Annotated in this window: 67 protein-coding genes, 6 pseudogenes and 1 riboswitch (1 of these 74 cut by a window edge); of the genes and pseudogenes, 53 read left to right on the top strand and 20 right to left on the bottom strand. The window is 39.5% G+C overall.

Going from position 1 to position 54,043, the window contains the following annotated elements; genetic code table 11:
• Window positions 1-289: 289 nt before the first annotated feature.
• From H7N67_RS05110 to exbB, 3 genes are read right to left on the bottom strand one after another with little or no spacing between them, the layout of a single operon-like run.
• Window positions 290-1,141 (bottom strand): energy transducer TonB family protein, encoded by an 852-nt coding sequence (locus H7N67_RS05110; protein ID WP_187939272.1) that lies wholly within the window; start codon window positions 1,139-1,141, stop codon window positions 290-292.
• Window positions 1,107-1,496 (bottom strand): TonB system transport protein ExbD, encoded by a 390-nt coding sequence (exbD, locus tag H7N67_RS05115; RefSeq protein ID WP_000836356.1) that lies wholly within the window; start codon window positions 1,494-1,496, stop codon window positions 1,107-1,109. The genes H7N67_RS05110 and exbD overlap by 35 nt, the downstream gene beginning before the upstream one ends.
• Complete coding sequence (gene exbB, locus H7N67_RS05120) at window positions 1,493-1,930, bottom strand: TonB-system energizer ExbB (protein ID WP_000508569.1); 438 nt, start codon at window positions 1,928-1,930, stop codon at window positions 1,493-1,495. Before exbB ends, exbD begins: the two co-directional genes overlap by 4 nt.
• A gap of 326 nt (window positions 1,931-2,256) precedes the next feature.
• Here exbB and nikR point away from each other — a divergent pair, with 326 nt between their 5' ends.
• Both nikR and nadD read left to right on the top strand, forming a co-directional pair.
• Window positions 2,257-2,703, top strand: a complete 447-nt coding sequence (gene nikR, locus H7N67_RS05125) for a nickel-responsive transcriptional regulator NikR (protein ID WP_000380770.1) — start codon at window positions 2,257-2,259, stop codon at window positions 2,701-2,703.
• A complete protein-coding gene (gene nadD / locus H7N67_RS05130) occupies window positions 2,696-3,211 on the top strand; it encodes a nicotinate (nicotinamide) nucleotide adenylyltransferase (protein WP_187939315.1) in 516 nt (171 codons plus the stop codon). The genes nikR and nadD overlap by 8 nt, the downstream gene beginning before the upstream one ends.
• On the opposite strand, the gene H7N67_RS05135 is transcribed toward nadD, so the two are convergent.
• On the bottom strand, window positions 3,208-3,969 hold the full coding sequence (locus tag H7N67_RS05135; protein WP_187939273.1) for a J domain-containing protein: 762 nt from the start codon (window positions 3,967-3,969) through the stop codon (window positions 3,208-3,210). The genes nadD and H7N67_RS05135 overlap by 4 nt on opposite strands.
• A gap of 140 nt (window positions 3,970-4,109) precedes the next feature.
• Between H7N67_RS05135 and mnmA the strand changes: the two genes are divergently transcribed.
• Window positions 4,110-5,138 carry a tRNA 2-thiouridine(34) synthase MnmA gene (gene mnmA, locus H7N67_RS05140; protein ID WP_187939274.1) on the top strand — a complete coding sequence of 343 codons (1,029 nt, stop codon included), beginning with the start codon at window positions 4,110-4,112 and terminating at the stop codon, window positions 5,136-5,138.
• A 40-nt stretch (window positions 5,139-5,178) separates the two neighbouring features.
• Here mnmA and H7N67_RS05145 read toward each other — a convergent pair whose 3' ends face one another.
• A complete protein-coding gene (locus tag H7N67_RS05145) occupies window positions 5,179-6,255 on the bottom strand; it encodes a hypothetical protein (protein ID WP_232263020.1) in 1,077 nt (358 codons plus the stop codon).
• Between the two features lie 178 nt (window positions 6,256-6,433).
• On the opposite strand from H7N67_RS05145, the gene dnaJ reads away from it, so the two are divergent.
• Genes dnaJ through H7N67_RS05160 form a run of 3 tightly spaced genes read left to right on the top strand, consistent with a single transcriptional unit; the run spans window position 6,434 to window position 8,590 of the window.
• Window positions 6,434-7,543, top strand: a complete 1,110-nt coding sequence (dnaJ, locus tag H7N67_RS05150; RefSeq protein ID WP_187939276.1) for a molecular chaperone DnaJ — start codon at window positions 6,434-6,436, stop codon at window positions 7,541-7,543.
• Window positions 7,544-7,553: 10 nt separating this feature from the next.
• The gene (azlC, locus tag H7N67_RS05155) at window positions 7,554-8,240 is read left to right on the top strand and encodes an azaleucine resistance protein AzlC (RefSeq protein ID WP_187939277.1); all 687 of its coding nucleotides are present in this window, start codon (window positions 7,554-7,556) and stop codon (window positions 8,238-8,240) included.
• On the top strand, window positions 8,234-8,590 hold the full coding sequence (locus H7N67_RS05160; RefSeq protein ID WP_187939278.1) for a branched-chain amino acid transporter permease: 357 nt from the start codon (window positions 8,234-8,236) through the stop codon (window positions 8,588-8,590). Before azlC ends, H7N67_RS05160 begins: the two co-directional genes overlap by 7 nt.
• On the opposite strand, the gene H7N67_RS05165 is transcribed toward H7N67_RS05160, so the two are convergent.
• The 4 genes from H7N67_RS05165 to crdA are packed head-to-tail and all read right to left on the bottom strand — an operon-like array spanning window position 8,571 to window position 14,336.
• Complete coding sequence (locus tag H7N67_RS05165; protein WP_187939279.1) at window positions 8,571-11,678, bottom strand: efflux RND transporter permease subunit; 3,108 nt, start codon at window positions 11,676-11,678, stop codon at window positions 8,571-8,573. The genes H7N67_RS05160 and H7N67_RS05165 overlap by 20 nt on opposite strands.
• A complete protein-coding gene (locus H7N67_RS05170; RefSeq protein WP_187939280.1) occupies window positions 11,679-12,719 on the bottom strand; it encodes an efflux RND transporter periplasmic adaptor subunit in 1,041 nt (346 codons plus the stop codon).
• Complete coding sequence (gene crdB, locus H7N67_RS05175) at window positions 12,716-13,954, bottom strand: copper resistance outer membrane protein CrdB (protein ID WP_187939281.1); 1,239 nt, start codon at window positions 13,952-13,954, stop codon at window positions 12,716-12,718. The genes H7N67_RS05170 and crdB overlap by 4 nt, the downstream gene beginning before the upstream one ends.
• Before the next feature lie 4 nt (window positions 13,955-13,958).
• Window positions 13,959-14,336, bottom strand: coding sequence for a copper resistance determinant CrdA (gene crdA / locus H7N67_RS05180; protein ID WP_000731606.1), 378 nt, complete (start codon window positions 14,334-14,336; stop codon window positions 13,959-13,961).
• Between the two features lie 173 nt (window positions 14,337-14,509).
• On the opposite strand from crdA, the gene fumC reads away from it, so the two are divergent.
• The 3 genes and pseudogenes from fumC to H7N67_RS05195 all read left to right on the top strand — a co-directional run bounded on the left by fumC (window position 14,510) and on the right by H7N67_RS05195 (window position 16,820).
• Window positions 14,510-15,901 (top strand): class II fumarate hydratase, encoded by a 1,392-nt coding sequence (gene fumC / locus H7N67_RS05185; RefSeq protein WP_079342816.1) that lies wholly within the window; start codon window positions 14,510-14,512, stop codon window positions 15,899-15,901.
• A gap of 22 nt (window positions 15,902-15,923) precedes the next feature.
• A pseudogene (locus tag H7N67_RS05190) lies at window positions 15,924-16,176 on the top strand (hypothetical protein).
• A gap of 29 nt (window positions 16,177-16,205) precedes the next feature.
• A complete protein-coding gene (locus H7N67_RS05195; protein ID WP_187939316.1) occupies window positions 16,206-16,820 on the top strand; it encodes a ribonuclease HII in 615 nt (204 codons plus the stop codon).
• On the opposite strand, the gene H7N67_RS05200 is transcribed toward H7N67_RS05195, so the two are convergent.
• Complete coding sequence (locus H7N67_RS05200) at window positions 16,794-17,381, bottom strand: hypothetical protein (protein WP_187939283.1); 588 nt, start codon at window positions 17,379-17,381, stop codon at window positions 16,794-16,796. The genes H7N67_RS05195 and H7N67_RS05200 overlap by 27 nt on opposite strands.
• Before the next feature lie 332 nt (window positions 17,382-17,713).
• Window positions 17,714-18,802 (bottom strand): ATP-binding protein, encoded by a 1,089-nt coding sequence (locus tag H7N67_RS05205; RefSeq protein WP_187939317.1) that lies wholly within the window; start codon window positions 18,800-18,802, stop codon window positions 17,714-17,716.
• A gap of 208 nt (window positions 18,803-19,010) precedes the next feature.
• Between H7N67_RS05205 and rpsJ the strand changes: the two genes are divergently transcribed.
• The 29 genes from rpsJ to rplQ all read left to right on the top strand — a co-directional run bounded on the left by rpsJ (window position 19,011) and on the right by rplQ (window position 32,852).
• Entirely contained in the window at window positions 19,011-19,325 is a 315-nt protein-coding gene (gene rpsJ, locus H7N67_RS05210) for a 30S ribosomal protein S10 (RefSeq protein WP_000411561.1), read from the top strand.
• A 36-nt stretch (window positions 19,326-19,361) separates the two neighbouring features.
• On the top strand, window positions 19,362-19,937 hold the full coding sequence (gene rplC, locus H7N67_RS05215; protein ID WP_097719020.1) for a 50S ribosomal protein L3: 576 nt from the start codon (window positions 19,362-19,364) through the stop codon (window positions 19,935-19,937).
• Window positions 19,938-19,971: 34 nt separating this feature from the next.
• Window positions 19,972-20,619: a 50S ribosomal protein L4 gene (gene rplD / locus H7N67_RS05220; RefSeq protein WP_120909599.1), complete on the top strand. Its 648-nt coding sequence runs from the start codon at window positions 19,972-19,974 to the stop codon at window positions 20,617-20,619.
• A 3-nt stretch (window positions 20,620-20,622) separates the two neighbouring features.
• Window positions 20,623-20,904, top strand: coding sequence for a 50S ribosomal protein L23 (locus tag H7N67_RS05225; protein ID WP_000763613.1), 282 nt, complete (start codon window positions 20,623-20,625; stop codon window positions 20,902-20,904).
• A 16-nt stretch (window positions 20,905-20,920) separates the two neighbouring features.
• Window positions 20,921-21,751 (top strand): 50S ribosomal protein L2, encoded by an 831-nt coding sequence (gene rplB / locus H7N67_RS05230; RefSeq protein ID WP_000985811.1) that lies wholly within the window; start codon window positions 20,921-20,923, stop codon window positions 21,749-21,751.
• A gap of 11 nt (window positions 21,752-21,762) precedes the next feature.
• Window positions 21,763-22,044, top strand: coding sequence for a 30S ribosomal protein S19 (gene rpsS, locus H7N67_RS05235; protein WP_000091385.1), 282 nt, complete (start codon window positions 21,763-21,765; stop codon window positions 22,042-22,044).
• Window positions 22,045-22,053: 9 nt separating this feature from the next.
• Window positions 22,054-22,422 carry a 50S ribosomal protein L22 gene (gene rplV, locus H7N67_RS05240; RefSeq protein ID WP_042631352.1) on the top strand — a complete coding sequence of 123 codons (369 nt, stop codon included), beginning with the start codon at window positions 22,054-22,056 and terminating at the stop codon, window positions 22,420-22,422.
• A 3-nt stretch (window positions 22,423-22,425) separates the two neighbouring features.
• Entirely contained in the window at window positions 22,426-23,130 is a 705-nt protein-coding gene (gene rpsC / locus H7N67_RS05245; protein WP_000529972.1) for a 30S ribosomal protein S3, read from the top strand.
• A 2-nt stretch (window positions 23,131-23,132) separates the two neighbouring features.
• Entirely contained in the window at window positions 23,133-23,558 is a 426-nt protein-coding gene (rplP, locus tag H7N67_RS05250; RefSeq protein WP_000928961.1) for a 50S ribosomal protein L16, read from the top strand.
• Window positions 23,545-23,745, top strand: coding sequence for a 50S ribosomal protein L29 (rpmC, locus tag H7N67_RS05255; RefSeq protein ID WP_000877884.1), 201 nt, complete (start codon window positions 23,545-23,547; stop codon window positions 23,743-23,745). Before rplP ends, rpmC begins: the two co-directional genes overlap by 14 nt.
• A gap of 13 nt (window positions 23,746-23,758) precedes the next feature.
• On the top strand, window positions 23,759-24,019 hold the full coding sequence (gene rpsQ / locus H7N67_RS05260; protein ID WP_001092746.1) for a 30S ribosomal protein S17: 261 nt from the start codon (window positions 23,759-23,761) through the stop codon (window positions 24,017-24,019).
• Between the two features lie 2 nt (window positions 24,020-24,021).
• Complete coding sequence (gene rplN / locus H7N67_RS05265; protein WP_000616110.1) at window positions 24,022-24,390, top strand: 50S ribosomal protein L14; 369 nt, start codon at window positions 24,022-24,024, stop codon at window positions 24,388-24,390.
• Window positions 24,390-24,611: a 50S ribosomal protein L24 gene (rplX, locus tag H7N67_RS05270; RefSeq protein WP_000834238.1), complete on the top strand. Its 222-nt coding sequence runs from the start codon at window positions 24,390-24,392 to the stop codon at window positions 24,609-24,611. Before rplN ends, rplX begins: the two co-directional genes overlap by 1 nt.
• A gap of 12 nt (window positions 24,612-24,623) precedes the next feature.
• Complete coding sequence (gene rplE / locus H7N67_RS05275; RefSeq protein ID WP_000467365.1) at window positions 24,624-25,169, top strand: 50S ribosomal protein L5; 546 nt, start codon at window positions 24,624-24,626, stop codon at window positions 25,167-25,169.
• A 9-nt stretch (window positions 25,170-25,178) separates the two neighbouring features.
• A complete protein-coding gene (locus tag H7N67_RS05280) occupies window positions 25,179-25,364 on the top strand; it encodes a type Z 30S ribosomal protein S14 (RefSeq protein ID WP_001085694.1) in 186 nt (61 codons plus the stop codon).
• A 9-nt stretch (window positions 25,365-25,373) separates the two neighbouring features.
• A complete protein-coding gene (gene rpsH, locus H7N67_RS05285) occupies window positions 25,374-25,769 on the top strand; it encodes a 30S ribosomal protein S8 (RefSeq protein WP_000245805.1) in 396 nt (131 codons plus the stop codon).
• A 10-nt stretch (window positions 25,770-25,779) separates the two neighbouring features.
• Window positions 25,780-26,316 carry a 50S ribosomal protein L6 gene (rplF, locus tag H7N67_RS05290; protein WP_000086585.1) on the top strand — a complete coding sequence of 179 codons (537 nt, stop codon included), beginning with the start codon at window positions 25,780-25,782 and terminating at the stop codon, window positions 26,314-26,316.
• A 13-nt stretch (window positions 26,317-26,329) separates the two neighbouring features.
• Window positions 26,330-26,686 (top strand): 50S ribosomal protein L18, encoded by a 357-nt coding sequence (gene rplR / locus H7N67_RS05295; RefSeq protein WP_021304090.1) that lies wholly within the window; start codon window positions 26,330-26,332, stop codon window positions 26,684-26,686.
• Between the two features lie 14 nt (window positions 26,687-26,700).
• Window positions 26,701-27,144 (top strand): 30S ribosomal protein S5, encoded by a 444-nt coding sequence (gene rpsE / locus H7N67_RS05300; RefSeq protein ID WP_001860543.1) that lies wholly within the window; start codon window positions 26,701-26,703, stop codon window positions 27,142-27,144.
• Window positions 27,145-27,161: 17 nt separating this feature from the next.
• Window positions 27,162-27,563: a 50S ribosomal protein L15 gene (gene rplO / locus H7N67_RS05305; RefSeq protein WP_000522167.1), complete on the top strand. Its 402-nt coding sequence runs from the start codon at window positions 27,162-27,164 to the stop codon at window positions 27,561-27,563.
• A gap of 39 nt (window positions 27,564-27,602) precedes the next feature.
• The gene (secY, locus tag H7N67_RS05310; protein ID WP_001030183.1) at window positions 27,603-28,865 is read left to right on the top strand and encodes a preprotein translocase subunit SecY; all 1,263 of its coding nucleotides are present in this window, start codon (window positions 27,603-27,605) and stop codon (window positions 28,863-28,865) included.
• Window positions 28,865-29,626: a type I methionyl aminopeptidase gene (gene map / locus H7N67_RS05315; protein WP_187939284.1), complete on the top strand. Its 762-nt coding sequence runs from the start codon at window positions 28,865-28,867 to the stop codon at window positions 29,624-29,626. The genes secY and map overlap by 1 nt, the downstream gene beginning before the upstream one ends.
• Window positions 29,626-29,844, top strand: coding sequence for a translation initiation factor IF-1 (gene infA / locus H7N67_RS05320; protein ID WP_000090248.1), 219 nt, complete (start codon window positions 29,626-29,628; stop codon window positions 29,842-29,844). The genes map and infA overlap by 1 nt, the downstream gene beginning before the upstream one ends.
• Window positions 29,845-29,922: 78 nt before the next feature.
• Window positions 29,923-30,036: a 50S ribosomal protein L36 gene (gene rpmJ, locus H7N67_RS05325; protein ID WP_000868339.1), complete on the top strand. Its 114-nt coding sequence runs from the start codon at window positions 29,923-29,925 to the stop codon at window positions 30,034-30,036.
• 3 nt (window positions 30,037-30,039) lie between these two features.
• Window positions 30,040-30,402, top strand: a complete 363-nt coding sequence (rpsM, locus tag H7N67_RS05330; protein ID WP_000090803.1) for a 30S ribosomal protein S13 — start codon at window positions 30,040-30,042, stop codon at window positions 30,400-30,402.
• A 22-nt stretch (window positions 30,403-30,424) separates the two neighbouring features.
• Window positions 30,425-30,820 (top strand): 30S ribosomal protein S11, encoded by a 396-nt coding sequence (rpsK, locus tag H7N67_RS05335; protein WP_001129297.1) that lies wholly within the window; start codon window positions 30,425-30,427, stop codon window positions 30,818-30,820.
• 9 nt (window positions 30,821-30,829) lie between these two features.
• Window positions 30,830-31,456: a 30S ribosomal protein S4 gene (gene rpsD / locus H7N67_RS05340; RefSeq protein ID WP_000135247.1), complete on the top strand. Its 627-nt coding sequence runs from the start codon at window positions 30,830-30,832 to the stop codon at window positions 31,454-31,456.
• Window positions 31,457-31,467: 11 nt separating this feature from the next.
• Entirely contained in the window at window positions 31,468-32,502 is a 1,035-nt protein-coding gene (locus tag H7N67_RS05345; RefSeq protein WP_000864528.1) for a DNA-directed RNA polymerase subunit alpha, read from the top strand.
• Complete coding sequence (gene rplQ, locus H7N67_RS05350; protein WP_001216119.1) at window positions 32,502-32,852, top strand: 50S ribosomal protein L17; 351 nt, start codon at window positions 32,502-32,504, stop codon at window positions 32,850-32,852. Before H7N67_RS05345 ends, rplQ begins: the two co-directional genes overlap by 1 nt.
• Window positions 32,853-33,501: 649 nt before the next feature.
• Here the strand turns inward: rplQ and H7N67_RS05355 are convergent.
• The 4 genes from H7N67_RS05355 to H7N67_RS05370 all read right to left on the bottom strand — a co-directional run bounded on the left by H7N67_RS05355 (window position 33,502) and on the right by H7N67_RS05370 (window position 35,803).
• Window positions 33,502-34,116 carry a thiamine diphosphokinase gene (locus H7N67_RS05355; RefSeq protein WP_187939285.1) on the bottom strand — a complete coding sequence of 205 codons (615 nt, stop codon included), beginning with the start codon at window positions 34,114-34,116 and terminating at the stop codon, window positions 33,502-33,504.
• Window positions 34,104-34,766: a nicotinamide riboside transporter PnuC gene (gene pnuC, locus H7N67_RS05360; RefSeq protein ID WP_187939286.1), complete on the bottom strand. Its 663-nt coding sequence runs from the start codon at window positions 34,764-34,766 to the stop codon at window positions 34,104-34,106. The genes H7N67_RS05355 and pnuC overlap by 13 nt, the downstream gene beginning before the upstream one ends.
• A riboswitch (TPP riboswitch) is annotated at window positions 34,754-34,864 on the bottom strand. (Overlaps the previous gene by 13 nt.)
• Before the next feature lie 76 nt (window positions 34,865-34,940).
• A complete protein-coding gene (locus H7N67_RS05365; RefSeq protein WP_187939287.1) occupies window positions 34,941-35,444 on the bottom strand; it encodes a hypothetical protein in 504 nt (167 codons plus the stop codon).
• Window positions 35,445-35,482: 38 nt separating this feature from the next.
• Window positions 35,483-35,803, bottom strand: coding sequence for a pantothenate kinase (locus H7N67_RS05370; RefSeq protein ID WP_187939288.1), 321 nt, complete (start codon window positions 35,801-35,803; stop codon window positions 35,483-35,485).
• Window positions 35,804-36,514: 711 nt separating this feature from the next.
• Between H7N67_RS05370 and tenA the strand changes: the two genes are divergently transcribed.
• A complete protein-coding gene (gene tenA / locus H7N67_RS05375; protein ID WP_187939289.1) occupies window positions 36,515-37,168 on the top strand; it encodes a thiaminase II in 654 nt (217 codons plus the stop codon).
• A 63-nt stretch (window positions 37,169-37,231) separates the two neighbouring features.
• Here the strand turns inward: tenA and H7N67_RS05380 are convergent, their stop codons facing one another.
• Window positions 37,232-37,780, bottom strand: a complete 549-nt coding sequence (locus H7N67_RS05380; RefSeq protein WP_000709816.1) for a YceI family protein — start codon at window positions 37,778-37,780, stop codon at window positions 37,232-37,234.
• Between the two features lie 123 nt (window positions 37,781-37,903).
• Between H7N67_RS05380 and H7N67_RS05385 the strand changes: the two genes are divergently transcribed.
• From H7N67_RS05385 to H7N67_RS05395, 3 genes are all read left to right on the top strand, one after another.
• A complete protein-coding gene (locus tag H7N67_RS05385) occupies window positions 37,904-38,641 on the top strand; it encodes a 5'-nucleotidase, lipoprotein e(P4) family (protein ID WP_187939290.1) in 738 nt (245 codons plus the stop codon).
• Window positions 38,642-38,708: 67 nt separating this feature from the next.
• Entirely contained in the window at window positions 38,709-39,749 is a 1,041-nt protein-coding gene (locus H7N67_RS05390; RefSeq protein ID WP_187939291.1) for a glycosyltransferase family 9 protein, read from the top strand.
• 96 nt (window positions 39,750-39,845) lie between these two features.
• Window positions 39,846-41,303, top strand: coding sequence for a glycosyltransferase family 9 protein (locus H7N67_RS05395; protein ID WP_187939292.1), 1,458 nt, complete (start codon window positions 39,846-39,848; stop codon window positions 41,301-41,303).
• Between the two features lie 73 nt (window positions 41,304-41,376).
• On the opposite strand, the pseudogene H7N67_RS05400 reads toward H7N67_RS05395, so the two are convergent.
• Window positions 41,377-41,661: pseudogene (locus tag H7N67_RS05400) on the bottom strand (hypothetical protein); the annotation flags it as partial.
• Between the two features lie 34 nt (window positions 41,662-41,695).
• Between H7N67_RS05400 and H7N67_RS05405 the strand changes: the two are divergent.
• From H7N67_RS05405 to H7N67_RS05415, 3 genes and pseudogenes are all read left to right on the top strand, one after another.
• Window positions 41,696-41,857: pseudogene (locus tag H7N67_RS05405) on the top strand (site-specific DNA-methyltransferase); the annotation flags it as partial.
• Between the two features lie 77 nt (window positions 41,858-41,934).
• Window positions 41,935-42,795, top strand: a pseudogene (locus tag H7N67_RS05410) (EcoRV family type II restriction endonuclease).
• Window positions 42,795-43,700 carry a DNA adenine methylase gene (locus tag H7N67_RS05415; protein ID WP_042636291.1) on the top strand — a complete coding sequence of 302 codons (906 nt, stop codon included), beginning with the start codon at window positions 42,795-42,797 and terminating at the stop codon, window positions 43,698-43,700. The pseudogene H7N67_RS05410 and the gene H7N67_RS05415 overlap by 1 nt, the downstream one beginning before the upstream one ends.
• A 217-nt stretch (window positions 43,701-43,917) precedes the next feature.
• Here H7N67_RS05415 and H7N67_RS05420 read toward each other — a convergent pair whose 3' ends face one another.
• Entirely contained in the window at window positions 43,918-45,180 is a 1,263-nt protein-coding gene (locus tag H7N67_RS05420; protein WP_187939318.1) for a glycosyltransferase family 9 protein, read from the bottom strand.
• A 176-nt stretch (window positions 45,181-45,356) separates the two neighbouring features.
• On the opposite strand from H7N67_RS05420, the pseudogene H7N67_RS05425 reads away from it, so the two are divergent.
• The 8 genes and pseudogenes from H7N67_RS05425 to H7N67_RS05460 all read left to right on the top strand — a co-directional run.
• Window positions 45,357-45,608, top strand: a pseudogene (locus H7N67_RS05425) (glycosyltransferase family 9 protein); the annotation flags it as partial.
• A 231-nt stretch (window positions 45,609-45,839) separates the two neighbouring features.
• The gene (gene trpE, locus H7N67_RS05430) at window positions 45,840-47,342 is read left to right on the top strand and encodes an anthranilate synthase component I (RefSeq protein WP_187939294.1); all 1,503 of its coding nucleotides are present in this window, start codon (window positions 45,840-45,842) and stop codon (window positions 47,340-47,342) included.
• Entirely contained in the window at window positions 47,339-47,923 is a 585-nt protein-coding gene (locus H7N67_RS05435; protein WP_187939295.1) for an aminodeoxychorismate/anthranilate synthase component II, read from the top strand. Before trpE ends, H7N67_RS05435 begins: the two co-directional genes overlap by 4 nt.
• Window positions 47,920-48,927: an anthranilate phosphoribosyltransferase gene (gene trpD / locus H7N67_RS05440; RefSeq protein WP_187939296.1), complete on the top strand. Its 1,008-nt coding sequence runs from the start codon at window positions 47,920-47,922 to the stop codon at window positions 48,925-48,927. Before H7N67_RS05435 ends, trpD begins: the two co-directional genes overlap by 4 nt.
• Window positions 48,920-50,278, top strand: coding sequence for a bifunctional indole-3-glycerol-phosphate synthase TrpC/phosphoribosylanthranilate isomerase TrpF (trpCF, locus tag H7N67_RS05445; RefSeq protein WP_187939297.1), 1,359 nt, complete (start codon window positions 48,920-48,922; stop codon window positions 50,276-50,278). The genes trpD and trpCF overlap by 8 nt, the downstream gene beginning before the upstream one ends.
• Window positions 50,279-51,460 (top strand): tryptophan synthase subunit beta, encoded by a 1,182-nt coding sequence (gene trpB, locus H7N67_RS05450; protein ID WP_187939298.1) that lies wholly within the window; start codon window positions 50,279-50,281, stop codon window positions 51,458-51,460.
• Window positions 51,457-52,245 (top strand): tryptophan synthase subunit alpha, encoded by a 789-nt coding sequence (trpA, locus tag H7N67_RS05455; RefSeq protein ID WP_187939299.1) that lies wholly within the window; start codon window positions 51,457-51,459, stop codon window positions 52,243-52,245. Before trpB ends, trpA begins: the two co-directional genes overlap by 4 nt.
• A 208-nt stretch (window positions 52,246-52,453) precedes the next feature.
• Window positions 52,454-52,705, top strand: a pseudogene (locus tag H7N67_RS05460) (hypothetical protein); the annotation flags it as partial.
• Between the two features lie 354 nt (window positions 52,706-53,059).
• Here the strand turns inward: H7N67_RS05460 and H7N67_RS05465 are convergent.
• Together H7N67_RS05465 and H7N67_RS05470 are read right to left on the bottom strand one after the other, a co-directional pair.
• Window positions 53,060-53,347 carry a hypothetical protein gene (locus H7N67_RS05465; protein ID WP_042636282.1) on the bottom strand — a complete coding sequence of 96 codons (288 nt, stop codon included), beginning with the start codon at window positions 53,345-53,347 and terminating at the stop codon, window positions 53,060-53,062.
• A 211-nt stretch (window positions 53,348-53,558) separates the two neighbouring features.
• Window positions 53,559-54,043, bottom strand: the 3' portion of a protein-coding gene (locus H7N67_RS05470; RefSeq protein ID WP_187939300.1) for a phosphomannomutase/phosphoglucomutase. 892 nt of this gene lie beyond the right edge of the window; the window shows 485 of its 1,377 coding nt (coding positions 893-1,377); its start codon lies beyond the right edge, outside the window — the gene reads right to left on this strand; the stop codon is at window positions 53,559-53,561.

Below are 54,043 nucleotides of genomic sequence, written 5' to 3' on the forward strand. Positions count from 1 at the left end.
CGATCTGATAGCCCACGCTCATGTAAAATCCGTCATCTTCAGCCCTTGATAATGAGAGCATGAGAGAAAGAGAGAGCAAGAGAGATTTTTTGATTTTCATGTTTTCTCCTTTTAATAGATTTTTCTTTGATACAAAGAAACTTCGTATTATAAGCAATAAATGGAATTTTAACTAATTTTAGCGCTAAATTTTAGAGGTTTTGTTTTTTTTTTTTTTGTAAAAATTGGGAAAAATAGGGATTTTGACCCGGCTTTTAAGGCTTAAAACCGCCCCTAAAAGAAAGGCTAGTTAGTCTTCTTTCAAGCTATAAGCGATAGGGATTTTTAGATGCACGGTTTCGTCTGGTTTAGGGAACAAATGCGCCGCGCTCTTAATGGCTTCTAAAGCCGCATGGTTTAAAATATCCGTCGTGTTGCTTTTGACGACTTTAATGTCTGTAACGCTCCCATCAGCATTGATTGTAAAGCTCACCAACACTTCGCCCTCAATGCCCCTAATTTGCGCCATTTTAGGGTAGCGGTTTTTAGAAGAAATAGCGGTTTGGATCTTCATTAAAAATTCGTTGCTCACCCCTGGGTTATAAGCTTGAGCTTCAGAAGTGGCACCCTCAGAAGTTTTATTAGACTCTTCTTGCTTGTCTTTTTCTTTGACTACATCTTTAGTCGTTACTTGTTTAGGAGCGCTTTTTTCTTTAGCTTCCTCTTTAGCTTCTTCTTTTTTGGGTTCTTCTTTAGGCTCTTCTTTCTTAGGTTCTTCAACTTTAGGTTCAGGTTTTGGCTCGGGTTTTGGCTCAGGCTTAGGTTTTGGCTTGGGTTTAGGCTTAGGCTTGGGCTTGGGTTTTGGCTTAGGCTTTGTCACCTCTTTTTTGGGTTCTTCTTTTTTTGGTTCTTCTTTCTTGGGTTTTTCTTTAGGCTCTTCTTTGGGTTTAGCGGATTCGGCATTCGTCTTCACTTTAGAATTGGTGTTAATGCTGGCTAAACTCATGGTAACCTTAGTGGTCCCGGCTTGCGCTAAAGGCTCTGGGGCGTCTTCGCGCAGTAAAAAATAGCCAAACCCTATAGCGTATAGGGCAAAAGAGATTAAAAAGCTGACACTCGTTGAAACTTTACTGAGCTTGCGTGGAGATGGAGAAATTTTCATGATTATGCTCTTTTAAAATATCCATAATGCTGATAAAAGTTTCAAAACGAGAGCTTTTGTCGCTTTTTAAGTCTATAAGGGTTTTAGGGTCTGTTTGTTTGACTACAGCACTCAAAGCTTCTAAATTCGTCGGTTTGTCATCTACGAAAATATTGTCATGCTCATCTACGGAGATGACCACCACTTTTTGATCGTTTGGCTGGGATTTTTCCGCGTTTTTAGCGTTAGGGAGACTGACTTTAATCTTACCTTGTGCGATAAAAGTAGAAATGCTTAACACAATCGCTAGCAAAACGAGCATAATATCAATGAAAGGGACAACATTCAGCCCATCGCCTCTTCTGATGCTTTTCATTTTTTCATGATCCTGAATTTTTCACTCAAAACATCGGATTTTCTCAACAAGCTATTATAAGCGATCAAAGTGGGAATCGCCACAGCAAGCCCTAGAGCGGTCGCTTTTAAAGCTAAAGACAAACCTACCATGATCGTTTTAGCGTCCATCCCGCCGCTCACGCCCATGTCATAGAAAATCACCATGATCCCTAAAACCGTTCCTAATAAGCCCACGTAAGGCGCGTTAGAAAAAATCACATAGAGAATGGTTAGATTCTTGGTTAAATCCAAATTCAGGGCGTCTATATCGTCATAAGCTTTCAAATCGACTTTAGAATAAAAAATAACCCTTTCAATCACAAACCACAAGGCTAAAAAACTGGCCACGCCAAGCACCGCAAAAACAAATATGTCCACATAATCTTTCAACATTCCCACTGAAAAACCGCCCATAAAAACTCCTTGTCTATGATAAAACAATTCCCTTAAGATTAAAGCCACATGCGATACAGATATACTCTAAAGAGCATGCACTCTTTAAGAAGCATTCGTTCGCATAAACGCTCCAAAATGATAAAGGAATGTTGGTTTGTTGATTATATTGTTTTAATAATAACAAGTCAATGATGATTAAGCTAATAATTACAATCAAATTCAAACGCTCTTATGACCAACCATTTAAATCCAATCTGTATTATAATTGTTCATTTTAAATTAATTCAATCATACTAGCATGAGCGGCTTTTAACAAACTCATGCCAAAAAAGGATTTTTCTCAAATGGATACACCCAATAAAGACGATTCAATCATCCGCTTTTCGGTTTCTTTGCAACAAAATTTATTAGACGAATTAGACAACCGCATCATTAAAAACGGCTATTCTTCTCGATCAGAATTAGTGCGCGACATGATCAGAGAAAAATTAGTAGAAGACAATTGGGCCGAAGATAACCCTAATGATGAGGGTAAAATCGCCGTGCTTGTGGTGATTTATGATCACCATCAAAGGGAATTAAACCAGCGCATGATAGACATTCAGCATGCCAGCGGGACGCATGTTTTATGCACCACTCATATTCACATGGACGAGCATAATTGTTTGGAGACGATTATTTTACAAGGCAATTCGTTTGAAATCCAACGCTTGCAATTAGAAATTGGGGGGCTTAGGGGGGTTAAATTCGCTAAATTGACTAAGGCGTCTAGCTTTGAATACAATGAATAGCGTGTTAGAATGTAAAGAATTAGCGCTCTATGGAGGGAGTTTTGACCCCTTGCATAAGGCTCATTTAGCCATTATTGAGCAAACTTTAGAATTACTGCCCTTTGCCCAGCTCATTGTCTTGCCCGCTTATCAAAACCCTTTCAAAAAGCCATGTTTTTTGGACGCAAAAACCCGTTTTAAAGAGTTAGAAAGAGCTTTAAAGGGAATAGATAGGGTGCTATTGAGCGATTTTGAAATCAAGCAAGAAAGGGCTGTGCCTACGATAGAAAGCGTTCTTCATTTCCAAAAACTCTACCGCCCTAAAACGCTTTATTTAGTCATAGGGGCGGATTGCTTGAGGCACCTTTCTTCTTGGACTAACGCTAAAGAGCTTTTAAAAAGGGTGGAATTAGTGGTTTTTGAAAGGATTGGCTATGAAGAGATCCAGTTTAAGGGACACTACCACCCTTTAAAGGGCATTGACGCGCCGATTTCTTCTAGCGCGATTAGGGCTAGTTTGGGGGTTTAGGCGTGTTTTTTAATGTGGCTATAGGCTTCTTGAATGATAGCGAAGCGTTTGGCGTAAAGAGCCTTTTTTTCTTTGAGATCGCATAAATCAGGGTGGTAGGTTTTAGCCAACTCTAAATAGCGTTTTTTGACTTCGCTGAAATTTTCATGTTTGATAAACCCTAGCGTTTTATAGCATTCTTTTAATTTGCGTTCAGCCATAGTGGTGTAGCTGTCTTTGCCAAAGCCATTAGGGTAGATGAAATCTAAGCATGCGTTATGGACGATTCTATTTTCATTGAGCGTTACAATGAGTTCCCAAAAACGCTCTGAATCGCCTCTTATATGCAATTCATCTTGGGTTTCTAAAAACACATAGCCGCTAAATTTTTGGCGTAAAAAGCGTTTAGCGATAGGGTGTTTGGTGATAAAGAGCGCGTATTCTGCCCCAAAGGTTAAAACTTTCACCTCTATCTTTTCTAAAAGCGTGTTTTGATTGATGATTTTGATGCGTATGGGCAAGCGGCTTTTTTGTAAAATCTCTTCTAAAGAATGCATGCTAATATCTTTCTCATGCGTGCATTCAAGGGCATGATAAACCCAATTGAGCAAGTAGTTTTTTTTAAAGCATTCCGTGTCGTTTAAAATGAGCAATGATGAAGAGAGCATGTGGCATTGGCTGAAATGTTTTTTAGCGTAGTTTAAAACTTTTTTCAATAAAGGGTGGCTGTTAGGGAGCGCGATTTGCGTGAATCTGGCTAACAATTCAATTTTGGCCATTGCCCTTATTTTCTCCATGCGTTTTGATGCGATTTTTAAAAATCTTTAGGTATTTTAGCATGCCAATGGTTAAAAAAAGGTGGTTATGAATGGTTTTTGCGCTAGACTACGAGCCATAACTCATTTATGAAAGATTAAAAATGAAAATAGCGGTATTACTCAGTGGGGGGGTGGATAGCTCTTATAGCGCTTATAGCTTAAAAGAGCAAGGGCATGAATTAGTGGGGATTTATTTAAAACTCCATGCGAGTGAAAAAAAGCATGATTTATACATCAAAAACGCTCAAAAAGCGTGCGAGTTTTTAGGCATTCCTTTAGAGGTGTTGGATTTTCAAAAGGATTTTAAAAGCGCGGTTTATGATGAATTTATCAGTGCGTATGAAGAAGGGCAAACCCCTAACCCATGCGCGTTGTGCAACCCTTTAATGAAATTTGGGCTAGCTTTAGATCACGCTTTAAAATTAGGGTGTGAAAAGATCGCTACCGGACATTATGCGAGAGTCAAAGAAATTGACAAGGTAAGTTATATTCAAGAGGCTGTGGATAAAACTAAAGATCAGAGCTATTTTTTATACGCTTTAGAGCATGAAGTGATCGCTAAATTGGTGTTCCCTTTAGGGGATTTGTTAAAAAAAGACATTAAGCCTTTAGCCTTGAATGCGATGCCTTTTTTAGGCACTTTAGAAACCTATAAAGAATCTCAAGAAATCTGCTTTGTGGAAAAAAGCTACATTGACACCTTAAAAAAACATGTTGAAGTGGAAAAAGAGGGCGTGGTGAAGAATTTACAAGGCGAAATCATTGGCACGCATAAGGGCTATATGCAATACACGATTGGCAAACGCAAAGGCTTTAGTATTAAAGGCGCGTTAGAACCGCATTTTGTGGTGGGGATTGACGCTAAAAAGAACGAGTTAATTGTGGGCAAAAAAGAAGATTTAGCCACGCGTTTCCTCAAGGCTAAAAACAAATCTTTAATGAAAGATTTTAAAGATGGCGAATATTTTATCAAGGCCCGTTACAGGAGCGTGCCTGCTAGAGCGTTTGTGAGTTTAAAAGATGAGGTGATTGAAGTGGAGTTTGAAGAGCCTTTTTATGGCGTGGCTAAAGGGCAAGCCTTAGTCGTTTATAAAGATGACATCTTGCTTGGTGGGGGCGTGATCGTTTAGGGCTTTTGGCGTTTATAGCCTAGTTGATCGCTTTTTTAACTCACTCTTGCTTAAAATTTTTAAAGCTAGGGAATCCATGCGGATCTAAGCGGATATTTTTAATAAGAGCTTTTCCACCGCTCAAATCACCGCTCAAATTTAGGGGCTTTTTAGTCTGTTGTTGGGCTAAAAGGGCTAAAACTCGGGCGTTTAACGCCATGGTTTCATTCAAAAACGCCATTTGCTTATTTAATTCGCTTAAAAATTCTATATTCAAGGTTTTTAAAGTATGCTCGTAATTGGCTAAGATTAGAGCATGCTTTTCTTTATTATTTTTAGCGTCTTTTAATTCTTTGTCTCGCTCTATAAGGGCGTTTTGGTAGCGTTGGTGCAATTCTTTAGCGCATGATTTGAGGTTTTCTTTATCGCATAAAAAATGCGTTTTTAAAGTTTCTAGGCGTTTTTCTAAGGGTAAAAAGGTTTTTAGGGCGTCTTCTTTGGCTTGGATTTGGCTTTGAAGCTTGTTTTTAAATTTTTTCAAACGCATGGCTTTATAGGCTTGAAAATCATGGTTTTTAAGAGCGTTGTATTCTAGGGTCTTGTTATGGGATTGTTGGTTATGGGCTTGGTTTTCTAAAACTTGATCGCACAAGGCGTTTAAAGCGCTCATCAAATCCAATTGGGAGAGCAAATGGGCGAGTTTAGGCTCTTTGAGTAAGAAAAGGGCGTTGTTTTGCTCTTGGACTTCTAAAGCGTTTGAAGCCTCTTCTAAATTCTTAACGCCGCTCAAATAAGGGCAATGCTCTTGCAAGAAAAGCGTTTGGGATTCTTTGATTAAGCGTTCTTGTTCCATGCTCTCTTTTAAGCGTTTTTCTAAAGCTTGTAATTTTTCTAATTCCAAAGCGCTTTGTTTCAATAGTGCATCCGTGTCCATAAGGCGGATCTGGCTGGCGTTAAAAAAACGCCTCTGGCTATTTAGGGTGCTGTTAGCCTTTTTGATTTCTTTAAGTTGATCCTGGTTATTAGAAAGCACGCTTTGATAGATTCTTAAACTTTCATTGAGTTTATAGAGCATGTCAGAAAGCTGTTCGTTGGAGCGCGAGAGCTTGGCGTTTGTTTGAGAATCAAAAGTCATCATTATCTGCGCGTTTGAAAAGGTTAGAAAAAATAAGAAGAAGCAAAAAAATCTCATAAGGTTATCTTTATTACTATAGTTTCATCGTGTTATTTTATCTAAGTTTTGGCATGCGCTAAAACACGCAAAATTATCGCTTTTAAGATAAAATAAGCGTTTTGATGCCATTTTTGGAGCGATCGTGGAATTGAGTTATTATGAAATTTTAGAAGTGGAAAAACACAGCAACCAAGAGACCATTAAAAAGTCTTACAGAAAGCTGGCTTTAAAATACCACCCGGACCGAAACGCCGGCGATAAAGAAGCCGAAGAAAAATTCAAGCTTATCAATGAAGCCTATGGGGTGCTAGGCGATGAAAAGAAGCGGGCCTTATACGACAGGTATGGCAAAAAAGGCTTAAACCAAGCCGGTTCAAGCCAGAGCGATTTTTCTGATTTTTTTGAAGATTTAGGCTCGTTTTTTGAAGACGCTTTTGGGTTTGGCGCTAGGGGGAGTAAAAGGCAAAAAAGCTCTGTCGCACCAGATTATTTGCAAACCATTGAATTGAGTTTTAAAGAAGCGGTTTTTGGCTGTAAAAAAACCATTAAAGTCCAATACCAGAGTGTTTGTGAAAGTTGCGATGGCACGGGCGCTAAAGATAAAGCCCTAGAGACTTGCAAACAATGCAACGGGCAGGGGCAGGTGTTCATGCGTCAAGGTTTTATGAGTTTTGCGCAAACTTGTGGGGCGTGTCAAGGCAAGGGCAAGATCGTTAAAACCCCATGCCAAGCGTGTAAGGGTAAAACCTACATTCTTAAAGATGAAGAAATTGATGCGGTAATCCCTGAGGGCATTGATGATCAAAACCGCATGGTGCTTAAAAATAAAGGCAATGAATACGAGAAGGGGAAAAGAGGGGATTTGTATTTAGAAGCGCGAGTCAAAGAAGATGAGCATTTCAAGCGCGAAGGCTGTGATTTGTTCATTGAAGCGCCGGTGTTTTTCACCACTATTGCTTTGGGGCATACGATTAAAGTGCCGTCTTTAAGAGGAGGCGAATTGGAATTAAAAATCCCTAGAAACGCCAAAGACAGGCAAACTTTTGCGTTTAGAAACGAGGGCGTGAAGCACCCCGAAAGCTCTTATAGGGGGAGTTTGATCGTGGTGTTGCAAGTGATTTATCCTAAAAGCTTGAATAAAGAGCAGCAAGGGTTATTGGAAAAATTGCATGCGAGTTTTGGCTATGAGGGCGAACCGCATAAAAGCGTTTTAGAAACCTGTATTTCTAAGATTAAAGACTGGTTCAAATAAAAGGTTGTTGGTGCGCGAGTTTCTAAAAGCCTTCAAAGACGCTTTCCCTCATACCATTTCTATCTTTTTAGGGTATTTGCTTATGGGAATGACCTTTGGAATGCTTTTAGTCCAGCATGGCTATGATTATAAAGTCGCTTTGTTCATGTCGTTATTCATCTACGCTGGGGCGGTGCAGTTTGTAGCGATCACGCTTTTAAGCGCGCAAGCGAGTTTGATGAATGTCGTTATTGTGAGCTTGCTAGTGAATGCGAGACAGACTTGTTATGCGCTTTCTATGCTAGATCGATTCAAAAACACCCAATGGCGTTTGCCCTATTTAGCGCATGCGCTCACGGATGAAACCTTTGCGTTATTGAATTTATACGCTCCTAAAGAGGGGGTGAGTGAAAAAGACTTTATTTTTAGCATTTCCTTACTCAACCACTCTTATTGGATTTTTGGCTCGTTGGTGGGTTCGTTGGTGGGTTCGCATTTTTCCTTTGACACTCAAGGCATGGAATTTGTGATGACAGCGATTTTTATCGTGCTGTTCATGGAGCAATACAAACGGAACACAAACCACAAAAACGCATGGCTTGGGATTTTTATTGCGGTTGTTTGTTTAGCGCTCTTTGGGACTGAATACTTTTTGCTCATCGCTTTGATTTTAATGGTGCTCGCTCTCATTTTGTTTAGAAAGCAGTTAGAATGTTAACGCATTCTATACTCATTCTTTTAGTCATCATATTAACGACTTATTTCACGCGCATCTGGCCTTTTATGGTGTTTAACGCTAAAAACCCGCCTAACGACTTTGTGCGTTATTTGGGTAGGGCTTTATCATGCTCAGTGATAGGCATGCTCGTGATCTATTGTTTTAAAGACATTCACATTTTAAAACCCCCTTATGGAATCAATGAAATCACCGCTTTTTTGTCCGTCATCCTTTTGCACCGCATTTTTAAGGTGTTTGTTTTAAGCATCACGCTCCCTACCATTCTTTATATGGTTTTAGTCCAAAGCCATGCGTTAGAAAAGGCTTTTTTTAATATTCATGTTTCCTGATCCTAGCGTTTTTAATCACAAAATACGCCGTAGGGATAATAAAAAGCGTTAAAACAACGCTGCTTATCATGCCCCCTAGCATGGGCGCGGCGATGGATTTCATGATTTCACTTCCGGTGCCATGGCTATACATGATCGGAATGAGTGAAGCTAAAATGCTAAAAAAGGTCATCAGCTTGGGCCTTACCCTAAGCACCGCCCCATGCATGATAGCTTCTTTTAAGGCGGTAGTCGTTCGCTCTTTTAAAGGGGTTTTGATGAACTTTTGAAACGCATCCTCTAAATAAATAATCATCACAATAGCCGTTTCGCTCGCTACCCCTAAAAGGGCTAAAAAGCCCACTAACGCCGCCACGCTCATGTTAAATCCCATGAGATTCATAAAAATCAACCCCCCCAAAAACGCAAAAGGCAGAGTGAAAAAGCATAGCAAGGAATTAGTGAGATTCTTTAACGCAAAGACAATTAAAATAAAAATGATAAACACGCTCACCGGCACGATGTATTGTAGGGTTTTAAACGCTTCTTCTAAATACTGGCTTTCGCCGCTAAATTCATAATAATACCCATTAGGCAATTGGATTTTTTCTAGCGCTTTTATCGCTAGTTGTCTGTAAGTATCAGAGCTGATACCATTTTGCGGCACGATATAGATAAAATTCACGTTCAAGCCCTTTTCGCTTTTTAATACCGCCGGCGAATTGTCGTAATACACATGGGCTAATTCCCTTAAAGGCATGTAATTGTAAGCGGTTTTGATGTAGAGGTTTTTTAATTTTTCAATGGTGTTTCTTTCGGTGTCTTCTAAGCGTAAAGAAATAGGGTAGCTTTCTACGCCTTTAATCATGGTCGTGAGCGTGGCTCCGCCCAAAGCGAATTTAATCGTGTCCAACACGGCGTTTTTGTTGATGCCATAACGAGCCAGATTTTCATCGTTCAAATCCAGCGTGATGTAGTAGCCGTTATTGGATCGCTCGGCAAAGACGGACAAGCTTTCTTTTAGGGTTTTGAGCTGTTGTTCCATAAGGATCGCCAATTCTTGTAATTTATCCGTATCGTTACCATAGAGCTTGATGCCTAGGGGCGTTCTAATGCCGGTTAAGAGCATGTCCGTCCTCCCACGAATGGGGTAAGTCCATGAATTAGTCAAGCCTTTTAATTGCAGGGTTTTTTCTAATTTGTCCCTAACTTCTTTATAGCTGAGCTTTTCTTTCCACTCGTTTTGTGGCTTTAATTCAATGTAGGTTTCTATCATTCCTAAACCGGCAGCATCGGTGCTGGTGTTAGCGCGCCCCACTTTACCAAAAACCTGTTTGACAAAATCCAGTTGTTTGATAGCGGCATTACTTTTTTTCAAGTATTCTAAAGCGGTGTCAATGCCCACGCCATTAAGCGTTACAGGCATATACATGATTACCCCCTCATTGATTTGGGGGATAAATTCCCAGTTGAGTTTTTTGTATGATATATACAAGCCCCCTAAACCCACAACGCTTACTATTAAAAAAGCGTATCTGAACTTAAGCACAAAATCCAAACTCACGCCATAAATTTTCATGAAAAAAGCGTTAATAGGGTTTTTGGACTCTTCTAAAATCCGCCCTTTAATGAGCCATACCATTAAAATAGGGACTATCGTAATAGAGAGCATTGCTCCCACTAGCATGGCAAAGGTTTTGGTGTAAGCTAAAGGGGCAAAAAGCTTTTCTTCTTGGCCGGTGAGCGCAAAAATTGGCAAGAAAGAAACCACGATGATCATTAAAGCAAAAAATATCGCGCCCCCCACATGCTTAACCCCTTGCATGATGGCATTGACCCTTTGAGTGTCGTCTTTCGTATCAATGCGTTGCAAATGCTTGTGAGCGTTCTCCACCATCACAATCGCCGCATCCACCATCGCCCCTATAGCGATCGCAATGCCCCCTAAACTCATGATACTCGCTTCAATATTGAAATAACGCATGAGCAAGAAACTGATGCACACGCTTAAAGGCAGAGTGATGATCACCACTAGAGCGCTCCTGAAATGCAGTAAGAAAATCGCAATAATGATTAACACAATCGCACTTTCTTCTATGAGCGTGTGGATCAAATTGTCAATGCCTTTTTCAATCAATTCGCTCCTGTCATACACGCTGGTGATTTTCACATCAGGGTTACTCGCTTGTAAGGTGGCGATTTTTTCTTTAATGGCTTTAAGCACCTTATAAGTGTCAGCGTGATAGCGCACCATGACAATCCCGCCCACCACTTCCTTATCGCCGTTGAGGTTAGCCGCTCCTCTGCGTGGTTTTGGAACTAGTCTCACGCTGGCTATATCTTTAATCTTTAAAGGGATAGCCCCTTCTTTTTTAATCACAATTTCTTCTAAATCGTTTAAAGATTGGATATAGCCATGCGATCTTATAATTTTTTCAAACCCGTTTTCTAAAATAACCCCCCCACCGGTATCGTTATTGGAATTTTTAATCGCGTTAGCGACTTGTTCTAAACTCAAGTTATAACGGATCAAAGAGTCGTTTTGAAGCGTTACTTCATAATCTTTCACAAAGCCCCCCACGCTTGCGATCTCACTCACCCCATCAACCCCTAAAAGCGCGTAGCGGTAATAAAAATCTTGCAAGACTTTCAGATCGCTTAAATTCTTGCTATCGCTAGATAAGGCGTATTGATACGCCCAGCCAATAGAAGTGGAATCGCTCCCTATTTCCACTTTAGCGTCCTTGGGCAGATTATTCACTCGGTTTAGTTGCTCTAAAACCCTATCCCTAGCCCAATACAGATTGACGCCGTCTTTAAAAATGATGTAAATCAAGCCGCTTTCATAGCTAGAAATCCCCCTAACCGTGTCAATGTTAGCGATACTCATGAAGGTAGAAACTAATGGGTAAGTAACCTGTTCTTGCACGATTTTAGGGCTTTGATTGGGGTAAGTGATCTGCACGACCACTTGAGCGGGGCTTAAATCCGGCAAAGCGTCTAAACGAACGCTTTTTATCGCCCACAAAGAGGCTAAAAAAATGAGTAGAGTGATTAAAGTGGTAAGGAGTTTGTTTTTAACGCTTAAATCAATGATTTTTTCTATCATTCAATAATCCCCATTGTTTTGAGCGTCAGCGTCTAGCACGAATAAAGCGCTATTAGCGACTTCTTCGCCCGCTTCTAAACCCTCTAAAATTTCATAACTCCCATCGCTCAAGCGAACGGCTTTAATTTCTAACGGGCTTAAGCCAAAATCATCTTTTTTGAACACGATAGTTTTCCCCCCCTTAATCAAAACCGCTTCTTTAGGCAAAATCTTCATTTTTTTTGGTTTGTGAAAGATTTCTACTTGAGCGAACATGTTAGGGTAATAAATCTGTTGAGCGTTAGGCACATTGAAGCGCGCTTCTAGCATTTTATCTTGCGCATTTATGATGGGATTGATGTTTTCAAGCGTGATTGCTTGCTTGCCTTTAACCCCTTCTACGAACAAAATCGCTTGATGCGTGTTTTTTAAAAACTCTAAATCCTCTTGATTGACTTTAACAAGCGCCCACAATTGGCTTAAATCTATGATCTGAAAAAGCTCTTGCCCTTTTTTAAAAAAGCTCCCCTCATTGAGATCCGGGCTTTTTTTAAAAATAACGCCACTGAAACGAGAGTAAATAGTGATTGCATTTTGAACCTTATGGCTGCTAATGATTTTTTCAATGCTAGAGTTTTCTAACCCTAATAGTTTTAATTTTTCTTTAATCGCTCCCACTTGTTGGTTGAATTTCAATGACGATAGCAATTCGCTTTGAACGTCCACTAATTCAGGGGAATACACGCTCAAGAGTCTATCGCCCTTTTTAATGGGGGTATAGGTTTTATTCGCATAAAGCTTTTCCACATAGCCATCAAAACGCAGGGTTTGAGAAAAAATCAGCGCTTCATTAGGCTCTAAAATCGCGTAATAGCGCCGGCTTTGGGCGAATTCTTTTTCTATAACCTTAGTGGTGGAAATGTTGAAACGGGTTTGGCTTTTAGCTTCTTTAGCTTCTTTAGTTTTTTTAGTCTCTTTGGTTTCTTGAGCGTTGGTTTCTTGAGCGTTAGCCAATAAGAGGCTAAAAAATAAAATCAAGGCCAACAATAAAAGTCGTTTCATTCTAATCCTTTGAGGTTTTGTAAGGACAAATAAGCGCTATTTAGAGCGCTCAAGGTTTCAAGCTGGGTGATTTGAATGGTGATTTTGTCATTAAAAGCGTTGTAATAAGCGTTGTAATCGCCATTAGATTTCAAATCAAGCGCATAAATTTGCGCGATTTTTTCATTCTGCCTTACAATTTTATTGATCGCTTCTAGGTTTTTTTGCAAGGTTTCTAATTTTTTAAGGAGTTTTAGGGCCAGGTGGCGCGTTTTGTTTTTGGTATTTTCCACTTCGCTTTTAAACACCAGGCTTTCTTTTTTCTTTTGCTCCACTAATTTGGCTTGCTTGCCATAAAGGGGCAAAGGGATAGACAAAGCGACGCTAAACATGTCGTAGTTATAGTATTGTTTGGAGCGGAAATAATACACCCCGGTAACGTTTATGTCTTCTAAAAAGCTTTTTTTAGCCAAAGTGATGTCTTTTTGCGCTTTTTCTTCATCAAGCCTGGCGATCGCAATATCGTAATTAGTGGCGCTAATGTTATATAACTCTTGCTCTTTATTAAATTCAAAATTTTTAGGGGCAATGCTTAAAAGCTCGTTTTCTTTAAAAGTCAATTCACCCATGGAATAATGGCTGCTAGAGAGCGCTTCTTCTAAGTTGTTTTTTTTGATTTCTAATTGCGATTTTAAAATTTCTAGCTTGGCGATCGCTATTAAATCGGGCGAACTGGAATGGTTGGCTTGATAGAGGGTGTTTTCTAAATTTTTAATCGCTGTGTTTAAAAGCTCTATTTCTTGTTGGTTTTTATAATTTTCAATGCCGTTTATCATTAAATTAATCGCTAATTGCTGCTTGGTTTTTTTAAGCTCTAATATCTTTTTTTGTTTTTCTAAATTGATCATTTTAGATTGCGTGAGTTTTTTACCATTTAAATCCACTTTTTGAGACAATCCCAAGCTCATGTTTTGCATTAAAGTGCTATCTAGCCTGAAAAAATCGCTCACGTTAGCGTTGTTATAGCCTAAATACAAAATAGGGTTATCCCATTTGCTAACGACTTTTTCTTGAGAATTTAAAGCGTCAATTTGCTCTTGTAGGGCTTGTATTTTTTGATTTTTAGAAAGGTATTTAGCCACAAAAGATTGGATCTCTAAATCTTTAGCCAAACCCAAACTAAAAAGCAGTAACAAGGCTGTTAAAAGGCGTATTGAAACGCCCCTTTTATCAAACGCGCTTATAAAAGACAGCATGCGCTTATAAATCCAGGCTTGTTTTAGCGCGATAAACCTGGCCCTCTTTAGATTTAATATCCACCCTAACCTGCCATGTCCCGTTCATAGAAAGATTGGTTTTAGCTTCATAAAGGCCGTTTTTTTCACTCACTTGCGCCATTTCTTTCATCGCTGGCATGCCGGGCATTTCAGGCATCATAAACTGCACCCTAACGATAGCTTTTTCTAAAGCCTTACCTTTTAAAGTGGGGCTAAGCACAAAAGTGTTATCGCCTTTAATAGGGTTACCCACGGATTTGATTTTCACTTCCAAGTCATTGGCTTTTAGGGTTTGCTCCCATGCGTTTAAACTCATAACCCCCAACACGCTCATTAAAAATAAAGCGGCTAACTTTTTCATCGTTTTGACCTTTACATTAAGATAACAAGAAAATTCTTGTTGCGGACGAATGATAACCCTCTTTTGTGTAAAAATTGTGGAAATGGTATTTAAAAAAAGGGGTTTTTAAGTAGAAGGTATAAGAGTTTATGCTATTTTTTTAAGGTTTTAAAATCAAATTTCAAAGGATTAGCATGCAATTTAGAATCGAACATGACACGATGGGCGAAATCAAAGTAGATGATAGCCAATACTGGGGGGCTCAAACGCAACGCAGTCTTGAAAACTTTAAAATCGGCACTGAAAAAATGCCTAAAGAACTCATTGGCGCGTTTGCCAAACTCAAAAGGAGTCTGGCGGTAGTCAACCACAAGTTAGGGAAATTGAGCCTGGAAAAATCGCAAGCCATTATCAAGGCGTGCGATTGCATTTTAAAAGGCGAATTGTGCGGCGAGTTTCCCTTAGCGATATGGCAAACAGGGAGCGGGACTCAAACGAACATGAATCTCAATGAAGTCATCGCCAATAAGGCTACCGAAATTTTAGGGGGTAATTTTAGGGAGAAAAAACTCATCCACCCTAACGATGATGTGAACATGTCTCAAAGCTCCAACGACACTTTCCCTACCGCAATGCACATTGTGAGCGTACTAGAAATCACGCATAAACTACTGCCCAGTTTAGAGAATCTGTTAAAAACCTTTAAAGACAAAAGCCAACAATTTAAAGAGATTGTCAAAATCGGGCGCACGCATTTACAAGACGCTACGCCTTTAACTTTGGGGCAAGAATTTAGCGGGTATGCGAGCATGTTAGAGCATTCTAAACAACAAATTTTAGAGAGTTTGGAACATTTAAGAGAATTAGCCATAGGCGGGACGGCCGTAGGCACAGGGCTAAACGCTCATAAAGAATTGAGTGAAAAAGTGGCTGAAGAATTGAGCCAGTTTAGCGGCGTGAAATTCATCTCTGCGCCCAATAAATTCCATGCGCTCACTAGCCATGACGCTATCGCTTATGCGCATGGGGCTTTTAAGGCTTTAGCGGCGAATTTGATGAAAATCGCTAACGATATTAGATGGCTTGCGAGCGGGCCGCGCTGTGGTTTGGGCGAGCTTAATATCCCTGAAAACGAGCCGGGCAGCTCTATTATGCCCGGTAAAGTCAACCCTACGCAATGCGAAGCGATGACCATGGTGGCCGTGCAAGTGATGGGGAATGATACCGCTATTGGCATTGCGGCCAGTCAGGGTAATTTTGAATTGAACGTGTTCAAGCCGGTGATCATTTATAATTTCTTGCAGAGTTTGAGGCTCTTGAGCGACAGCATGGAAAGTTTCAATATCCATTGCGCGAGCGGTATTGAGCCTAATAAAGAAAAAATTGATTATTACTTGCACCATTCTTTAATGCTAGTAACCGCCCTAAACCCGCATGTAGGCTATGAAAACGCCGCTAAAATCGCTAAAAACGCCCACAAAAAAGGCATTTCTTTAAAAGAAAGCGCGCTGGAATTGAAACTCTTGAGCGCTGAAGATTTTGACAAATTCGTGGTGCCTGAAAAGATGATCGGACCTAAGGCTTGAAAACCTTGGGTGGGCGTGCGAGATGAATCCTGAAAAAGCCACTCATAGCAAAGAGATTCGTAAGATCTTAATAAGAGGTATTGCATGACAATAAAGATTTGAATCTTTATTTGGAATCTGGAAGCAAGCATGCCAAGCTAACTGATGGGGTGCATCATTTGACTATCCCTTCATCGCCAAGCGACAGAAAAAGCGTGAAAAACTTTGAAAAAGAATTAACAGAGTTTATTAAGAAGCTAAGAGGAAACAGGATAACGCATGGAGCGTGTGAGTAGGGATTTGATACCGGTTGGGTTGCGTATCAATGGTTTTAGGCATTGATGAAGCGGGGAGGGGGTGTTTGGCCGGGTCGCTTTTTGTGGCTGGGGTGGTGTGTAGTGAAAAAACAGCCTTAGAGTTTTTAGAAATGGGTCTCAAAGATAGCAAGAAGCTTAACCCAAAAAAGCGCTTTTTCTTGGAAGATAAAATCAAAACGCATGGCGAGATCAAGTTTTGGGTGGTTAAAAAAAGCGCAAATGAAATTGATAACTTAGGCTTAGGGGTGTGTTTGAAACTCGCTATTCAAGAAATTTTAGAAAATGGCCGCTCTTTAGCCAATAAAATAAAAATAGACGGCAACACGGCGTTTGGCTTGAATAAACGCTACCCTAATATACAAACCATCATCAAGGGCGATGAAAAGATCGCTCAAATCGCTATGGCGTCTGTTTTGGCGAAAGCTTTTAAGGACAGAGAAATGCGGCAATTGCACGCTTTGTTTAAGGAATACGGCTGGGATAAGAATTGCGGGTATGGGACTAAACAGCATATAGAAGCGATCATTAAGCTAGGGGCTACGCCTTTTCATCGGCATAGCTTCACGCTTAAAAACCGCATCTTAAATCCCAAACTCTTAGATGTGGAACAACGCCTTGTTTAAAATGGCGCTGAGATTGGTAGCGCTCGTTGAAGGAAGGTTGATGCGTTTTGCCTTAAAGTAAGCGATGAGATCTTCAGGCTGAATGAAAGGGAATTGCACCATAACATACACACGATGGTTGGTGGTATCCACGAACCTTTTAGCTAAAATGGATTTAGACACTAAAAAATCAACCACTTTAAACAGATTGTTGATGGATTGGTCTTTATCTTGAAACTCCTTATAAATGCGTTCTCGCACTTTCTTTTTCTTGGTCGCTAAGACAACCTCTAAAGTGCTATAAGCGTTCATCCTGGCCCTTAAAAAAGCCACTTTTTCAGCGTTCTCTTCAGGGGGCAATTTGTCATCATAGGGGATATAGTTGGAATAAAAATCGTTCCTTTTACCAAAAATTGAAGCCGATCCGACATATTGATTGAGCGGGTTCTTGTCGTTAAAAAGATTGATTTTAAGCCAATCAGGATAGTTAATCATGTCTTTCAAACTCTCAGCATGCGCTGTTTGAGCGAAGAGGCCTAGGGATAACAAGGCGCAGAAACTTAATTTTTTCAATGCGTTCATTGTAGCTTCCTTTCTATAAAAGAATATTAAAAACGCCCTACGCTTTTAGGGTAGGTGGTATTTCTCAAAAAAGCGAAATACTGGGATATCTTATAGTGAGTTAGCTTAAAAAAAAATAAAATACCTGTTAATAATATAAAAAAATGTTTAATAATTTTAATACATAAATACATAAATACATAAATACATAAATACATAAATACATAAATACATAAATACATAAATACATAAATACATAAATACATAAATACATAAATACATAAATACATAAATACATAAATACATAAATACATAAATACATAAATACATAAATACATAAATACAATTAGTTATTATACCAAAATAGATTGAATATCCAAAGAAAAATCAATGAAATTAAGGTGTTTGTAGGGGGTATTAGCTGCTGAAATAGGGGCGTTGATAGAAACGACTGCAATTTTTAAAAACCCATGTTTATGGCACCAAGAAAGCTGTTTTTCTAAAAAATGAGGCGTGGGGAAAGCGTGGGCGATGAGGGCGAGCTTGTTAGTGGCGTTTTTATGCAAGATAAAAATCCCATTGTCATGGGAGTAAAGCTCATGATTTGGGAATTGCTTGTAAAGCTCTAAAAAAACCATGTTTTCAAAAACATTTAAAAGCGAAGGGTTAGGAGTCAGGCTATAAGGAAAGGCAAAATCGCACAGATACAATTTAGTTTTATTGTTTTCAAAATTGGGGACTAAAAAAATGATGCGCTGGTTTTCTAGCGCGTGTAACAATTTATAAAGGGTGTCTTTAGAGATCTTAAGCTCTTTTTTGAGTTGCGTATAAAGATAAAAAGCGCTCACAAACTTAGACTGATGCGAGCAGATTTTAGCCATTAAGGGGGCGTAATTTTGAAAGATTAATTTAATATTTTCTTGTTTTTTTAGGATTTTTTCTTGCTCATTTTCTGTAAAAAGCGAATCTAAAGCGTTGCCGTCTTTTAAAAAGCGGTTAAACAGGGTGTTTTTAGGGGTGTTGGGTTTGAAAAAGCTAGTATATTCTTTAAAATTCAACCCTAACGCATAGCACAAGCTGCAATCTGGCGTTGTTATGGGGCTTAAATAATTAGGGATAAGAACGATTTTAGGAAGCTTAGGCAGGCTGAAATCCAAGCGATCAATATGATCTAAAATGAGCAAATCCATTTTCTTTTCTAAATGCCATTTTAAAAGCCATGATCTTAGAATGTTTTTGTTCAAGCGCATGTCATTGTAATTGATATACACAGGGTTTTTAAAATCCTTCGCTAGTTTGAGGGCAAAAGTGGTTTTACCGGATTTCATCGGACCTAAAAGACAGATTTTATCGCTTGAATGCGCCTTTAAAAGCGGGTTGTTTAAAGCCGGCTCTTTAGGGGTTTCAAAAGGCCCAAAAGGGTGCAAGCAAGAAAGGGGCATGAACTTCCTTTCAAATGAGATTGGATTAAGATAATCGTAGCGCATTTTTTCTATTTCCTTATAAAAAGGAAGTAAAAATCTCTAAAAATCCCTAAAAATAGCAAAAGTTATTGACTAAATGGCGCATTTTGAGTAGTATTTCAGTTTTTATTTTATTGTTTTATTCTGTTTTTAGTAACGGATAAAACGAGTTCTTTTAGGAGAGTTTATGGAAAAAATCAGGTTGAAGCTCAAAGCTTATGACCATAGAGTGTTGGATCGCTCTGTTGTAGCTATCGTGGAAGCCGTAAAGCGCTCAGGTTCTGAAATTAGAGGGCCTATCCCTTTGCCGACTAAGAATAAGCGTTACACCGTTTTACGCTCCCCGCATGTCAATAAGGATTCAAGAGAGCAGTTTGAGATTAGGGTTTATAGCCGATTGATTGATATTATCTCGGCCACCCCAGAAACCGTGGATAGCTTGATGAAGTTGGATTTAGCTCCTGAAGTGGATGTAGAAGTAACCTCTATGGAAACGAAGTAGTCCTAACGCATTGAGATAATAAAATAAGGGTTAGATATGGAATTTTTAGTTCAAAAGATAGGCATGAGCCGCACCATTGACACTAACAGCACGCCTGTAACCTTGCTTAAAGTTTTGCAAGCGAAAGTGTGCCAATTAGAAAACGGGAAAGCTTTAGTGGCCTATGCGATGCATAAAAAACACAATAAGGCGATTGAAGGCCAGCAAAAGAAATACCAACTCAGTAAAGAGTTTAACCATTTCGCTACCTTAAAAGCTTCCCAGCAACAAGAGTTGGGCGATTTGGATTTGAGCGCTTTAGAAACGCTTAAAAGGGTTAAAGCGAGCTTTAAAACTAAAGGGAGAGGCTTTGCGGGGGTGATGAAGCGTTGGAATTTCCAAGGCGGGCCTGCCGCTCATGGGAGTCGTTTCCATCGCCGCCCTGGTTCTATTGGTAACAGAGAATGGCCAGGAAGAGTGCAAAAGGGTAGGAAAATGGCAGGGCATTATGGCAATGAGCTAGTTACTTGCCAAAACGAGGTGCTCTCTTTTGATAAAGAAAGTATGGTGTTAGTGCTAAAGGGTTCAGTGGCCGGCTTTTCTGGGGCTTATGGACGCATCAGAGCGGTATAAAACCATACATTGAATATAATATAAAGGGTTTGATATGAGTAAGGCCATCGTTTTAGACAGCCATTTGAAAGAAAAGGGTAGCGTGGAGTTACCTAAAAGATATGAGGGTATCAACAGCCATAACCTCTATCTTTATGTGAAACATTATTTATCTTCTGCACGCGCTAATACCGCTAAAAGTAAAAACCGTGCTGAAGTGAGCGGGGGCGGTAGGAAGCCTTGGGCGCAAAAAGGGGGCGGAAGAGCCAGAGCAGGGAGCATCACTTCGCCTGTGTTTGTGGGTGGGGGCGTCTCTCATGGGGCTACGAATAACCGCAATTACAACCTTAAAATCAATAAAAAACAAAAACGCCTAGCTTTAGAATACGCTTTAGAAGAAAAAGCGCAAGCGAATAAGCTTTTTGTGGTGGAAAAAATTGCTATAAAGGGTGTGGTTGAAGACAATAAAAGAAAGCATTTGACTAAAGAAGCCAACCAAATGTTCCAGGCTTTAGAGCAACGAGACACTTTGTTTGTGTGCTTAAACATGGACGAATACACCGAGTTAGCCTTTAGTAACCTTAAAAAATGCCTTATTGTTGATGTGAGCGAGTTAAACGCTTATCTTTTGGCGGCGTTTAGCTCTGTGGTGATGGAAGAAGCAGCGTTTCAGCATGTGGTGCAAGATAAGACAGAGGAGTAAAAAATGGCAGACATCATGGATATAAAGTCAATTCTTTACACTGAAAAGTCATTAGGATTGCAAGAAAAAGGCGTTTTAGTGGTCCAAACGGCTCAAAATGTAACCAAAAACCAGCTCAAAGAAGTGTTTAAAACTTACTTTGGCTTTGAGCCTTTGAAAATCAATTCTTTGAAACAAGAAGGTAAGGTGAAACGCTTTAGAGGGAAGCTTGGACAAAGAAAGTCGTTTAAGAAATTTTATGTGAAAGTTCCAGAGGGCGCTAGCATTGCCGCCCTTGGCGCGTAAGAAAGGAGAAAGCGTTATGGCGATTAAAACTTATAAGCCCTACACCCCAAGCAGACGCTTCATGTCGGTGTTGGACTCTAAAGACATTACCGCAAAAAGCAGTGTCAAAGGCTTACTCACTAAGCTTAAAGCAACAGCAGGGAGAAACAATAACGGGCGCATCACCAGCCGCCACAAAGAGAGAGGGGCTAAAAAACTCTATCGCATTATTGATTTCAAACGCAACAAATACAATATTGAAGGGAAAGTGGCTGCGATTGAGTATGATCCTTACAGAAACGCACGCATCGCTCTTGTGGTCTATCCTGATGGGGACAAACGCTATATTTTACAGCCAAGCGGTTTGAAAGTGGGCGATAGCGTTATCGCTGCTGAAGGCGGTTTGGATATTAAAGTGGGCTTTGCGATGAAGTTAAAAAATATCCCTATAGGGACGGTGGTGCATAATATTGAAATGCATCCGGGGGCTGGCGGGCAATTAGCCAGAAGCGCTGGGATGAGCGCTCAAATCATGGGTAGGGAAAATAAATACACCATTCTCAGGATGCCAAGCTCTGAAATGCGCTACATTTTAAGCGAATGCATGGCGAGTGTTGGCGTGGTAGGGAATGAGGATTTTATCAATGTCTCTATCGGTAAGGCAGGGCGTAACCGCCACAGAGGCATCCGCCCACAAACTCGTGGTAGCGCGATGAACCCAGTGGATCACCCGCATGGTGGGGGTGAGGGTAAAACAGGGACAAGCGGTCATCCTGTATCGCCTTGGGGCACTCCAGCTAAGGGCTATAAAACGAGAAAGAAAAAAGCTAGCGACAAGCTCATCATTTCCAGAAAGAAACATAAATAAAGGGTTAAAGAATGTCTAGGTCAATTAAAAAGGGTCCTTTTATAGACGACCACTTGATGAAAAAAACGCTCAAGGCAAAAGAGGGTAAGGATAACCGCCCGATTAAAACATGGTCTAGAAGAAGCACCATTTTGCCTGAAATGATTGGTTTTACTTATAATGTGCATAATGGCAGGGTTTTTGTCCCTGTGTATATCACAGAAAACCATGTGGGTTATAAGTTAGGGGAATTCGCTCCTACAAGAACTTTTAAAGGGCACAAAGGCAGTGTCCAAAAAAAGATTGGCAAGTAAGGGGGTAGAATGAGTAAAGCGTTATTAAGATTTGTGCGGTTATCTCCTACTAAAGCCAGATTGATTGCAAGACAGATCCAAGGCATGAACGCTGAATTAGCGATCGCTAGTTTGGAATTTACGCCCAATAAAGCGGCCAGAGTGCTTTCAAAAGTGGTGGCTTCTGCGGTCGCTAACGGCTCTTTAGACGCCAAGAGCGCTCTGATTGTTTCTTGCAGAGTGGATGCTGGCCCTGTGCTTAGGCGCTCCATTCCAAGGGCTAAAGGCAGAGCCACAGCCATTAGAAAGCCAACATCTCATGTATTCGTAGAAGTAGCAGAAGGGAAAGAAATGAAATCTTCTAAAAGACATAAAAAAAATCAAGCAGAAGGTAAGTAGGGCATGGGACAAAAAGTTAATCCGGTAGGTTTAAGATTAGGTATTAATAGGAATTGGACTTCCAGATGGTTCCCTAGCGCTCGCACCGCTCCAAGCAATATTGATGAAGACAATAAAATTAGGAAATTCCTTAAAAAAGAGCTTTATTATGCTGGCGTGAGCGAGATTGTGATTGAAAGAGCGGCTAAAAAACTGCGCGTTACGGTCGTAGCGGCTCGCCCAGGGCTTATCATTGGTAAAAAAGGCGTGGATATTGAAAAAGTCAAAGAAGGCCTAAAAACGCTCATCAAAAAAGAAGTCTCCATTAATATTAAAGAAGTCAAACGCCCCCAAGCTGACGCCCAATTAGCCGCAGAAAATGTAGCCACCCAGCTAGAAAAAAGGGTCGCTTTCCGCCGTGCGATGAAAAAGGTCATGCAAGCGGCGTTAAAATCCGGCGCTAAAGGGATCAAGGTGCGCGTTTCTGGCCGTTTAGCAGGGGCTGAAATCGCTCGCACCGAATGGTATATGGAAGGGCGCGTGCCTTTACACACCTTAAGGGCTAAGATTGATTACGGCTTTGCTGAAGCGATGACGGTATATGGTATTATTGGCGTGAAAGTGTGGATTTTCAAAGGGGAAGTTTTGCAAAAAGGCATCCAATTTGAGAAAAAAGAAGAGGCTAAAGAAGAAAGAGAGCCTAGAAGAAGCAGAAGAGGGAGGCAATAATCATGTTAATGCCAAAAAGAACAAAATACAGAAAGCAAATGAAAGGGCGCAATCGTGGGAAAGCCCATCGTGGTAACTCCATTGCGTTTGGGGATATTGCGATTAAAGCCATAGAGCATGGGAGGATTGATTCACGCCAGATTGAATCCGCAAGGGTGGCTATGACAAGGCACATTAAAAGAGCGGGTAAGGTGTGGATTAGAGTATTTCCCGATAAGCCTTTGACCGCTAAGCCTTTAGAAACCAGGATGGGTAAAGGTAAAGGCTCTGTGGAAAAATGGGTGATGAATATCAAGCCGGGCAGAATCGTTTATGAAATGCTAGGCATTGAAGAAGGACTAGCGAGAGAAGCTTTAGCGTTAGCTCAGAGCAAACTTCCTTTTAAAACCAAAATTGTAACTTGTGAGAGCGAAAATGAAATATACTGAATTGAAAGATAAGAGTATCAAGGAATTAGAAGAGTTGTTGCATGCTAAGAAAGCGGAGCTTTTTGAGTTGCGCGTTAAGTTAAAGGCTATGCAATTGAGTAATCCTAACGAGATTAAGAAAGCCAGAAGAAATATCGCTCGCATTAACACGGCCATTAATGCGCATTATTCTTCTAGCGTTGAGTAAAAAAGGGTAAGCAATGAATACAAAAGAGCCGCATAAGAGGTTAGTGCAAGGCAAGGTTATCAGCAAGTTTGCTGAAAAAAGCGCTGTGATTCTTGTGGAAAGAAAAGTGGTGCATGAAAAATACCGCAAGATTGTTAAAAAGTTCAAAAAATACACCATCCATGATGAAAACAATCAGGTGAAAGTAGGGGATTTTGTGAGCGCGATTGAGTGCAGACCGCTTTCTAAAACCAAGTCTTTCACGCTTAAAGAAATTTTAGTAGTGGGAGTATAAGCATGATACAGAGTTTTACGAGATTGAATGTCGCTGACAATAGCGGCGCTAAAGAAATCATGTGCATTAAGGTGTTAGGAGGCAGCCATAAACGCTATGCGAGCGTGGGTAGCGTGATCGTGGCTTCCGTGAAAAAAGCTATCCCTAATGGTAAGGTGAAGCGCGGTCAAGTAGTCAAAGCCGTTGTGGTGAGAACGAAAAAAGAAATCCAAAGAAAAAATGGTTCTTTGGTGCGTTTTGATGACAATGCGGCAGTGATTTTGGACGCTAAAAAAGATCCGGTTGGCACAAGGATTTTTGGGCCCGTGAGCCGAGAAGTGCGTTACGCTAATTTCATGAAAATTATTTCTCTAGCGCCGGAGGTTGTATAATGAAAAGCGAAATCAAAAAAAATGACATGGTGAAAGTCATTGCAGGAGACGATAAGGGTAAGGTCGCTAAGGTTTTAGCGGTGTTGCCTAAGACTTCTCAAGTGGTTGTTGAAGGGTGTAAAGTGGTGAAAAAAGCGATTAAACCTACTGATGATAACCCTAAAGGGGGCTTTATCCATAAAGAAAAGCCCATGCACATTTCCAATGTGAAGAAAGCCTAAGGAGTTGGATACATGTTTGGTTTGAAACAATTTTATCAAAATGAAGTGAGGGCAAAACTCGCTCAAGAATTAGACATCAAAAACCCCATGCTTTTGCCCAAGCTAGAAAAAATCGTTATCAGCGTGGGCGCTGGGGCTCATGCAAAAGACATGAAAATCATGCAAAATATCGCGCAAACGATTTCTTTGATTGCAGGGCAAAAGGCGGTTATCACTAAAGCGAAAAAATCCGTTGCAGGCTTTAAGATCAGAGAAGGCATGGCGGTAGGGGCGAAAGTTACCTTAAGGAATAAACGCATGTATAATTTCTTAGAAAAGCTGATTGTGATTTCATTGCCCAGAGTGAAAGACTTTAGAGGGATTTCACGGAATGGTTTTGATGGGCGTGGGAATTACACTTTTGGGATCAATGAGCAGTTGATTTTCCCGGAAGTGGTTTATGATGATATTATGGTCAGTCATGGCATGAACATCACTATGGTAACTTCTACAGACAACGATAAAGAAGCGTTCAAGTTGTTAGAATTGCTTGGATTGCCTTTTGCAAAAGTGAGATAAGGGGTTAATATGGCTAAAAAATCAATGATAGCAAAGGCTCAAAGGAAACCAAAATTTCAAGTAAGAGCTTATACCAGATGCCGCATTTGTGGGAGACCTCATTCGGTGTATAGGGATTTTGGACTTTGTAGGGTGTGCTTAAGAAAAATGGGCAGTGAGGGACTCATCCCAGGCTTGAGAAAAGCTAGTTGGTAAGGATAAGATATGGTAAATGATATAATTGCAGATTCATTAACTCGTTTGAGAAACGCTTCTATGCGCCGCTTAGAATTCACACAGCTTTATTACGCAAAGATCGTGGTTTCTATTTTAGAGATTTTTAAAGAAAAAGGTTTCATTAAAGATTTCAATGTCAAAGATAAAGACAAGAAACAATCGGTTTATGTGCAATTGGCTTATGATGAAAAAGGGCATTCAAAAATCAGCGAAGTGAAGCGCTTAAGCAAGCCCGGTCGTCGTGTGTATAAGCAAAAAAACGAGTTGAAGCGCTTTAAAAATGGCTATGGCGTGATTGTGGTAAGCACTTCTAAAGGGGTGATCACCAACGAAGAAGCTTACAGACAAAATGTCGGTGGCGAAGTGCTTTGCAGCATTTGGTAAAGGATTGAAAATGTCAAGAATTGGGAAAAGAATCATTGAAATTCCAAGCTCTGTGCAAGCGAGCGTTGAAGGGAGCAAGCTTCTTTTTAAAAACAGCAAAGAAAAGCATGAATTAGAAACTCACAACCGAGTGAAAATCACGCTTGAAAACAACCAATTGAGCTTCCAGCCTGTGGGCGAAGACGCGCAATCTAGGGCTTATTGGGGGACTTATGGGGCGTTAGCCAACAACATTGTAATAGGCTTAAGCACCGGTTTTGCTAAGACTTTAGAAGTCAATGGCGTGGGCTATAAGGTGGCTTTGGGCAATAAAACTTTGGATTTGAGTTTGGGTTTTAGCCACCCAGTGAAATACCCCATTCCAGCAGGGATTGAAATGGTGGTGGAAAAAAACACGATCACTATCAAAGGGAGCGATAAGCAAAAAGTAGGGCAAGTCGCCGCTGAAATCAGGAGCTTCAGACCCCCAGAGCCATACAAGGGCAAGGGCGTGAAATACAGCGATGAAGTCATTATTAGAAAAGCTGGTAAAACAGCTAAAAAATAAATAAGGTGAAGTGATGAACGCAAAAGCATTGTATAAAAAGAAAGCCTTAAGAGATCGCCGAAAATTAAGGATTAAAAGCAAACTCTTAGGCGATGCGTTAAGGCCTAGGGTGAGCGTTTTTCGTTCCAACCGCTATTTTTATGCGCAAGCGATTGATGATGTTAAACAAAGCACCATAACGCATATTGACGGCAGGAAAATGGGCTTTAAAAACACGCAAGAAGACGCTAAAAAATTAGGCGCTCTCTTTGCTGAAGAATTGAAAAAAGTAGGGATTGAGCGAGCGGTTTATGACAGGAATGGTTATCTCTATCATGGTGTGGTGGCAGCGTTTGCTGAAAGCTTGAGAGAGAATGGGATTGCTCTATGACAGAAAGGAAAGGTATGGAAGAGATTAACAGAGAAGAGTTTCAAGAAGTCGTTGTGAATATTGGTCGTGTAACCAAAGTGGTTAAGGGCGGTAGGCGGTTTCGTTTTAACGCTTTAGTGGTTGTGGGCAATAAAAATGGGCTTGTAGGCTTTGGTTTGGGCAAGGCTAAGGAAGTCCCTGATGCGATTAAAAAAGCGGTAGATGATGCGTTTAAGAACCTAATTCATGTAACCATTAAAGGCACGACTATCGCTCATGATATTGAACATAAATACAACGCAAGCCGTATTTTACTCAAACCGGCAAGTGAGGGAACGGGAGTGATTGCTGGGGGTTCAACGCGCCCTATCGTGGAATTAGCAGGCATTAAGGATATTCTCACCAAATCTTTAGGCTCCAACAACCCCTATAATGTGGTGCGTGCGACTTTTGACGCTTTAGCGAAAATCAAGGCGTAGTTAAAAAGGATATGATGATGGGATTAGAAAATTTAAAACCGGCTAAAGGTAGCGTTAAGAAAATCAAACGAGTGGGCCGTGGTCAAGGAAGCGGCATGGGAAAAACGGCCACAAGAGGCGGTAAAGGTCAAACCGCAAGGACAGGTTATAAGGCTAAAAGAGGCTTTGAAGGAGGGCAACAACCCTTGCAACGCCGTTTGCCTAAAATAGGTTTTAGGACTAAAGATTCTCATATCTATTCTATCAATGTGGAAAAGAATGAAGCGATTAAAAATTTAGAAGAAATCACTTTTTCAAGCTTGCGCGCTTTACACCATTTCCCCCTTTATATTGAAGGCGTGAAATTGATCGGTAAAGACGCTAAAAACTTGGCTTCTAAAATTAAAGATGAGAGAATCAAAACAAGCGGGCAGAAATAATGCCCCTATTGTATCAGCTTGATTTAAGAGGAATAAGTTATGAATAAAGCCATTGCTAGTAAGATACTCATCACTTTGGGTTTTTTATTTCTCTATAGAGTTTTAGCTTATATCCCCATTCCTGGCGTAGATTTAGCAGCGATCAAGGCTTTTTTTGACAGCAATTCCAACAACGCTTTGGGGTTGTTTAACATGTTTAGTGGGAATGCGGTTTCTCGCTTGAGCATCATCTCTTTGGGTATCATGCCCTATATCACTTCTTCCATTATTATGGAGCTTTTGAGTGCGACTTTCCCCAACCTGGCTAAAATGAAAAAAGAGCGAGACGGCATGCAAAAATACATGCAAATCGTACGCTATTTGACCATTTTAATCACCCTAATCCAAGCGGTGAGCGTTTCAGTGGGCTTAAGGAGCATTAGCGGAGGAGCCAATGGAGCGATCATGATTGATATGCAAGTCTTTATGATCGTTTCAGCGTTTTCTATGCTTACAGGGACGATGCTGCTCATGTGGATAGGGGAGCAAATCACGCAAAGGGGCGTGGGGAATGGGATCAGCCTCATTATTTTTGCTGGGATTGTTTCAGGGATCCCATCAGCTATTTCAGGCACATTCAATTTGGTCAATACGGGCGTGATCAATATTTTAATGCTCATTGGTATTGTGCTGATTGTTTTAGCGACTATTTTTGCGATCATCTATGTGGAATTAGCTGAACGCAGGATCCCTATTTCTTATGCGCGTAAAGTGGTGATGCAAAACCAGAACAAGCGCATCATGAATTACATTCCCATTAAGTTGAATTTAAGCGGGGTGATCCCCCCTATTTTCGCTTCAGCTCTGCTCGTGTTCCCTTCTACGATCTTACAGCAAGCCACAAGCAACAAAACCTTGCAAGCGATTGCAGATTTTTTAAGCCCGCAAGGGTATGCGTATAATATTTTGATGTTCTTGCTCATCATCTTTTTCGCTTACTTTTATTCTTCTATCGTGTTCAATTCTAAGGATATTGCGGATAATTTGAGGCGTAATGGCGGGTATATTCCAGGGCTTAGGCCTGGAGAGGGGACTTCATCGTTTTTAAATTCTGTAGCGAGTAAGCTCACTTTGTGGGGTTCATTGTATTTAGCGCTCATTTCTACCGTGCCTTGGATTTTGGTTAAAGCTATGGGCGTGCCTTTTTACTTTGGAGGCACGGCGGTGCTGATTGTGGTTCAAGTCGCTATTGATACCATGAAAAAGATTGAAGCGCAAATTTATATGAGCAAGTATAAAACTTTAAGCGCGGTAGGCTTTTAATGGCGATCTCTATTAAAAGCCCAAAAGAAATCAAAGCTCTAAGAAAAGCCGGGGAATTGACCGCTCAAGCGTTAGCCCTTTTAGAGCGAGAAGTAAGGCCTGGGGTTTCACTTTTAGAGCTGGATAAAATGGCTGAAGATTTTATCAAATCCTCTCATGCTAGGCCTGCTTTTAAGGGGCTCTATGGTTTCCCTAGCTCTGTGTGCATGTCCTTAAATGAGGTGGTTATTCATGGCATTCCTACGGATTATGTTTTACAAGAAGGGGATATTATAGGCTTGGATTTGGGGGTGGAGGTGGATGGTTATTATGGCGATTCAGCCCTTACGCTCCCTATAGGCGCGATAAGCCCGCAAGATGAAAAATTGCTCGCTTGCTCTAAAGAGAGCTTGATGCATGCCATTAGCTCAATTAGAGTGGGCATGCATTTTAAAGAGTTGAGTCAGATTTTAGAGGGCGCTATTACAGAAAGAGGCTTTGTGCCTTTGAAGGGGTTTTGCGGGCATGGTATTGGTAAAAAACCCCATGAAGAGCCAGAAATCCCCAACTACCTAGAAAAAGGCGTCAAAGCTAATAGCGGCCCTAAAATCAAAGAGGGCATGGTATTTTGCTTAGAACCTATGGTGTGTCAAAAACAGGGCGAGCCTAAAATACTAGCGGATAAGTGGAGCGTGGTTTCAGTGGATGGGCTTAACACAAGCCACCATGAGCATACTATCGCCATAGTTGGCAATAAAGCAGTGATTCTTACGGAGCGTTAATGGCAAGAGATGATGTTATAGAAGTGGATGGGAAAGTGATTGAGGCGTTGCCTAACGCTACTTTTAAGGTGGAATTAGACAATAAGCATGTGGTGTTGTGCCGTATTTCTGGAAAGATGCGCATGCACTATATTAGGATTGCTTTAGGCGATAGGGTCAAGCTAGAGCTTACGCCCTATAGCTTAGACAAGGGTCGGATAACTTTTAGATATAAATGAATTTAAGGGTTATTTCAATGAAAATATGTTAGTATAAAAGTTTTTAGTAGTGCCTAATTTTTTCAAAGGAGAAAAATCATGAAAGTCAGGCCATCAGTGAAAAAGATGTGCGATAAGTGCAAAATCATTAAAAGAAGGGGCGTTATTAGAGTGATCTGCGCTACCCCTAAACACAAACAAAGACAAGGATAAAGCATGGCAAGGATTGCTGGTGTGGATTTACCAAAAAAGAAGAGAGTGGAGTATGCCCTTACCTATATTTATGGGATTGGGCTTAAGAGTTCTAGAGAGATTTTAGAAGCGGTGGGCATTTCTTTTGACAAGCGCGTGCATGAATTGAATGAAGATGAAGTGTCTAGCATCGCTAAAAAAATCCAACAAAGCTACCTAGTAGAGGGCGATTTGCGTAAAAAAGTTCAAATGGATATTAAATCTTTAATGGACTTGGGGAACTATCGTGGGATCAGGCACCGTAAGGGTCTTCCTGTGAGAGGCCAAACCACCAAAAATAACGCTAGGACTCGTAAGGGTAAGAAAAAAACCGTGGGCAGCAAGTAGCGGATAAGGAGATGATGATTTAATGGCTAAGAGAAATGTAGTGGCTAAAAAGAAAGTAGTCAAAAAGAATATTGCTAGAGGGGTTGTTTATATTTCAGCGACCTTTAACAACACCAACATCACTATCACTGATGAAATGGGTAATGTGATTTGTTGGAGCACGGCGGGCGGTTTAGGGTTTAAAGGCTCTAAAAAATCCACCCCTTATGCGGCCCAACAAGCTGTAGAAAGTGCTCTAAGCAAGGCTAAAGAGCATGGCGTTAAAGAAGTGGGCATTAAGGTTCAAGGGCCAGGTAGTGGGCGTGAGACCGCCATTAAGAGCGTGGGCGCGACAGAGGGCGTTAAAGTGCTTTGGATTAAAGACATCACCCCGCTCCCTCATAATGGTTGCAGACCCCCTAAAAGAAGAAGAGTGTAAGGAGGCTTTATGGCAAGATATAGAGGCGCAGTAGAAAGACTAGAAAGGCGTTTTGGGGTTTCTTTAGCCTTAAAAGGTGAAAGGCGATTGAGTGGGAAGAGCGCGCTAGATAAGAGGGCTTATGGGCCAGGCCAGCATGGGCAAAGACGCGCTAAGACTTCTGATTACGGGTTGCAATTGAAAGAAAAGCAAAAAGCTAAAATGATGTATGGCATTTCTGAAAAGCAATTCAGGAGTATTTTTGTGGAAGCCAATCGCTTGGACGGCAATACGGGTGAAAACCTTATCCGTTTGATTGAAAGAAGATTGGATAATGTCGTCTATCGCATGGGGTTTGCGACCACTAGAAGCTCTGCTAGGCAATTGGTAACGCATGGGCATGTGCTTGTGGATGGTAAGCGTTTGGACATTCCCTCTTATTTCGTGCGTTCAGGGCAAAAAATTGAGATCAAAGAAAAAACCAAGAGCAACCCTCAAGTGGTGCGCGCGATGGAATTGACAGCTCAAACAGGGATTGTGCCATGGATTGATGTGGAAAAAGATAAAAAATACGGCATATTCACCCGCTACCCTGAAAGAGAAGAAGTGGTTGTCCCTATTGAAGAAAGACTCATTGTAGAATTGTATTCTAAGTAAGGGGTTAGAGCATGAAAGTTATCAAAACAGCACCTTTGATCCCATCAGAAATTAAGGTGCTAGAGAAAGAGGGCAATCGGGTTAAGATTTCTCTGGCTCCATTTGAGTTTGGTTACGCTGTTACGCTCGCTCATCCTATTAGAAGGCTCTTGCTTTTAAGCTCTGTGGGGTATGCTCCTGTAGGTTTAAAGATTGAAGGCGTCCATCATGAGTTTGACTCATTAAGGGGGGTTACTGAAGATGTGTCGCTTTTTATCATGAATTTAAAGAATATCCGCTTTATAGCCAAGGCGTTAGTGGGGCAGGATAGCTCTTTAGAAAACCAATCGGTTGTGGTGGATTATTCTTTTAAAGGGCCTATGGAGCTTAGGGCTAGGGATTTGAATTCTGAGCATATAGAAATCGTCAATCCTGAAATGCCTCTAGCCACAATCAACGAAGACGCTCAATTGAATTTTTCGCTCATTATCTATAAAGGAATGGGGTATGTCCCAAGCGAAAACACAAGGGAATTGATGCCTGAGGGCTACATGCCGCTAGACGGCTCATTCACGCCGATTAAAAAGGTCGTTTATGAGATTGAAAATGTTTTGGTTGAGGGCGATCCCAACTATGAAAAAATCATTTTTGATATTGAAACAGACGGGCAGATTGACCCTTATAAAGCGTTTTTGTCAGCGGTGAAAGTGATGAGCAAGCAACTGGGTGTTTTTGGCGAAAGGCCCATTGCTAACACGGAGTATTCAGGCGATTACGCTCAAAGAGATGACGCTAAAGACTTGAGCGCTAAGATTGAAAGCATGAATTTGAGCGCTAGGTGTTTTAATTGCTTGGATAAAATCGGCATCAAGTATGTGGGCGAACTCGTGTTGATGAGCGAAGAAGAGCTTAAGGGCGTGAAAAACATGGGCAAAAAATCCTATGATGAAATCGCTGAAAAATTGAATGATTTGGGCTATCCGGTAGGCACAGAATTAAGCCCTGAACAAAGAGAGAGTTTAAAGAAAAGATTAGAAAAATTAGAAGATAAAGGAGGTAACGACTGATGAGACACAAACACGGATACCGCAAGCTTGGGAGAACCAGCTCGCACAGAAAGGCGTTATTAAAGAATTTAGCGATCGCTTTGATTGAGCATAACAAAATTGAAACAGGGATTTATAAGGCTAAGGAATTGCGCAGTTACATTGAGAAATTAACGACAGCGGCTCGTGTGGGCGATTTTAATGCGCACCGCCATGTTTTTGCATATTTGCAAAACAAAGAAGCCACCCACAAGCTTGTAACCGAAATCGCGCCCAAATACGCGCAAAGGAATGGCGGATACACCAGGATCCAACGCACCACTTTTAGAAGAGGGGACGCTTCCACTCTAGCCACCATTGAATTTGTATGAAATTTGATGAACTGCTAGCCAAGATTTAGTCTTGGTTGGTGGTTATCGCTTTGATTTTATCTTTTTAAAAGAAGCGCTTAAAAGCTTTGACTTTGTTTTATTGATCATGAAATTTAAAAAATGCTAAAAAACATTTTCTGTGATCAAAATATAAAAGAGCTTAGTTAAGCGATAATCTCAAAACGGCAAAAATAAAGTAACTAAAACCCTATTTTTTAAAAAATCAAAATAAACTCAAAACTCACACTGGCTTTTATCCCACCCTTTACTTGAGCGGTATTTCTTGCATTTTTATTGAGATTTCTAATTGGTTTGATGATTTTAAGAAATCCAACTGCTGGAGATTGAGTTAGATGGATTCAAGCGTATTTTTAGACACGCTAGATATTGGCTATTCGTTTATACTAAACTGCTTTGGATTTTAGCCGATGTAGGTGATGGGTTGATTTGTTCGCTTTGTAGTGGTTTTATAAAAAAGACACAAGATACAAACTCCTATCTTGTGAAAGCCACACAAGATACACTAAAGACTATAAACCGAACCGCCACCACGCCAAAGCGGGACTGAATCAATCTTTCTATACCTACCATTTTAAATGCTCCTTAACTTCAATATACAGATACTAAAAACTTGCCTAGCAAAACCCGCTCATAAGAATTTTTGATACACCAACACCACCGATTTAGGTGTAGAGCTAATGCTAAAACAATGATTAGTGGCTTCATTGAGCGAGCCGGAAAAGAGTGTTTTTAAACGCAAGTTTTTTAAGGGGTATTTGAGGTTTTTAGAAGTGAATCGGGCTTTAAGATCCAAGCTAAAAAGCGAGATTTGCTCCCCTTTAAAACTGGGCAAAGTAAAAGGGGTTTCTAGCACCCTAAAAAGACCATAATCGCTTACGGCTTGGATTTTTTGGCAAAATTTAAAATACTCCAACAATAAAAAAGTGTTTGCCAGGGCGTGATCTTCTCGCTTGCCATTCAACCCTAAAAAAATAAAATCATCACAGCCCCTATTCAAAGCATAAAAAAAGGCTTTGGACAAATCGTTGCTGTCTTGTTCGCTCACGCGTATAGGGTTATACAAGGCTTTCAAATGCGAATCAATGCTATCCAAATCGCCTATAACAACGCTGGGTTTGAATTGAAGTGCATGCAAGGACTGGACAGCCCCATCGCATGCGATTAAAAAGGGAGCGTTTTTTAAAATGTCTAAGCATTTTTGAGATTTAGGAAACTCCCCATTCGCTAAAATCACTGCTTGCATGACTGGTTCCAGCGGTTAAAATAATACAAGCCAATAAAAAGGTATAGAATCGTTGTGAAGAGTTGCACCAAGCTCTCTGTAGAAATTTGAAAAATACAAAACCACACGATAATGGATACGATATTCCCCAAAGTTACTAGCGCATAATTCTCCACATACCGCAAAACCTGTAAAATAAAAGCAATAATAAAGATGACGAAATTAAAACTCTCTGCCCATAAAAAATTCGTTTTAATCTCTTTAAAAAACAAAGCGCTCACACAAGTTAAAACCCCTACGCCTAAAACGAGAATAAAACGCCAATTTTTGGGAAGTTTTTGAGCCTTGATAACGCCTTCATGCTGCTCTGTCTTTTTCCATGCGAACAGCCCATAAATCGTTACCGGCATATACAAAAAAAGGCATAAAATCACATCAGCGTTTAATTTCCACTGATAAGCGACATAAGCGTAACTCAAATTATAAACAAGACCAAACATAAAGCAAATCGTTTGCCTTTCTCCGGCAAAAAACGCATACAAAACCCCACTAAGCCCCGCTAAAAGATTGATAAACGAGCCTTTGACAAGGATATTAGTGATGGTTAAAAACACGCAAGAAAGAATGAGCGTGGCGTAAAATCGTTTGGATAGTTGGGTGGTTATTAACATGTTATTCCTTACGCAAGAATTACCTTGACAAGTTCTACGGGTTTGATCTCAGCCTTTTAAAAACTTGAGCGTTTTAAAAAGCACCCCTTAAATGCTCCTTATTGTAACACAAATCCATGAGAATGCGCTTTAAAGTTTTTATGTCCCCCTCCATTTAATGCTATTTGAGTTAAATCACCACCCCCATTTAGCGCAAAGCTTAAGAAAATATTGAAACCCCAAAATGACCAAACCCTCTACAAGAAAGTTGCTAGGATGCCCACAATACGCCGAAATTTCATGCATAGCGATACCAAAAGGTATCGTTAAAAGCATCACATAAAAATCCCTTAGCCTGGATCCTAACACAGCGTCATAAAACGCGCCAAAAAACCTAGCCTTAAAAATGGCTTTAAAAAACTTGGGGAATCCTTGCCAAGCTTCAATAATGAAATAACCTGCCGACCTGCCTTTTGGGTTGAACAAGAGATTAGACAACAAAGCCGCTATTAGAGCCACTAGCCACACATAGTAACTATCTTTAGGGTTGAAAATCGGATCACCAACATCTGAACGATAAAGAGCTGTTCTAAAAACTATGGAGTAACAAATTATAGCAACTAAACCCATTGCTATACTGTATTCAGTATAATTCAAACGCTCTTTTGAGCCATTCAAATTCTCTTTTGTAGTATCCATGTTATTTCCTTCCCCCCATCACCTTGGCTCATTTAAGATCACCAAGCATGCCCAAAACTATAGCCGTAATCATAAAAATCACGGATAGGTTCTCTTGGGGTTTGTGGCTCTCTAGTTTGAGGCTCTCTGTCTATGAAATCACGGATAAAATCTTCTACTCTATCGCCTATTTCCCGACCAAGCTGACCCCCAATCGCAGCCCCTAACGGCCCTCTGGCAGCTCCCATTGCTGAACCAATATCTCCTCCTATATCTCTACCAAGCTGGCCCCTTGCCTCTATTTTAGGACTAGCTATAGCCGCATCAACCATTGCACCGCATAAAACCACTACACAACTGAATGTTCTTAATCCACTCATAACAAATCCTTTCATAAATTGAGATTCAAGGCATGTTTTGCACACCCTGATAAGAATATTTATACCACAACCCTATTAAAAGCATTGTTATAGATCGGAAAAATATCACAAGAAGCTCAATAAATGTTTTGTTTATTCACAAATTACAGGATTAAAGTAAATCATTGGTTTTTAGCATTTTTTAAGCGTTTTAGAGCGTTAAGTTTCAAGCATCAAAGCCTTTGATAGCGTTTTTACACCAACCGCTTAAAAATCGAACGCCCATTTTAAATATATTAGACGCTTTTTTATTTTTATGCTAAACTATTTTGAGTTTTAGCCGATATGACTTCATACAGAGATTAAACCAATCATAAATAGTAAGGTTGATTCCATCTCGCTCTGTAATAGGTTTGAAACCATGCATCTAAGATTGACTCCTATCTTGTAAGTGCCATACTGCAAGTTCCCATAATAAAAACTTCTAAAAATAAAAACCTACAGAGCGAGATGGAATCAACCTTTTTATGGTTACAAATGATAGCCAGTCTTAAACAACCAATACAAGCCCTATAATATCATTAATCGCTATTCAAAATCACAGATATTTTAATACAGCGTTCAACTTTTGAAAACAAGATCCTACCCACCAACCTTTTTAAAAACAAATTTTTATACCATATCACAAGCTTTCGTGTTAGAATGCGTTGAATGGATTTTAGGAGTGTAAAAATGCAAGTTTCACAATATCTGTATCAAAATGCACAATCTATTTGGGGGGATTGTATTTCCCATCCGTTTGTTCAAGGCATAGGGCATGGGACTTTAGAAAGAGATAAATTTCGTTTTTATATCATTCAGGATTATTTGTTTCTTTTAGAATACGCTAAGGTGTTTGCTTTAGGCGTAGTAAAAGCTTATGATGAAATTGTGATGAGAGAGTTTTCTAACGCTATACAAGATATTTTGAATAACGAGATGAGTATCCATAACCATTACATTAGAGAACTTCAAATCGCTCAAAAAGAATTGCAAAGCGCGTGCCCCACTCTAGCGAATAAATCCTATACAAGCTACATGCTCGCTGAAGGGATTAAGGGCTCTATTAAAGAAGTTACGGCGGCTGTTTTGGCTTGTGGCTGGAGCTATTTAGTGATCGCGCAAAATTTAAGCCAAATCCCCAACGCTTTAGAGCATGCCTTTTATGGGCATTGGGTTAAGGGCTATAGTTCCAAAGAATTTCAAGCGTGCGTAAATTGGAATATTAATTTGCTTGATTCCCTCACCCTCGCTTCTTCAAAACAAGAAATTGAAAAATTAAAGGAGATTTTTATCACTACAAGCGAATACGAATATCTGTTTTGGGATATGGCGTATCAAAGTTGAATAAAAGTTTTTGTGCTGTTAGAAAAACGCAAGAGAAGAAGATATCTATCTCTTGCAAAACGATTACTGAGCGTAAGCTTCTAGTTTGAGCTCAATCTTTACCTCATCTCCAACGACAGCATCGCTAAAGGTTTTACCGATACCAAAATCCTTGCGGTTGATTTTGCCTTCAGCTTGTAGCACCATGAATTCTTTTTTGTTCATGGGGTTTTGTAAGGGGGCTTGGATTTTGGCTTCCAATACGACAGGCTTAGTTACGCCATGAAGGGTCAAATCCCCATGGATTTTACCATCTTCGTATTTGGTCATTTTAAAGCTCCCTTTGGGGTATTTCATGGCATCAAAAAACTCTGCTGTTTTTAGGTGGTCATCTCTTTTTTTGTTCCTAGTGTTAATGCTTTTAATATCAATTTTGCCTTCAAAAACATTGAGAGCCTTGGTATTAGGATCGGCATCAATTTTGCCATCAAAACTATCAAACACGCCTCTTGTTTCATTGAATTTGAAGTGTTTGACCTCAAACCACACGCTAGAGTTTGCCTTATCAATCGTATAAGGTTTTGCAAACGCCAAACTAACGCCCAAAAGGGTGAACATTAACGCTTTTTTCATTGTTTCCTCGCTTCATTTTGAATTAAAAACGCCAACTATACAACAAATTGGTTAATGGTAAAACACTCCTAATCGTCTGTTTTAAGGTATAATACAAAAAATCCCCATCAGGTAGGTGTTGTTATGATAAAAAAGACCCTTGCATCAGTTTTATTAGGATTGAGTTTGATGAGTTTGTTAGACGCTAAAGAGTGCGTTTCGCCGATAACAAGAAGCGTTAAGTATCATCAGCAAAGCGCTGAGATTAGAGCCTTGCAATTGCAAAGTTACAAAATGGCGAAAATGGCGCTAGACAATAACCTCAAGCTCGTTAAAGACAAAAAGCCAGCCGTCATCTTGGATTTAGATGAAACCGTCTTAAACACTTTTAATTATGCGGGCTATTTAGTCAAAAATTGTATTAAATACACCCCAGAAACTTGGGATAAATTTGAAAAAGAAGGCTCTCTTACGCTCATTCCTGGAGCGCTAGACTTTTTAGAATACGCTAATTCTAAGGGCGTTAAGATTTTTTACATTTCTAACCGCACGCAAAAAAATAAGGCATTCACCTTAAAAACGCTCAAAAGTTTTAAACTCCCCCAAGTGAGCGAAGAATCCGTTTTATTAAAAGAAAAAGGCAAGCCTAAAGCCGTTAGGCGAGAATTAGTCGCTAAGGATTATGCGATTGTTTTACAAGTGGGCGACACTTTGCATGATTTTGACGCACTTTTTGCTAAAGACGCTAAAAACAGCCAAGAACAACGAGCTAAAGTCTTGCAAAACGCTCAAAAATTCGGCACAGAGTGGATCATTTTACCCAATTCTCTCTATGGCACATGGGAAGATGAGCCTATAAAAGCATGGCAGAATAAAAAATAAAATTTATCCATCGCATAAGAACGATTTTTGCTAACATGACAAAAAATTTGATCTCTTAGGCGGAGTCATGGATTTTGTAGGGTTTGAAGATTTAAAATGTAAAGATAAAGAAAACTCTCAAAAAGTTTTTGTGATCCGTAACGACAAGTTAGGCGATTTTATTTTAGCCATACCCGCTTTAATCGCTCTAAAGCAAGCTTTTTTAGAAAAAGGCAAGGAAGTGTATTTGGGTGTGGTTGTGCCTAGCTATACCACCCCAATAGCCTTAGAATTCCCTTTCATTGATGAAGTCATTATAGAAGACAACCATTTGAGCACCACTCTCAAAAGCAAATCCATTGACGCTCTTATCTTTTTATTTTCCAATTTTAAAAACGCTAAACTTGCTTTTAGTTTGAGGAAATTTATCCCTTACATCCTAGCACCAAAGACTAAAATCTATTCTTGGTTCTATAAAAAGAGCGTGCGCCAAAACCGCTCTTTATGCTTAAAAACCGAATACGAATACAATTTGGACTTAATCCATGCGTTTTGTAAAGACTATGATCTCCCTAACGCTCAAATCAAAAAAATCGCATGGAAACTTAAAGACAAATCCAAAGAGCGATCCCTCATCGCTTCAAAACTCAACGCTGATGTTGGTTTGTTGTGGATTGGCGTGCATATGCATAGCGGAGGCAGTTCGCCCGTATTGCCTGCTTCACACTTTATCAAACTGATTGATTGTTTACACAACAATTTAAGTTGTGAGATCATTCTTATTTGCGGGCCAGGCGAGAGGAAAGCCACAGAAGAACTCCTTAAAGAAGTCCCTTTCGCCCATCTTTATGATACGAGCCATAGTTTAGTGGATTTAGCCAAATTGTGCGCGAATTTGTCCGTCTATATTGGGAACGCTTCAGGCCCTTTGCATGTGAACGCTTTATTTGACAACCAATCTATCGGGTTTTACCCTAACGAACTTACTGCTTCTATTGTCCGATGGCGGCCTTTCAATGAGCGATTTTTGGGCATCACCCCGCCTAATGGCTCAAACGATATGGGTTTGATTGACATTGAAAAAGAGGGTGAAAAGATTGTGGGTTTTATCAATTACCGCAAGATGTAGCTTTGATAAGAGACTTTTTGCTATAATCATGCTTTCGCTTATTCTTAATGTTTGCGTGGATTTTACACTATTGAACGCTAAAAATAGGAGCTGTTTTTGAAATCTTTACTCTCTTTGTTTTTAAAATCAAAATTATCTTATCTTTATTATTACCCTTATATAGCTTTCGTTTTGATGGTTGCAACCATTGCAAAAATTCCTCTTATTCAAAAGATTCCTGTTATTAGAAGGTTCTTTAATAGTCGTTATTCCTTCCAAAAAGACAGCCTTATTCGCATCCAAAACCAACTAGACAGATTGCTCACTCTTACAAAGCCTACTCCTCCACCCATTCGTAAAAAAACCTTATGTTTTATCCGCTTGGACATTATTGGAGATTATATACTCTATCGCAATTTTTTACCTCTTTTTAAAAAATATTTTGAAGATTATGAAACCACCTTTATTGGAAACGCTACTATCAAGGATATGGCAACCCATTGCGATTCTCAATATATAGATAAGTTTATCTTTTTAGATAATATTTACTGGGAAAAATACTTGCGGATTGGCACTAATGGCTCACGCCTTTCAAAATTAAAAGAATTGTTATTTTTTCTCCCAAAATTCATGAGAAAACGCTACGAAGATGTTTCTAATTTGAGAAAAGAAAGCTACGAGATATGCATTAATAGTTCTATGTTTTATTTTTCAACTAAAGAAGACGCTATTATAAAGCACTTGATTGCCGAAAATAAAGTGGGGGTTTTTTGCACCCACCCAATAGAATCTTTCTTTAGGACCGATTATAGAAAGAGAGGGGAAATTAGAAAAAACTTTTACACGCATTTGTTCTATCCTAAAGAAGTGCCCCAATTTCTCTATGATTCAAATCAAGATTTTTTTCAGTCTTTTTTTAAGCATTTTAAAGGCGTGGATATAGGGTTTGTTGGACTTGAATTAAAACTCTCCATCGCTTTTGAATATGAAAAGTTTAAGAATATTCTAAAACCACCTTATGGCGTGTTGAATCTCGGAGCTAGCGATGATTTTAGAGTGTATAAGCGCTTTGATGAGATGATCTATTTTTTAAATCCTGACTACCAACTCATTCTTTGCGGAAACTCTAAAGAAGATGAAAAGCTTGCCAATTCCATTCTAAAACGCCACAAAAATGCCATTTCTCTAATCAATCAAACCGGTTTGATAGAATACCTTTATCTTTTAAAGAACGCTAGTTTTGCGATGGGCAATGAGTCTTCCATCACGCATTTGAGCGCTTGTTTGAAGATCCCTCATGCGTTCATAGTCTCTTCAGGTCTCTCAAGCCCAAGATTCCACCCCTACCCAAAGGAAATTGGCCCTAATATCCACATGATCTATCCAAGGGATTTTCAAAAAATAATTTCTAGGTCTAGCAACTGGATGTTCAAAGCCATGACTATGCCGCACCCGCCAGTGGATTCTGTGAACCCGCAAGATATTATTAGCGCCATTAAATGTTTTGCACCTCATCTCTTGAAAGAAGATGCGCCATCTAATACCAACGAAACAACCTATTTTGAACGAGTTTGATTGCGTTACAAGTTTTTAGAGGATAACTTTAGCATTTAAATGGAGTAAATGGTTGATTTATGGGTGGTTTTTGCTATTCTAAACGATACAACAAAAACGCATAACTCCCCGATCCATTCACATGCAAATCGCAAAGCATGCTCGTTACGAAAACATTAGAAATGGGGCTTACTTTAGAGCCTCTATCGCAAACTAGAGCGAGATTAGACAAGGCAGAATAAAGGGAAGACTGAACCCCCACCTCCGGAAGAGATGTTGAGATCGCTCGCTTCTTTGCTGATGAATGCGGCATCAAAGTTAAGGCTGGCTTTGGCTTGGTGCGATAAGATAAGGGCGACATTGGTATTAAATGGGGGGGGGTGATAACTTTGTAGCGAGTATTATTTGGAAACAATTTAAACACGCTAGAAAAAATGGGCGTGGATATTAAAGAGACTTTAGAAAATTTATGGGGGGTTGGAGTGGAGTTTTTCAATGAAAAAATGGTGAAATTTAAAGGGAATGATAAAGAAGTAGAGATTTTAAAAGCCTTAAAAGAAGCGCTCATTTGGTAAGGAAAAGCAAATCTTTACGACACTAAAAGCGATAATTTTCGTGTTATAATCAGTTGGATACATTTGATAGCAATTGCGTGTTTGAAAGGTGGTTATGGAGTCAGTCAAACAAAATTTTATTGAAAAACTTAAGGTTTTTTGCAACAGAATTAACTGACCATGTTACAACTCAACTGGGAGATTGGAAAATTAAAGGATTTATTGATACAGATAAAAATATTTATACAATTTCATCAGATACTAAAATTATTTCAAAAATTCTTGAAATCCAACTTTTCCCTAGGTTTAAAACATTTGCTAAGAAAAATGGGTATGAAATCATTATTGCTGAAAAACAAAATTGGTATCCTGATCTATCTTTTGTGTGCGAGGAAAATCCAAACATAAAGTTTGCTGTAGATATAAAAACAACTTATCGATTAGATGATTGTTTGGGTTTTTGTAATGGTTTTACATTGGGTTCGCATGGTGAATATTTTAGGAATCGCACTAGTGCAAAAAATATCCAATTCCCCTATTCGCATTATTTGGCTCATATTTGTTTGGGTATTTTATACACATGATCTGCCTCTAGCGGTATAGATGAAACAGAAATTTTACAATTAGAAAAGTTGGATAACATTACTTCTGTTATCAAAGATTTTACATTTTTTGCTGAAGAGAAATGGAAAATCGCTAGCGATAAGGGCGGAAGTGGTAATACGGCTAACATTGGCAGTATTCAATATATTGATGATATTTTGCAAGGGAATGGTGTGTTTAAAAATCTTGGCGAACAAATTTTTGATGAATATTGGATCAATCAAGGCGTGTTAATGATACCTGATTTAAAGAATCAAGGTAGTTTTAAAAAACTGACAAAATTAGTTGATTTCCTTGAATTTAAAGGAATTGATATTCAAAAAATCAATCCTGTCAAAAATAGGAGCAAATCTTAATGATGAAAACACTGATCCCACCCATAAAATCCCAAGGCATTAAGACGAAATTAGTAGATTGGATTAAAGGGATTTCAAAAAAGGTTGCATTTGAGCGTTGGGTTGAGCCGTTTATGGGGACAGGCGTTGTGGCTTTTAATATCCAGCCTAAAAGAGCGTTGTTGTGCGATAGCAATCCGCATTTAATCCGTTTCTATCAAGCCATTCAAGATGAAAAGATCACCCCAAAGATTGTGAGGGAATTTCTCAACGAAGAAGGTTTGAAATTATTGCAAAGCAATGGAGAATATTATTATGAAGTGAGGGAACGATTCAATAAAGATTGTGATCCTCTTGATTTTCTATTCTTAAATCGTGCGTGTTTTAATGGCATGATACGCTTCAATCAAAAAGGGAAATTCAATGTGCCGTTTTGTAAAAAACCGCAGCGTTTTGCCCAAAGCTTGGTTACTAAGATTGTCAATCAAGTAGAAAATACAGCAAAAATGATTAAAAGCAATCATTATGAATTCAAGTGTCAAGATTTCCAACAAACTATTTTAGAAACGAACAAAAGCGATTTGATTTATGCTGATCCCCCTTATATTGGAAGAAATGCAGATTATTTTGATTGCTGGAATGAAGAAAATGAAGTTGCATTGCAACAAGTGTTGTCAAAATCCAAGTGTAATTTCATTCTTTCTACATGGTTTAGCAATAAATATCGTAAAAATGATTATATTTTTTCTATTTGGAAAAGTTACCCTATCGTAACTAAAGAGCATTTTTATCATGTTGGAGCTAAAGAAAATAATCGCAATATGATTTATGAAGCATTACTATTCAATATACAGATGAGCGATACAGATTTAAATGGGGGCATTAAAGACGCATTGATGCACAGATTAGAGATTAGTGCTCTATAACATGCATGCTAAACTTCTAATAAGGCAATCATCGTTATAATACTTTCTCATGTTTTTTAAGGAGCGTTATAATGAAAACGAACGAAACGCAATTTTATTTGGAACAGACCTAATTACATAATTACAATCTCTATTTACACCCCTTATCTAGTCAGCCACCCTAAAAGCAAGGATGGAAAACGGCGTTAGAATAATAGATGGCGTTGTTTGGACTGCTTCACACTTCTTCTATGAAGCAATCTTTATCAATATCATCAGGAGTGTTCTCTTTTAATAAATGTGGGGCGTGCTCTTTGATGCTTGCTATCACAGCGCTAGGCTTTATCGTATTCACATCTCGTTGTTCCCAAATTTTCTTTGATTCTCTAAGATTTGCAAATTCGGTGGGATAAATCACATGATGGGTAGTGCAAAGCGTTCTAGGATAAGGGTGAAAGGTTGCATAAGAACTGCCATTGCTTAAAATAAAGATGTAAGGCACTTTAAGAGCCGCTGCAAAATGAGCGATACTTGATTCATTTCCTAATGTAAATTCAGCACCCTTAATGATATAGGCGTATTCCAATAAGCTAGTTTTCCCTACTAACGATATGGCATTTTTATGAGCTTTTACCAATTTAGCAGCTTCTTTTGCTTCTGTGGGCGTCGTCCCGCAAATCACTAGCTGAATGTCTTCATTCAAATAACGCACAATCCTATTAAAATACCTATAACACCTAAAAAAATCGCTTGATCCCAAATTCAACACGCCATAGCGAGAACTCAAACCATTGAGTAAATTTTGCGAACTTTCTTTGAGAACTGAAGATGGTGGCAATTCCATGCCAAAAGATACAGGAGCTAAATCCACTCCTTTAAAAGTTTTGAAAAAAGCAGAAAATAAGTCTTGATGGAATTCAAATAAGAATTTGCTCACCTTAGGGATATTGAAAAGATGGGTGTAAAAATGACTGATTTTCCCATCGCTAACATAGACATAATGATGGCCCCTATCCACAAAAGGTTCATGCCTTACGCTAACCTTAAAAGAAGCGTCTAAGTGTTTCATCACTATATCATCTCTTAAAATGTCACCCCAAGGCAAAATGGGGCTAATGGCAATCTCGTAATGCGTTTTTTTAAGCATCAACAATTCATTGTAACGCTTAATAAAAAATTTGAGCAAATAACGCAAGAATTTAAAAGTATGTTGCTTGCCGTGAGCGTATTGATTATATCCATTCCAAATTGAATGATCTAAGAAAATAAATTCATCAACATAAGGGCTATCGGCAACCACACTCAAACCTTTGATGATTGAATTGCCAATAAAAACAATCTTATAATCTTTGTAATGCTCTTTGAAAGGGGCAAAAAAATTGCGGGTTAAAAGATAATCGCCCACCACATCCAATCTCACAATGCACAAGGCTTTTTCTGTGGCGTTTTGGCGTTTAATGGGGGTGATAGAAAGCAGCTTGTCAATTAGGCGTTGCGTTATTTTAAAGAGCCTTAAAGACCAATCAGAAGTCTTTTGGTTAAAATAAGCGTATAACAGCACAATAGGTAATAGTAGTATGCAAATATATATATATATATATATATAGTAGTTTCAAAATAAATATCATAAAATCATCAAACCTAAAAAAAAATTTATCTTTTAGTATAACATGTTTTTTGTCCGTCTATATCGGGAACGCTTCAGGCCCTTTGCATGTGAACGCTTTGTTTGACAACCAATCTATTGGGTTTTATCCTAACGAACTCAGCGCTTCTATTGCCAGATGGCGGCCTTTCAATGAGCGTTTTTTAGGCATCACCCCGCCTAATGGCTCAAACGATATGGGTTTGATTGACATCAAAAAAGAAAGCGAGAATATTATTGAATTTATCGCACCCAATCTTTCTTGCCACACGCAAGAAAGATAACGACAATAAGCACCACACAAGCAACCTTAACAATACTCAAAAGTTTAATCTGATTAAAGTGGTTTTTCGCATTCCTAATTAAAATTTCTAATTTCCTCATAAATTGAACCTTGAGGGATTCAATTTGAATTTAAGCTAGATTAGCTCTCGCACCAACTAGGCTAATAAGATTTTGCGTTCATTTATCTATTTCTTGTAAAATACGAGTTTATTTTTAGCGTAAAGAAATTAATGATCAGTCTCATAGAAAAAGCCCCTTACATTCCCTATCCCCTAGCTCTTTATGAAAAATTAGAGCAACAGCACACCTTGCTTTTTGAAAGCGCTGAGATTGAGAGCAAAGCGCACACCAAATCCCTTTTAATGGCTAAAGCCTGTTTGAAGCTGATTTGCAACCACAATATCGTAACTATCACTAGCCTAACGCCTAATGGCGGGGCGTTTTTGCAAAAATTGAGCGCGTTTTTTAAAACGCCTATACAAGACAATGCCCTAATTTTAACCTACACCAAAAACAAAAAAACGCAAGATGAGTTTTTAAAACTCTTTGAGCCTAGCCCTTTTGACGCTTTAAGGGGGCTTTTTAAAAGCGTTAAAACAAAACCCAAACACCCCTTTACGCTTTTAAGCGCGGGCGTTTTTTCTTTTGAAATGCTCAATTTTTTTGAAGACTTGCCCCACTTAAAAGCACAAGACAACACAGCGCATGACTTTATTTTTTTCGTTGCGCAAAATTTGATCATCATAGACCATAAAGAAAAAAGCGCTGAAATCTTGGGGGCGTGTTTTGATGAACGCTTTAAAACAGAGATAGCTAAAGAGTTGCAGGATTTAAAAGAGTTGGCTAAAAACATTAAAAGCGATTTTATCCCTAAAAAAGCTAAGCAAAGCACAGGAGTTAGTGCTAATTGCGATGATAGCGAGTTTGAAAAAAGGGTGCTATCCTTACAAGAAGAAATCAAAAAGGGCGAGATCTTCCAGGCGGTGTTGTCGCGCAGCTTTTATATGGAGTGCTTGGAGGGTTTGAGCGCGTATTATCATTTAAAACTCTCTAACCCTAGCCCTTATATGTTCTATATCAAAGACAGCGATTTTATCCTTTTTGGGGCAAGCCCTGAGAGCGCTTTAAAATACAACGCCTTAACCAACACGGCTGAAATTTATCCCATTGCTGGCACTCGTTTAAGAGGTAAGGACAAACAAGGGAATATTGATTATGATTTGGATAGTAAAATGGAGTTTGATTTGCAACACGACTATAAAGAAAGGGCTGAACACATCATGCTAGTGGATTTAGCCAGAAACGACATGGCCAGAGTTTCAAAAAAACGCTATTGCGACAAGCTTTTAAAAGTGGATAAATATTCCAATGTCATGCATTTAGTCTCAAGGGTTGTGGGGGAATTGAAAAAAGGGTGCGATAGTTTGCATGCTTACAGGAGCTTTATGAACGCCGGCACGCTTAGCGGGGCGCCTAAAATCTCTGCGATCAAGCTCATTTACCAATTAGAAAAGCAAAGGAGAGGCTCTTATGGGGGGAGCGTGGGGTATTTAAACAGCGAGGGTTCTATGGATTCTTGCATCACTATCCGTTCATGTTTTGTCAAAAACAATAGGGCCGTGATCCAAGCGGGAGCCGGTATCGTGTTAGACAGCGTGCCGCAAAATGAAGCGAATGAAACAAGAGCCAAAGCGCAAGCCCTTATTGATGCGATCAGGAAAACAAGCTTATGAAAATCTTTTTTATAGATAATTTTGATTCTTTCTCTTATAACTTGGTGTATGAATTAGAGTGTTTGGGTTATGAAGTGGCCGTTTATCAAAACGATATTGATCCGAGTTATCTTATGGATTTGATGCATAAAGAATCAAAAACCCCCTTATTGTTCATCTCACCCGGGCCTGGTAACCCTAATAGTTCAGGCAATCTTTTAAAAATCATTACAATGGCTAAAAAGAAATTCCCTATTTTAGGGGTTTGTTTAGGCTTGCAAGCTTTAGCACAAAGCTATGGGGCTAAAATCATAAGGAGCAAAGAAATCGTGCATGGCAAAGCGACCACTATCGCGCTCAAAAAGCATGCCGTTTTTAAAGGTTTAGGGGAGAGCATGGTGGTGGGGCGTTACCATTCTTTAATGGCAAGCGGGTTGCCTAAAAATTTAGAAGTGATCGCTGAGCATGACAATATTCCTATGGCTATTGTCAATGAAGAAGATAAAATCTTAGCCTATCAATTCCACCCTGAAAGCATCATGACTTTACAAGGGAGAGCGTTGTTAGAGCAAAGCGTGGGGTTTTTGAGAGGGTTATCATGAAAGATATTTTAAACACCCTTTATCATCAAAAAGACTTAAACGATAAAGAAGTCCAAAAGTTATTCACCCTCATTATCAACGAAAAAGTAAGCCCAGCTCAACTTGGGGCCATTTTATGCGCTTTAAAAATCAAGGGCGAAAGTTTTAAGGAGATTAGCGTCGCTGCAACCACGCTTTTAGAGCATGCCCCTAAGCCTTTTAACAGCGGCTTGGATTTAATAGACAATTGCGGCACAGGAGGCGATGGGTTAAAAACGATCAACATCAGCACGATTGCCGCGCTCATTGCCAGCTCTATGGGGTTATCTATGGCCAAACACGGATCAAGGAGCGTTTCCAGTCATAGCGGGAGTGCGGATTTGTTAGAAAATTTAGGCGTGAATATTGAAATGAACCCCACGCAATTAGAGAATTGCTTCAAACAAACGCGTTTTGGGTTTCTATTCGCGCCTTTATACCATCAAAGTTTTAAAAAATCCGCCCCTTTAAGAAAAGAGCTTTTCACTAAAACGATTTTTAATTGCTTAGGGCCTTTAATCAACCCCTTAAGGCCAAAAATCCAGCTTTTAGGCGTGTATGACAAATCCTTGTGCAAGACCATGGCGCTAGCGTTAAAGGCTTTAGGCGTTAAAAGGGCGATGGTAATTAATGGAGGGGGGACAGATGAAATCGTGTTGCATGACATTACACATGCGTGTGAATTGAAAAATAACAAAATTTTAGAGTATGACTTGAGCGCTAAAGATTTTGATTTGCCCCCCTATGATTTGAAAGAATTGCAGATTGAAAACGCACAAGAAAGCGTTCAAGCGTGTTTAGATATTTTAGAAAATAAAGGCAAAAATTCGCACACGATGGTGGTTGCGGCGAATGTGGCGAGTTTGTTGTATTTAAGCCATAAAGCTAAAGATTTAAAAGAGGGTGTGAGCATGACTTTAGAGCATTTAAAAACCAAAGCGCCTTATACGCATTTGCAAAAAATCATAAGGCTAAGCCATGCCTAGCGTGTTAGAAAACATCCTTAAAGACAAGCTCCTAGAAGTCTCTGATCTCAAAAAAAATCACGCTTTACCGATAAACATAACCCCAAGCGACAGGGATTTTAAAAAAGCGTTATTGGAAAAAAAGACCAGCTTTATTTTAGAATGCAAAAAAGCATCGCCCTCTAAAGGTTTAATAAGAAAAGATTTTGATCTGTTGGAAATAACCAAGACTTATGAAAAATTCGCCTCTTGTATTTCAGTTTTAGCCGATTCTAAACATTTTTTAGGCTCTTATGAAAACATTAAAATTGTCTCGCAGCATTCCACCAAGCCTATTTTGTGTAAAGATTTTATCATTGACGCTTTTCAGATCAAACTCGCTAGAATGATGGGAGCTGATGCGGTGCTTTTAATGTTAAGCGCGTTAGATGATAAAAATTATTTAGAGCTTTTCAACCTCGCCAAATCCTTAAACATGAGCGTGTTAACTGAAGTTTCCAACCAGCAAGAAATTGAGCGCTTGCTCAAACTCCAATACGACATTATAGGCATCAATAACAGGGATTTACACACCTTAAAAACCGATATTAACCACACGCTGGAATTACGCCCCCTTTTGCCTAAAGACGCGCTCGTGGTGAGCGAGTCCGGTATTTATTCGCATGCGCAAATCAAAGCCCTAGCCCCTTATGTGAATGGCTTTTTAGTGGGTAGCTCTTTAATGGCACAAAAAGATTTGAAAAAAGCATGCATTAAATTGATTTTAGGCGAAAATAAAGTGTGCGGGCTTACAAGGATTAAAGACGCTAAAGCCGTTTATAAAAACCATTTCATTTATGGGGGTTTGATTTTTGAAAAATCTTCGCCCAGATACATCAAGCCTAAAGAAGCCCTAAAAATCACAAAAGCGGTTAAAAAATTGGATTTTGTGGGCGTGTTTGTGAAAGATGGCATTAAAAAAATTCAAAAAATCGCTAAAAAGCTTGATTTAAAAGCGGTGCAGCTTTATGGCTATTCGCAAAAAGAAATCGCTCAATTAAAAAAATCGCTCCCTAAAACTTGTGCGATCTGGCAAGTAGTGAGCGTGGTGAACGCTAAAGATTTAGTGCCTAAAACTAAAGAGGCCTCTCTAATCTTATACGACACTAAAGGGGATAAAATGGGAGGCAATGGCGTGAGTTTTGATTGGGAAATTTTAGAAAATGTCAAAACGCCTTTCATGCTAGCTGGTGGGCTTAATTTGGATAATATTCAAAAAGCCTTGAAAATTAAAGCGTTGGGTTTGGATTTCAATTCCGGTTTAGAAATAAGCCCCGGGATTAAAAATAAGGATAAAATCAAGCGATTAGCCCGAATTTTAAGAGAGTATTAAATGAATAAAAAAGCGTATTTTGGGGAGTTTGGAGGGAGTTTTGTTTCAGAATTGTTAGTGCCTGCATTAAGAGAGTTAGAACAGGCGTTTGATGCGTGTTTAAAAGATGAAAAATTCCAAAAAGAATATTTTCGTCTTTTAAAAGATTTTGTGGGCCGTCCTAGCCCCTTAACCCTGTGTCAAAATATCGTTTCTAACCCTAAAGTTAAGCTTTATCTCAAACGAGAGGATTTAATCCATGGCGGGGCGCATAAGACTAATCAGGCTTTAGGGCAAGCCCTTTTAGCGAAAAAAATGGGGAAAACAAGGATTATTGCTGAAACAGGCGCTGGGCAGCATGGCGTGGCGACGGCTATCGCTTGCGCGTTATTGGGTTTGAAATGCGTGATTTTTATGGGATCTAAAGACATCAAGCGCCAGGAAATGAATGTTTTTAGAATGCGCTTATTAGGCGCTGAAGTGAGAGAGGTTAATTCAGGGAGCGCGACGCTTAAAGACGCTGTGAATGAAGCCTTAAGAGATTGGGTGAGCAGTTACAAGGACACGCATTATTTGCTAGGCACAGCCGCCGGGCCACACCCTTACCCTACAATGGTTAAAACCTTTCAAAAAATGATAGGCGATGAGGTTAAAAGCCAAATTTTAGAAAAAGAAAACCGCTTGCCTGATTACATTATCGCATGCGTTGGAGGGGGGTCTAACGCTATAGGGATATTCAGCGCGTTTTTAAACGATCAAGAGGTCAAACTCATAGGCGTAGAGCCAGCCGGTTTAGGGCTAGAAACCAATAAGCATGGGGCGACTTTGAATAAGGGGCGTGTGGGGATTTTGCATGGGAATAAAACCTATCTTTTACAAGATGATGAAGGCCAGATTGCAGAAAGCCATAGCATTAGCGCCGGGCTTGATTATCCAGGAGTGGGGCCAGAACACAGCTATTTAAAAGAGATTGGGCGCGCGGTTTATGAAAGCGCAAGCGATGCTGAAGCGCTAGAAGCCTTCAGGTTGTTATGCCAAAAAGAAGGCATTATCCCGGCATTAGAGAGTTCGCATGCCTTAGCGTATGCCTTAAAGCTCGCTCAAAAATGCGAAGAAGAAAGCATTATTGTAGTGAATTTAAGCGGTCGGGGGGATAAGGATTTAAGCACCGTTTATAACGCTTTAAAAGGAGGTTTAAAATGAGGTATCAAAACATGTTTGAAACCTTAAAAAAACACGAAAAAATGGCGTTTATCCCGTTTGTAACCTTGGGCGATCCTAATTATGAATGGAGTTTTGAAATCATTAAAACCCTAATTATTAGCGGGGTGAGCGCTTTAGAATTGGGTTTTGCTTTCTCAGACCCTGTAGCGGATGGCGTTATTATACAAGCGAGCCATTTAAGGGCGTTAAAACACGCTAGCATGGCTAAAAATTTCCAGCTTTTAAGAAAGATTAGAGGCTACAACCATGATATTCCCATAGGGCTTTTAGCGTATGCGAATCTCATTTTTTCTTATGGCGTGGATAGCTTTTACGCTCAAATCAAAGAATGCGGCGTGGATAGCGTTTTAATAGCGGATATGCCCCTAATAGAAAAAGAATTAGTCATCAAATCCGCTCAAAAACACCAAATCAAACAAATCTTTATCGCCAGCCCTAATGCGAGCAGTAGAGATTTAGAACAAGCCGCTATGCATTCGCAAGGCTATATCTACACTTTAGCCAGGAGTGGGGTTACAGGGATAAGCCATGCTCTAGAGAACGATGCAAGCACGATCATCAAAACCTTAAAAGCCTTTAGCCCCACCCCGGCCTTACTGGGCTTTGGCATTTCTAAAAAAGAACACATCACAAACGCTAAAGGCATGGGCGCTGATGGCGTGATTTGCGGTTCAGCGTTAGTCAAAATCATAGAAGAAAATTTAAACAATGAAAACGCCATGCTAGAAAAAATTAAAGGGTTTATAGGAGAAATGATTTTTTAAGGCTTTTAGGTTTTGTTGCGTCAAAAAATTAAAGATCACGGATTAACAATTATCAAGCTTTTTTGCATGTGCGTTATTATGGCGTTAGTGCAGAAAATACCGCCATAAGCCTAACAACAAAATATAAAGGCAACCTTGTAGTGTGGTTGATAGCGGTTTAAAATCGTAGGCATTTTGATAATAAAAAAGGCTGATTTTCATATACTAAGCCGTAAGCGACTATGGTCTTTTTAGGGTGTTAGAAACCCCTTTTACCTTGCCCAGTTTTAAAGGGGAACAAATCTCGCTTTTTAGCTTGGATCTTAAAGCCCAATTCACTTCCAAAAATCTCAAATACCCCTTAAAAAACTTGCGTTTAAAAACGCTCTTTTCTGGCTCGCTCAATGAAGCCACAGATAGTTTTTTTAGCCTTAGCTCTGAACCTAAATCGGTAGTGTTGGTGTATCAAAAGTTCTTATGAGCGGATTTTGTTAGACAGGATCAAACAGATAGCATGGCTGTATGACAATAAGAGATTTTGTGGTTAGTTAGGGAGCCACTATTATTTGTGCTAAAATCTTTATAAGCCTTTACCCTATTGTTGCGTCAAAAAATTAAAGATTATAGACTAACAATCATCATCAGGTTTTATTGCATGCGCGTTATTATGGCGTTAGCGTAGGAAATACTGCCATAAGCCTAACAACAATATAAAAGTAGCCTTGTAGTGTGGTTGATAGCGGCTAAAATCGCAGGTATTTTGATAATAAAAAAGGTTTCATACATACCAAGCCATAAGCTTTTTATAATGCTTTTAAAAAGAACTATTGATTACTCAGTCCTTTTCGTCTTCGGGTTCTATGTCTATTATGTTATTGTCATGGTTGATTGTTTTTAAAGCATTTACGATTTCATCCATCTTTTCTTTTGCTTCAAGTGCCTTTTTATATCCTTCAGCCGCTTGTTTATATCCTTCTTTTTCTTCTTGAGCTATACTCCATAATGCTTTAAAGATTGGTTGCATTTCAGCTTTTTTGCTTGCTTCTAAAAGACCTCCGTGTTCCTTTTTCATTTCGTGAGTGAGATGAGAAGCGTTTTTGTTGTTATTTTTGTTGTTATCCATTAAAATCCTTTACGATTAATTTAATACTTTTCATTATAATAGGCTTAGGCTTAGCTTAAGTAGCGTTCAATTTTTGGATAACTAGGGGGCTTACTCACAAATCTTTTTAGAAAGACATGGCTGTTAGCTTTAAGTTATTTTGATCTTTTTTAAAACTTAAAGCGTTTATTAAGCCAAATAAGGCTTGATTGGTATTGACTGGTTTAGAGCCTTATTTCTCTAGCAAATTGAGTAACGCCCTTTTATATTCTAACGCCGTTATTTCATCCTTGCCTTCAAAGCGGCTGACTAAATAGGGGGTGGTGTTGCTTGCACGAATAAGCCCAAAACCATGTTCAAAAACCACCCTCACGCCATCAATGCTGATGATTTCTTTGATTGTAGGGAAATGACTTGGCGGGTTTTTAAGCGCTTTTTGCAGGTTATGAATGATTTCAAATTTTTCTTCTTCGCTCACGGCGATTTTTTCTTCAGGCGTGGTGTAGGAATAGGGGAGGTTTTTAATGGTGTTTTCCAAATCGCTTGGGGCTTGTTCAAGCAATAACTCCAAAGCCCTTAAGCATGCATAAAGAGCGTCATCATAGCCAAAATAGCGCTCTTTAAAAAAGATATGCCCGCTCATTTCAGCCGCAAAATGCGCATGGGTTTCTTTGAGTTTGATTTTTAGATTGCTATGCCCGGTTTTATACATGAGCG

The sequence above is a fragment of the Helicobacter pylori genome (assembly GCF_014498195.1).
Lineage (GTDB): Bacteria > Campylobacterota > Campylobacteria > Campylobacterales > Helicobacteraceae > Helicobacter > Helicobacter pylori_DO.

Coding starts and splice junctions, on each gene's coding strand:
- rplF (WP_000086585.1), top strand. CDS start 25,780: ATGTCAAGAATTGGGAAAAGAATCATTGAAATTCCAAGCTCTGTGCAA.
- H7N67_RS05200 (WP_187939283.1), bottom strand. CDS start 17,381: ATGAACGCATTGAAAAAATTAAGTTTCTGCGCCTTGTTATCCCTAGGC.
- H7N67_RS05385 (WP_187939290.1), top strand. CDS start 37,904: ATGATAAAAAAGACCCTTGCATCAGTTTTATTAGGATTGAGTTTGATG.
- secY (WP_001030183.1), top strand. CDS start 27,603: ATGAATAAAGCCATTGCTAGTAAGATACTCATCACTTTGGGTTTTTTA.
- rpsD (WP_000135247.1), top strand. CDS start 30,830: ATGGCAAGATATAGAGGCGCAGTAGAAAGACTAGAAAGGCGTTTTGGG.
- H7N67_RS05465 (WP_042636282.1), bottom strand. CDS start 53,347: ATGGATAACAACAAAAATAACAACAAAAACGCTTCTCATCTCACTCAC.
- trpB (WP_187939298.1), top strand. CDS start 50,279: ATGAATAAAAAAGCGTATTTTGGGGAGTTTGGAGGGAGTTTTGTTTCA.
- rplR (WP_021304090.1), top strand. CDS start 26,330: ATGAACGCAAAAGCATTGTATAAAAAGAAAGCCTTAAGAGATCGCCGA.
- H7N67_RS05110 (WP_187939272.1), bottom strand. CDS start 1,141: ATGAAAATTTCTCCATCTCCACGCAAGCTCAGTAAAGTTTCAACGAGT.
- rpsJ (WP_000411561.1), top strand. CDS start 19,011: ATGGAAAAAATCAGGTTGAAGCTCAAAGCTTATGACCATAGAGTGTTG.
- H7N67_RS05160 (WP_187939278.1), top strand. CDS start 8,234: ATGTTAACGCATTCTATACTCATTCTTTTAGTCATCATATTAACGACT.
- H7N67_RS05280 (WP_001085694.1), top strand. CDS start 25,179: ATGGCTAAAAAATCAATGATAGCAAAGGCTCAAAGGAAACCAAAATTT.
- rpsQ (WP_001092746.1), top strand. CDS start 23,759: ATGAATACAAAAGAGCCGCATAAGAGGTTAGTGCAAGGCAAGGTTATC.
- exbD (WP_000836356.1), bottom strand. CDS start 1,496: ATGAAAAGCATCAGAAGAGGCGATGGGCTGAATGTTGTCCCTTTCATT.
- crdA (WP_000731606.1), bottom strand. CDS start 14,336: ATGAAAAAGTTAGCCGCTTTATTTTTAATGAGCGTGTTGGGGGTTATG.
- rplX (WP_000834238.1), top strand. CDS start 24,390: ATGAAAAGCGAAATCAAAAAAAATGACATGGTGAAAGTCATTGCAGGA.
- rpsH (WP_000245805.1), top strand. CDS start 25,374: ATGGTAAATGATATAATTGCAGATTCATTAACTCGTTTGAGAAACGCT.
- rpsS (WP_000091385.1), top strand. CDS start 21,763: ATGTCTAGGTCAATTAAAAAGGGTCCTTTTATAGACGACCACTTGATG.
- rplP (WP_000928961.1), top strand. CDS start 23,133: ATGTTAATGCCAAAAAGAACAAAATACAGAAAGCAAATGAAAGGGCGC.
- rplQ (WP_001216119.1), top strand. CDS start 32,502: ATGAGACACAAACACGGATACCGCAAGCTTGGGAGAACCAGCTCGCAC.
- rplO (WP_000522167.1), top strand. CDS start 27,162: ATGGGATTAGAAAATTTAAAACCGGCTAAAGGTAGCGTTAAGAAAATC.
- pnuC (WP_187939286.1), bottom strand. CDS start 34,766: ATGTTAATAACCACCCAACTATCCAAACGATTTTACGCCACGCTCATT.
- H7N67_RS05380 (WP_000709816.1), bottom strand. CDS start 37,780: ATGAAAAAAGCGTTAATGTTCACCCTTTTGGGCGTTAGTTTGGCGTTT.
- infA (WP_000090248.1), top strand. CDS start 29,626: ATGGCAAGAGATGATGTTATAGAAGTGGATGGGAAAGTGATTGAGGCG.
- rplC (WP_097719020.1), top strand. CDS start 19,362: ATGGAATTTTTAGTTCAAAAGATAGGCATGAGCCGCACCATTGACACT.
- H7N67_RS05390 (WP_187939291.1), top strand. CDS start 38,709: ATGGATTTTGTAGGGTTTGAAGATTTAAAATGTAAAGATAAAGAAAAC.
- trpA (WP_187939299.1), top strand. CDS start 51,457: ATGAGGTATCAAAACATGTTTGAAACCTTAAAAAAACACGAAAAAATG.
- nikR (WP_000380770.1), top strand. CDS start 2,257: ATGGATACACCCAATAAAGACGATTCAATCATCCGCTTTTCGGTTTCT.
- H7N67_RS05370 (WP_187939288.1), bottom strand. CDS start 35,803: ATGAGTGGATTAAGAACATTCAGTTGTGTAGTGGTTTTATGCGGTGCA.
- H7N67_RS05205 (WP_187939317.1), bottom strand. CDS start 18,802: ATGCCCCTTTCTTGCTTGCACCCTTTTGGGCCTTTTGAAACCCCTAAA.
- rpmJ (WP_000868339.1), top strand. CDS start 29,923: ATGAAAGTCAGGCCATCAGTGAAAAAGATGTGCGATAAGTGCAAAATC.
- fumC (WP_079342816.1), top strand. CDS start 14,510: ATGCAATTTAGAATCGAACATGACACGATGGGCGAAATCAAAGTAGAT.
- tenA (WP_187939289.1), top strand. CDS start 36,515: ATGCAAGTTTCACAATATCTGTATCAAAATGCACAATCTATTTGGGGG.
- rpsM (WP_000090803.1), top strand. CDS start 30,040: ATGGCAAGGATTGCTGGTGTGGATTTACCAAAAAAGAAGAGAGTGGAG.
- exbB (WP_000508569.1), bottom strand. CDS start 1,930: ATGGGCGGTTTTTCAGTGGGAATGTTGAAAGATTATGTGGACATATTT.
- rplE (WP_000467365.1), top strand. CDS start 24,624: ATGTTTGGTTTGAAACAATTTTATCAAAATGAAGTGAGGGCAAAACTC.
- H7N67_RS05170 (WP_187939280.1), bottom strand. CDS start 12,719: ATGAAACGACTTTTATTGTTGGCCTTGATTTTATTTTTTAGCCTCTTA.
- rpmC (WP_000877884.1), top strand. CDS start 23,545: ATGAAATATACTGAATTGAAAGATAAGAGTATCAAGGAATTAGAAGAG.
- H7N67_RS05415 (WP_042636291.1), top strand. CDS start 42,795: ATGATGAAAACACTGATCCCACCCATAAAATCCCAAGGCATTAAGACG.
- rpsK (WP_001129297.1), top strand. CDS start 30,425: ATGGCTAAGAGAAATGTAGTGGCTAAAAAGAAAGTAGTCAAAAAGAAT.
- rplD (WP_120909599.1), top strand. CDS start 19,972: ATGAGTAAGGCCATCGTTTTAGACAGCCATTTGAAAGAAAAGGGTAGC.
- trpE (WP_187939294.1), top strand. CDS start 45,840: ATGATCAGTCTCATAGAAAAAGCCCCTTACATTCCCTATCCCCTAGCT.
- H7N67_RS05145 (WP_232263020.1), bottom strand. CDS start 6,255: ATGATGACTTTTGATTCTCAAACAAACGCCAAGCTCTCGCGCTCCAAC.
- nadD (WP_187939315.1), top strand. CDS start 2,696: ATGAATAGCGTGTTAGAATGTAAAGAATTAGCGCTCTATGGAGGGAGT.
- H7N67_RS05355 (WP_187939285.1), bottom strand. CDS start 34,116: ATGCAAGCAGTGATTTTAGCGAATGGGGAGTTTCCTAAATCTCAAAAA.
- rplB (WP_000985811.1), top strand. CDS start 20,921: ATGGCGATTAAAACTTATAAGCCCTACACCCCAAGCAGACGCTTCATG.
- H7N67_RS05345 (WP_000864528.1), top strand. CDS start 31,468: ATGAAAGTTATCAAAACAGCACCTTTGATCCCATCAGAAATTAAGGTG.
- trpCF (WP_187939297.1), top strand. CDS start 48,920: ATGCCTAGCGTGTTAGAAAACATCCTTAAAGACAAGCTCCTAGAAGTC.
- H7N67_RS05365 (WP_187939287.1), bottom strand. CDS start 35,444: ATGGATACTACAAAAGAGAATTTGAATGGCTCAAAAGAGCGTTTGAAT.
- H7N67_RS05165 (WP_187939279.1), bottom strand. CDS start 11,678: ATGATAGAAAAAATCATTGATTTAAGCGTTAAAAACAAACTCCTTACC.
- rplN (WP_000616110.1), top strand. CDS start 24,022: ATGATACAGAGTTTTACGAGATTGAATGTCGCTGACAATAGCGGCGCT.
- rpsC (WP_000529972.1), top strand. CDS start 22,426: ATGGGACAAAAAGTTAATCCGGTAGGTTTAAGATTAGGTATTAATAGG.
- trpD (WP_187939296.1), top strand. CDS start 47,920: ATGAAAGATATTTTAAACACCCTTTATCATCAAAAAGACTTAAACGAT.
- crdB (WP_187939281.1), bottom strand. CDS start 13,954: ATGCTGTCTTTTATAAGCGCGTTTGATAAAAGGGGCGTTTCAATACGC.
- rpsE (WP_001860543.1), top strand. CDS start 26,701: ATGGAAGAGATTAACAGAGAAGAGTTTCAAGAAGTCGTTGTGAATATT.
- H7N67_RS05225 (WP_000763613.1), top strand. CDS start 20,623: ATGGCAGACATCATGGATATAAAGTCAATTCTTTACACTGAAAAGTCA.
- rplV (WP_042631352.1), top strand. CDS start 22,054: ATGAGTAAAGCGTTATTAAGATTTGTGCGGTTATCTCCTACTAAAGCC.
- H7N67_RS05435 (WP_187939295.1), top strand. CDS start 47,339: ATGAAAATCTTTTTTATAGATAATTTTGATTCTTTCTCTTATAACTTG.
- H7N67_RS05135 (WP_187939273.1), bottom strand. CDS start 3,969: ATGGCCAAAATTGAATTGTTAGCCAGATTCACGCAAATCGCGCTCCCT.
- map (WP_187939284.1), top strand. CDS start 28,865: ATGGCGATCTCTATTAAAAGCCCAAAAGAAATCAAAGCTCTAAGAAAA.
- H7N67_RS05195 (WP_187939316.1), top strand. CDS start 16,206: ATGGTTTTAGGCATTGATGAAGCGGGGAGGGGGTGTTTGGCCGGGTCG.
- mnmA (WP_187939274.1), top strand. CDS start 4,110: ATGAAAATAGCGGTATTACTCAGTGGGGGGGTGGATAGCTCTTATAGC.